We start from the raw sequence: 56,455 nt of genomic DNA, 5'->3' as shown, positions 1-56,455 counted from the left end.
AGCGGGGACACGGAGTCCATCCGGACGACGGGCGGGGTGAGCGCCTCGGCCGAGGGCGCTGTGCTGGCGGCGAAGACCCAGCAGGGGGCACAGGCCGAGCTGAAGGGCACGCTGCAGAACGGGCGGGCGATCAGCGGGCTGCGCTAGGGCCTGTCCGGCGGATCATGCCGGACAGGCCCTAGTCCACAAGAGCGTCAAGAAGTCGGTGCACGAGGGTTTCCCTCGGACTTACCCGTCAGTACATTGACGCCATGTCTAACAAGCAGGCCCGGGTGCCCCTGCCCGTCGAGGACGAGCGGACGCCGCTCAAGGCGCGCAAGGTGTCCTTCTCCTGGGAGGACACCCCGTTGCACTGGGTGCCGGGTGATCCGTTCACCACGCACACCATCAATGTGCTGCATCTGCTGCTGCCCGCCGGTGAGCGGTGGTTCGTGCATGTGTACAAGCAGGTTCTGCCGTACATCCGGGACGAGCGGCTGCGCGAGGACGTCATCGGGTTCATCGGCCAGGAGGCGATGCACTCCCAGGCCCATGACGAGGTGCTGCCGCACCTCAAGGAGCTGGGGCTCGATCCGACGCCGTACACCGCGCAGGTGGACTGGCTCTTCGAGAAGCTGCTCGGGGACCGGACGCTGCCACCGGGCCGCGCGCGGCGCTGGTGGCTGATGGAGCGGGTCGCGCTGATCGCGGCCATCGAGCACTACACCGCGTTCCTCGGCAACTGGGTGCTGAACGCCGAGGAGTTGGACCGTCGGGGCGCCGATCCCACCATGCTGGACCTGCTGCGCTGGCACGGCGCCGAGGAGGTCGAGCACCGGTCCGTGGCCTTCGAGCTGTTCCTGCATGTCGACGGGGGCTACCGGCGGCGCGTGCGGACCTGGGCGACGGCGTTCACGGCGCTGGTGTTCCTGTGGCAGCGCGGGGCCCGTTTCTTCATGGAGAACGACCCGACCCTGCTGGACGGCAAGGCGAGCTTCCGCGCCTTCTACGTCCGGGGCCGACGCGGGGTGCTGCCCTCGACCGGGGACATGCTCCGCTCCATCCCGCGCTACCTGAGCCGGGACTACCACCCCTCCCAGGAGGGCTCCACCGAGCAGGCGGTCGCCTATCTGGCCTCCTCCCCTGCCGCCGTCGCCGCGCTCGCCGCCGAGAAGGGGACCAAGTGATGCCGAGGCTCAGGACGGTCGTGGCCGTCGCGGGCGCCGCGCTCCTCGCGAGGCGGGCCATGCGCCGCCGTATCCAGGCCTCGCCGCTGTGGCCGATGCCGGCGCTGGACGAGCCGGTCTCCGGGCGGCCCCGGACGCGGGCGCTGCGCCTGCTGGTGACCGCGCACGAGAAGGTCGCCGACGGGGTCGTACGACTGCGTCTGGAGGGGCACGACCTGCCGCGCTGGGAGCCCGGCGCGCATCTGGACCTGGTGCTGCCCTCGGGTCTTGTCCGGCAGTACTCGCTGTGCGGGGATCCGGAGGACACCTCGTCGTACACCGTCGCCACACGGCTCGTCGAGGACGGGCGGGGCGGTTCGCGCGAGGTGCACGAGCAGGTGCGGGAGGGCATGGAGCTGGAGGTGCGCGGGCCGCGGAACCGCTTCCCGCTCGTGGCGGCTCCCGCGTATGTGTTCGTCGCCGGGGGCATCGGGATCACACCGGTCCTGCCGATGCTGCGCGCCCTGCCCGAGGGCACCGACTGGCGGCTGCTGTACGGCGGGCGGACGCGGGCATCGATGCCGTTCCTGGAGGAGATCGAGAAGCTGGACGCCGGGCAGGGCCGGGTCAGCGTGGTCGCCGAGGACGAGGACGGACTGCCGGATCTGGACACGCTGTTCGCTGAGGTGCCGGAGGGCGCGGCCGTCTACTGCTGCGGTCCCGAGGGGCTCATGGCGGCGGTGGAGGAGTGGGCGCCGCAGGTCCATCTGGAGCGGTTCGCGCCACGTTCCTCGACCGAGGGCAACGGCTCCTTCGAGGTGGAACTGCGGCGCAGCGGTCGGGTGTTGACGGTTCCGGCCGACTCGTCGGTGCTGGCGTCCGTACGGGCCGAGCTGCCGGACACCCTGTACTCCTGCGAGCAGGGTTTCTGCGGGACCTGCCAACAGCGGGTGCTGGAGGGCGAGGTGGACCACCGGGACGAGCTGCTGACGGACGCGGAGCGTGATGACTCGATGCTGATCTGTGTGTCACGGGCACGCGGTGGGCGTCTGGTGCTTGACATGTGAACACCCCTGGCCGGTGCGGCCCGTTCGAGGGCCGAATCCGATCGGTAAGGTGTTCGTATGACTACCGGGGTACGCCGCAGAATGGGCGTCGAGGAGCGACGGCAGCAGCTGATCGGCGTCGCCCTCGAACTCTTCAGCCGACGCTCGCCCGACGAGGTCTCCATCGACGAGATCGCATCGGCCGCGGGCATCTCCCGTCCGCTGGTCTACCACTACTTCCCCGGCAAACTCAGCCTGTACGAGGCCGCGTTGAAGCGCGCCTCGGACGATCTGGCGTCCCGGTTCGTGGAGCCGCACGAGGGTCCGCTGGGCGCGCGGCTGCTGCGGGTGATGAGCCGCTTCTTCGACTTCGTCGACGAGCACGGCCCCGGTTTCTCGGCGCTGATGCGCGGCGGCCCGGCGGTCGGCTCGTCCACCACGAACGCGCTCATCGACTCCGTACGGCAGGCCGCGTATGTCCAGATCCTGTCGCATCTGCGGGTGGAGGACCCGCCCGCGCGTCTTGAGCTGGTCGTCCGCTCCTGGATCTCGCTGGCGGAGTCGACGGCGCTGATCTGGCTGGACGGCCGGCGCATCCCGCGCGCCGAGCTGGAGGTCCAGCTCGTGCACGACTTCGCCGCGCTGGCCGCCGTGAGCGCCGCCTACGACGAGGAGCTGACGGCACTACTGCGCCGCCTGCTCAAGGACGAGCCGGCCGAGGGCCCGTTCAGCGACCTGGTCAGCCGACTGATCGCGCTGGCGTCCTAGAGCTCGACCTTGCGGTAGGACGGGTCGAGGTCGCGTACCTCGGCGGACAGGTGCAGTTTGAGCCCGTCCACCGGCTCGACGTACTTGCGCAGCAACTCCAGCACCGCCTCGGTGAGCCGCGCCTTCGTCTCGTCGCTGCGTCCGGCGAGCAGGGCGAGCGTGACCTGCACGATGGCGTGGCCCTCCGCCTCGGCGCCGACCGCCTCGTCCTCGGTGCGCAGAACCCGCGTCTTGCACGCCTCAAGACGGGCCGCCGCCGTCTCGACGACCACCGGGTGCAGCGCGGTCGCGAACGCCTCCCAGTCGACATGGTCGAGCGCCGGGGAACGTTCGACGGTGATCTGCGGCATGGGCACTCCTGTTTCTACGGCAACACCGCTCACCCTAGCCGCAGCGCCAGCATGGCGATGTCGTCCTCCTGTTCCTGGCCGAAGCGGTCCAGAAGGGTGTCGCACAGGGGGTCCAGGCCCGGTGGGGCGGCGCCGGCGGCCGTGCGGAGCTGGTCCATGGAGACCGCGAGGTCGACTCCGCGGGTCTCGATCAGGCCGTCGGTGACCATCAGGAGGCGGTCGGCGGGGGCCAGGGTCACCTCGGTGGGTTCCGGACGGTCCAGGCCGAGGCCGAGGAGGGGGCCGCGCACCCGCACATAGTCGGCGGCGCCGTCCTCGCGCACGATCAGCGGCGGGATGTGGCCCGCGTCGGCGATCCTGGCCCGCCCGGTGCCGGGGTCGGCGAGGACCAGGCAGACGGTCGCCGTGACGTCGGGGTGGTAGTGCTGGAGCATCCGGTCGAGCCGCTCGGCCAGCACCCGGGGGTCGCCGTCCTCCACGCAGTAGGCGCGCAGGCCGTGCCGGATCTCGACCATCACGGTGGCCGCCTCCAGTGAGTGCCCGACGACATCCCCGACCGCGGTGAGAAACCCGCTCGGGGTGCGCAGGGCCGCGTAGAAGTCGCCGCCGATCTCGGTCTCCCGGGACGCGGGCACGTACCGCACGACGAGGTCGACGCCGGGCAGCCGGGGGAGGCGCTCCGGCTCGGGCAGGAAGCTGCGCTGGAGGGTGAGCGCGATATGCCGCTCCGCCCGGTACATGAACAGCGGTTCGGCGGCGAAGGCGGTGGCCTGGGCGAGCCGGAACAGGGACGCGTCGTCCAGCGGGGTGCGCCGGGCCGGCGTGGCGACGCACACCGGTGTCCGTCCCTCCTGGGTGAACGCCAGCACCAGCCGGGCGTCGTCCTGCCGGCCGGCCCCGAAGAACCCGGCGGGCCACAGCGGAGCGGGTACGACGGTGCTGTGTACTCCGGTCCGTCCCTTGGCGATCCGGGTGATGAGCCCGGCCACCGCCTCGTGCGCGCCCGCGTCCGGCATCGCGAGCCGGCTCCTGGAGGTGCCCGAGTCCATCTCGCCGTCCGGCCCGAGTACGAAGACCACGGCGTCGGTGCCGGTGAGCCGGGCCGCGCCCTCGGCGGCCGCGTCGGCCAGCTCCCGCGGACAGCGGGCCGCCTGCACGGTGACGATCGCCTCGGACAGCAGGGTCAGCCGGTGCGCGAGCACCTCGAAGTCACCGCGTCTGCGCGCCCCGCGCACCGCCGCCCGGACGACGGCCTGGATCTCCTGGGGCTCGGCCGGCACGGTCAGATAGGCGTCGCCGCCCGCGTCCAGGCCCATGCACCGCTCGCGGGTACCGATCGCGGTGGCGGAGAAGTGGACGACGGGCAGGTCCGCCGTGCAGGGCCGGGCCCGCACCCGGCGGCACAGCTCGAAGCCGCTCATGTCCGGCAGCCCGACGTCCACGAGAGCCACATCGGGCAGGGCGCCGTCGTGCAGTCGCGCGTCGAGTTCGACGAGCGCCTCGCCGCCGCTCGCCACCGGCACGACCCGGTGCCCCGCGCGGCGCAGCACGGCGCCCATGGCGTAGCGGTTCGCCGCCACGTCGTCCACGACCATCACCGTGGTCGGGCTCGGCCGCTCGTCGTTACCGTCCATCTCCGGCAGCCCTCAGGGCGGGGAAAAGAGGGTGGAGCGAACCCCGCACGGGATCCGCTCCACCCAAATTAGTGCGATGTCAGGCAGTTCGGGAGAAGACCGCGACAGTGCGCCCCGGAACCGTGAACGTGCCGGAGTCCTTCTCGTACGACGAGGTCCTGACGATAGGATCCGCGCCCGAGGCCTGCACCTCGTGCAACGTGTACCCCTCCCCCGCCAGTTCGGCGATCCGCTGCTCCTGCCGCTCGGGCGTCGCGTTGAACACCACCACGAGGTCGCCGAGCGTCATGGTGATCACGCCGGGCGTCTCCTCCGTGCCGGACAGCGGGAAGGCGAGCTTCGACTGCACCCGCTCGGCCGAGTCGAGCGAGAACACACCCTCCGTCGACCGGATCCTCAGCAGATCCCGGTACGCCGCCGAGGCGCCGTCGATCTGCTCGCAACCGACCTTCACCGTGCTGAGCAGCGGTGTGGCGTACGGCCACTTGGACTGGTTGTCGGCGGCCATCGGCAGCCCACGCCCGAAGCCGTTGCCGTCCGTGCAGTTCCAGTGGATCGCGTTGAACCAGTCGCCGCTGTCGTAGGAGTTGCGGTCAAGGGACTTGGAGCGCAGCAGGTCGGTGCCGGCCTGGGAGAGCGCCGGGCCCTGCGAGAGGGTGGCGGTCGCCATGGCGAGGACCTGCATCCGGGCCCGGTCGTCGGCGCTCACCGTGGCGGGCAGCTTGTAGGCGAGGGCGTCGAACAGGGACTCGTTGTCGTGCGCGTCGGCGTAGGCGAGGGCGTCGCCGGGCGCGTCCGCGTAACCGGCGGGCTGTCCGTTGTAGTCGACCTCGGCGCCGGTGACCTCCTTGCCGTCGGTGTCGGTGAACCGGTACTGCGCGAGGTTGCCGGACAGGCCCACCTTGATCAGGTCCTGGTAGTGCAGCAGACGGGCCTTCTGCTCGGCCGTACTGCCGTTGTTCTTCGAGGAGTTGGGCTCGTTGTACAGGCCGGACGCGAAGCCCTGGATGCCGGGGTCCTCGTCGAAGGGGCCGCCGCCGCGCACCGCGTCACGGGCACGGTCGGAGAAGGTGGCGACGCCGGTGCCGGCCATGTTCTTCTGCGTGGCCTGGGTGAAGCGGGCGTCGTCGGCGACCTCGCCGAAGTTCCAGCCCTCGCCGTACAGGATGATCTTCTTGCCGTCGACGCCGTCCTTCTCCAGGGTCAGCGCGTCGAGGGCCTCGCGGACCGCGAGGATGTTGGCCTTCGGGTGGTGGCCCATGAGGTCGAAGCGGAAGCCGTCGACCTTGTACTCCTTGGCCCAGGTGACGATCGAGTCCACGACGAGCTTGCCCATCATGGCGTTCTCGGTCGCGGTGTTGGCGCAGCAGGTGCTGTTCGCGACCGAGCCGTCGGCGAGGAGCCGCTGGTAGTAGCCGGGCACGATCCGGTCGAGGACGCTGGTCGCCGCCTGGCCGCTCGCGGCCGTGTGGTTGTAGACGACGTCCATGACGACCCGCAGACCGTCCTCGTTCAGCGCCTTGACCATCTCGCGGAACTCGACGTTACGGGCGGTGCCGTCCGGGTCGGTCGAGTAGGAGCCCTCGGGGACCGTGTAGTGGTACGGGTCGTAGCCCCAGTTGTAGGCGTCCTTCGCGGCGGCCTTGGCGACGCACGCCTGCTGCTTGTCGGAGTCGGCCGGGTAGGACGCGAGGTCGCAGTCGACGGTCGCCTGGTCCTCCCGGAGTTCGGGGATGGTGGCGATGTCGAACGCGGGCAGCAGATGGACGTACGACGTGCCCGCCTCGGCCAGCTTCCGCAGGTGCTTGGAGCCGTCGCTGAGCTTGTCCGTGAACGCCAGGTACGTGCCGGGGTTCGAGGCGGTCCTGTCCTCGACCGAGAAGTCCCGCACGTGCAGCTCCTGGATCTGCGCGTCCTTCAGCGGCACGGCCTTGGGCTTGGTGTACGTCGACCAGCCCGTCGGCGCCAGGGACTTGTCTGCGAGGTCGACGAGCAGGCTGCGCGCGGAGTCGGCGGTCAGGGCGAGGGAGTAGGGGTCGGTGACCTTGTTGGTGACGACCTCTCGGACGCTGGGCGCCCACACCTTCACGACGTACCGATAGGGCTTGTTCTTCCAGGACGCCGGGCCGGTGACGGACCAGACGCCGGTGGTGGAGTCGCGCTTCATGGCGACGGTGGAGTCACCGATCTCCAGCTTGACGGACTGCGCGGTCGGCGCCCAGACGGACAGGGTCGGCCGTCCCTTGCTGAACGTCGGCCCGAGGTCCGCCTTCGTCGCGTCGTACAGGTCGTCGAGGACACCCGCGATCTGCACGCCGGTCGCCGTGAGGACCGCGCCGTTCGCCGCGCGCTGGGAGGCGACGACCTGCCCGCGCAGGGCCTCACGGACCCGGTCGCGGTCACGGGGGTCGACGGACCAGGCGGTGGAGGACTTCAGGTGCGGGAATTGCGCCTTCTGGGTGTCGGTGAGGGTGGTCTTGGACAGTCGCAGCCACCGCTGGTCGCCGCCGGTCAGCGCGCCGTCCTTGACGGCGATCGAGCCGGTGCGCGAGTACAGCAGCTGGGTGGAGGCCGCCGCCTCCGAGCCGTTCCAGGCGACCGTGTTCCGGTCGATCCAGACCGCCTTGGAGGTGGTCAGGTCGAGGGCGGCCGCGCTGCCCGCGGGCTGCGGCAGCAGGTACTTCTCCTGGCCGTTCAACAGCCACACCTCGTGGCCGTTCGCCGTGAGGTCCAGCGACTGGTCGGCGGGGAGATCCTTCTCGTCGCCCTTGTGGATGATGTAGCTGAGGCTGCTCGCACCCTCGGTGAGCGGCACCTCGAAGACAGCGCCATAGGCATCAGTCTTCACCGGCTTGAGCGGGTTCGACCACTCGGTGGGGTTCGCGGCGCCCGTCCAGACGTGCAGACCCCAGCCGTCGTAGTTCCCGTCCGCGCGGTGGTAGTGCAGGACGGCCTTGGACTTGTCCTGCGCCGGGTAGTCCGGGCGCTCGGTCTGTACGGCCTCCTTGCCCTGCTCGATCCAGATCTCGCCGGTCTTGGTGACATCGATCGTGCGGTCGGCGGAGACGTCCTTGTTGCCGTCCTTGTCGATGACCAGGAAGCCGACGTTCGAGGCGCCGGGCTTCAGCTTGACGTAGGCGAAGGCGCCGTAGGCGTCCCGGCCGACGAAGGGGTGGCTGTCCGGCCAGTTCGTGGACTCGCCGTCGGCGAGGTCGCCCCAGGCGTACAGGCCCCAGTTGGCGTAGTCGCCGTCCGTGCGCTTGTAGTGGACGACCGCGTAGTCCCGGGAGGAGGCGGTGGGGATCTCCTCGGCGGGCGGGGTGCCGGTGGTGGACGCGGCGGTCGCGCTCGCCGTGCGGCCCGCGGAGTCGATCACGACCGCCTTGTAGCGCAGGGCGGTTCCGGCCGGTACGTCCTCGCCGATGACCTGGGTGACCTTGTACGGGGCGTGGTCGGCGGAGCCGAGCGTGCGCCACTTGCCGTTGCCGGTCTGGGCGGTGAAGACGACCCGGTTGAGCTGACCGCCGTCGACATCGGCGCCGATCTCGACCGTGCCGGTGGCGCCGCCGGCCGGGGCCTTGAGGGCGATCGTCGGCTTGGCGGCGGGGGCGGGGAGCTTGCCGTCGGCCTTGAGGACGATCGCGGAACCGGCCGGGACGGTGACGGTGATCTTCTTGTCGGCGTCGGAGGTCACGGCGGTGTCGGTGCCGTAGATACCCGTGAAGCCCCTGCCCGCGGAACCGGTCGCGAAGGTCGCCGTCTTCGCCTCGCCGGCGTTGTTGAAGGCGACGACGTACTCGGTCTTGTCGGTGGCGAAGCGGGAGAAGGCGTAGACACCGGCGCCGTCGGCCGCGTAGCGCTCGGTCTGGATGCCGTCGGTCAGGGCCGGGTTGGCCTTGCGCAGCTCGGCGAGAGCACTGATCTGCTTGTAGAGCGGTGCACTCGTGTCGTAGGCGTCGTCGGCGTGGGTGCGGTCGGTGCCGATCTGGTCGTCGTCCAGATAGTCGGCGGTCTTCGACGCGAACAGGGTCTGGCGGGCGTCCTTGTCACCGCCGGAGCCGGTGAAGCCCTGCTCGTCGCCGTAGTAGACGACGGGGTTGCCGCGGCTGAGGAACATCAGCTCGTTGGCGAGCTTCGCCTTCTGCAGCAGCTCGGCGTCGGTCGCGTCCTTGTCGTCCTGGTTCAGGAAGTACCCGATACGGCCCATGTCGTGGTTGCCGAGGAAGGTGACCTGCTCGTACGCGTTGGCCTTGCCGGTCGTGTACTTGTAGTCGTCGGCGAAGACCGAGGCGAGCCTCTGCGCGCTGCCGCCCTGGGAGGCGTACTGCCGTGCCGCCTCCTGGAAGGGGAAGTCCAGCGTGGCGTCGAGGCGGCCCTCGGTGACGTACGAGGACGTGATGTTCGTGTCGGCGGAGTAGACCTCGCCGAACATGAAGAAGTCGTCCCGGCCCTGCTTGGCCGCGTAGGCGTCGAGGGCGGTCGCCCACTGGGTCCAGAACTCCATGTTGACGTGCTTCACGGTGTCGATGCGGAAGCCGTCGATGTCGAAGTCCCTGACCCACCGCTGATAGATCTTCTCCATGCCGCCGACCACCTCGGGACGCTCGGTCCACAGGTCGTCGAGGCCGGAGAAGTCACCGTTGGTGGAGCTCTCACCGGCGAAGGTGGAGTCGCCCCGGTTGTGGTACATCGTCGGGTCGTTGAGCCACGACGGCACCTTGTTGTTCTTGGTGGCCTTCGGCGTGCGCGGGAAGGAGTCGGTGTCGACCTCCGGGAAGTCCGCGGAGCCGTCGGCGTAGTCGGCGTCGTCGAAGGGCTCGCCGTCCTTCGTCAGATACGGGAAGGCGCCCTTGGAGAGGTAGCCGTACGACTTCTCCTCGTAGTCCACGACGTCGGCGGTGTGGTTGGTGATGACGTCGAAGTAGACCTTCATGCCCTTGTCGTGTGCCTTGGCGATGAGGGTCTGAAGGTCCTTGTTCGTCCCGAAGTGCGGGTCGACCTGGGTGAAGTCGGTGATCCAGTAACCGTGGTAGCCGGCCGAGGCGTTGGCCCCGGTGCCCTGCACGGGCTGGTTCTTGAAGATCGGCGCCATCCAGATGGAGGTGGTGCCGAGGCCCTTGATGTAGTCGAGCTTCTTGGTCAGACCCTTGAGGTCGCCGCCCTGGTAGAAGCCCTTGTCGGTGGGGTCGTAGCCGGTGGCGAGGCGCGAACCGGTGAGGCCGCCCTCGTCGTTGGACGTGTCCCCGTTGGCGAAACGGTCCGGCAGGACGAAGTAGAACTGCTCGCGCGTGGAGTCGTGCCGGGCGGGCTCGGCGGCGAGCTTGGCGTCGGACGGGGGCGGAGGCGGGGTGTCCGCCCGCGCCGCGAGGGGTTGGACGAGCGCTGCGGCCAACGCGGTCACGGTGACCGCGGCAACCCGTCCGGCATGCGCGGTACGGCGCCTGGGCGGCGCCGGCCATCTAGGTATCACTGACGTGAACTCCTTGCGATACGGCTCTGTTGGGTCCGACCCCGCGCGACCGTATCGCCGCCGTAAGCGTTACAGCAAGAGTCCTGAAATGATCGGTAAGAGCTTTCAGCTCCGGGGGCCGGTCCGCCTCAGCAGCTGGACTTGCCCGCGTAGATGGCCAGCGCGGTGTTGGAGCCGAGCGTGGCCGAGAACTGACCGCTGGAGTTCACGGTCACCGCCGTGTTGTTCTGCACGTTGCAGTACGTCCCCGCGGGCAGGGAGGTCTGGTAGGTGCGGGTCAGACTGCCCGACTCGTGGTTGATGGCCACGTAGCCCTTGCTGCCGCGGCCGAAGGCGATGGCGTCGGCGCCGTTGTCCCACCAGTTGGTCACCGACTCACCACGCGTGGCGTTGCGGAAGGCGACCATGCGCTGGATCTCCGGCCAGGCGTGCTGGCACTTCCAGCCGTCCTGCCAACAGGCGTTGACAGTACCGCCGTTGGGCGGACCCGCGTCCGTGTCGGACCACTCGTAGGCGGAGTTGATGTCCGGGGCGCCGTAGGGGTAGGCGAGCATGAAGACGTTGGCCAGCGTGTAGTTGGCGCCGTCCTTGTAGTTGAGCGTGGAGCCGTTGCGCTCGGTGTCGTGGTTGTCGACGAAGACACCGGAGACCGAGCTGTTCATGTAGCCCCAGCCCTCGCCGTAGTTCTTCAGGTAGGCGAGGTTCTCGTTGTTGAAGACGCGCTTGAGGTCGTAGGCGTAGCGGAACTCCTGCACGTCCCCGTTGCCGGTGTACTCGGTCGGCTGGACGGCCTCTCCGCTGCCGTAGATGGCCTCCTGCTTCCAGTACACCGACGGATTGCTCAGCCGGGACTTGATGTTGGCGAGGTCGGCGGCGTCCATGTGTTTGGCCGCGTCGATACGGAAGCCGTCGACGCCGAGGGAGAGCAGGTCGTTCATGTACCCGGCGATGGCGCCGCGGACGTAGGACTCACCGGTGTCGAGGTCGGCGAGGCCCACCAGTTCGCAGTGCTGGACGTTCCAGCGGTCCTGGTAGTTGGTGATCTGGCTCGTGCAGTCGTCGAAGTCGAACGACGAGTACAGGCCCGGGTAGTTGTACTTCGTGTACGACGAGCCGCCGGTGCCGGTGCCGCTGCCCGCCGACATGTGGTTGATGACGGTGTCGACGACGACCTTCACCCCGGCCGCGTGGCAGGTGTTGACCATGTTCTGGAAGGCCGTACGGTCGCCGAGCCGCCCGGCGATCTTGTAGCTGACCGGCTGGTACGAGGTCCACCACGGCGAGCCCTGGATGTGCTCGGCGGGCGGGGAGACCTGGACGTAGCCGTAGCCCGCGGGGCCGAGGCGGTTGGCGCACTCGGCGGCGACCGAGGAGTACTTCCACTCGAAGAGGACGGCGGTGACGTCCTTGGTGCCGGGCGGGGAGGCCTGGGCGGTGCCGGGTATGAGCACGGCCGCCGCGGCGGCGAGCGCGAGCGCGCCCGAGAGAGTTCTGGCCATGTGGGGAGTCCTTCACCTTTGAAGGGTGTGCGGAAGTGCGGGGGGTACGCTGAAGGTTCTTGCTGAAAAATTACTGAAACCTTGCGGTTGCGCAGATGTTAAGGGTTGGACGTCCGCAGCGACCAGAGGTGCGGGCGAAGTTGCTGCAAGAAATTGTGGGGTGGGGAACGGCCCTAACCGGTCGCCTCAAGGCGTGCCAGGAGTGTGCGGATCTCCGACAGGCGGGGGTGGGACGGGTGGAGACCCGCCTCACAGTCGGCCAGCGCGCGCCGGGCCGCGGCGGCCGCCTCACTGTGGCGCCCCAGGCCGTACAGGGCGGTGGCCGTCACCAGGTCCAGGTGGCCGGCCTGGGACCGCTCCTGCGGCGGAGTGACCTGTCGGGCCTCGCCGAGTGCCTCGTCAGAGCGGCCCTGCCCGTTGAGGATACGCACCAGACAGCAGTGCAGCGGGGCGGCCGAAGCGCCGTCGGCGCGGGGCAGGTTCCCCCGGGCGATCGCCTCCGCCTCATCGTGACGGCCCAGTTCGCACAGCGCCCACGCCAGCATGCCCAGCACGGACAGCTCCAGCTCCCACACGGTCACCAGATGCTTGATGCGGGTCAGTTCGCGCAGCAGGTTCTGCCCTTCCGCCTCGGCCTCGCTGTGCCGCCCCTGTCCGATGAGGACCCACATCCGGGCGCTCCGGACCCACAGGGGAAGGAACCGGCCGGAACCCGTGATCCCGTCCCGGTCGGCGATGAGGGCCTCCATCTCGGGCAGCATCTCCACGCCGCGTCCATGGGCCGTGGCCATCACCGTGGCAATCGCCTGGGCATGCCAGGTGATGGAGAGACGGCTCCCCCGTCGCAGCCGCCGGGCCGCGGCCTGGCATGCTCTGGCCTGGGCCTCGGCCTCCTCGTACCTGCCGTCCTTGGCGAGGTCGAACGCGTGGACCAGGGCGGCGGTCCGCCGTGCGCGGGTGGGAATCGTCCAGGGGCGGTTCACGGACGGCGAGCTTACGTGGCCGTGCCCGGTCGGCGACGGGCAGGGCCCGTCACCGGAGTGCGGTGACGGGCCCTGTGGTGGGGACGCCGGGGACGGTCAGGCCGTGGTGAACCACACCGTGGTGTCCGCAGGAAGCTTGGTCTCGCCGTCGACCTCGGCCACCTCACCGCTCGCCAGGAGCAGGCGGCCGTGGACGGGGGTGGTGATCGACTCGTCCGTCGTGTTGGCGACGCAGACGAACTCGCCCCGGCGGAAGGCCAGGACGCCCTCGGGGGCCTTCAGCCACTCCACCGAGTCGCCGGCGCCCAGGTCGGGCTCCGAGCGGCGGACGGCCAGGGCCGCACGGTACAGCTCCAGGGTCGAGCCCGGGGCGCCCGTCTGGGCCTCCACGCTGAGTTCGGCCCAGGCGGGGGGCTGGGGCAGCCAGCTGCCGCCGCTGCCGAAGCCGTACGACGAGCCCTCGCGGGTCCACGGGATCGGGACCCGGCAGCCGTCGCGGAAGCCGTCCTGGCCCTCGCCCCGGAAGTACGCGGGGTCCTGGCGGACCTCGTCCGGGAGGTCGACGACGTCCGGCAGGCCCAGTTCCTCGCCCTGGTAGACGTACGCCGAGCCGGGGAGGGCCAGCATGAGGAGCGTGGCCGCACGAGCGCGGCGCAGGCCCAGTTCGCGGTCGCCTGCCGTGCGGATCTGGGTGCCGAGGCCGGGCGGGTTGGCGAAGCGGGTCGAGTGGCGGGTCACGTCGTGGTTGGACAGGACCCAGGTCGCCGGGGCGCCCACCGGACGCATCGCCTCCAGGGTGCGGTCGATGACCGTACGCAGCTCCTTCGCGTCCCAGTCGGTGCCCAGGTACTGGAAGTTGAAGGCCTGGTGCAGCTCGTCGGGGCGGACGTAGTTCGCGGTGCGCTCGACGGTCGGGGTCCAGGCCTCGGCGACGAAGATGCGCTCGCCCGCGTACTCGTCGAGGATCGTGCGCCACTGCCGGTAGATGGCGTGCACGCCGTCCTGGTCGAAGAACGGCATGACATCGTTGCCCAGCAGCTTGAGCTGATCGTGGGCCCCGAGGTCGGGCAGTCCGTCGGCCTTGACCAGGCCATGGGCGACGTCGATGCGGAAGCCGTCGACGCCCATGTCCAGCCAGAAGCGCAGGATCGAGCGGAACTCGTCGCCGACGGCCGGGTGTTCCCAGTTGAAGTCGGGCTGCTCGGGGGCGAACAGGTGGAGGTACCACTCTCCGTCCTCGACCCGCGTCCACGCCGGGCCGCCGAAGATCGACTCCCAGTCGTTGGGCGGCAGTTCGCCGTTCTCGCCCTTGCCGGGGCGGAAGTAGTAGCGGTCCCGGAGCGAGGAGCCGGGGCCCTCGCGCAGCGCGCGCTTGAACCACTCGTGCTGGTCGGAGGAGTGGTTGGGCACGAGGTCGACGATGATGCGCAGGCCCAGCTCGTGCGCGTCGCGGATCAGGGCGTCGGCGTCGAGCAGGTTGCCGAACATGGGGTCGACGGCCCGGTAGTCGGCGACGTCATAGCCGGCGTCGGCCTGCGGGGAGGCGTAGAAGGGGCTCAGCCACACGGCGTCCACGCCGAGGTCGCGCAGATAGGGGAGTCGGGAGCGTACGCCTTCCAGGTCGCCCATGCCGTCGCCGTTGCTGTCGGCGAAGCTGCGCGGATAGACCTGGTAGATCACCGCGTCCCGCCACCAGTCGCGGCGGTGGGCGACGGTGGCTACGGCGGAGGTCGGTGCCGGGTCGGCGGAGTGCTGCTGGCTCATGGCGTCCTTGGGAGATCTAACGGAGTCATCGGGTCGGGGGTGCGTACGGCGGCGGGTTGTCGTGCCGAGACGGCCGCGGTGGCAGCGGGGTCGGATGGCCACCGCGGCCGTCTCGTGTCCGGGGAGGGCAACGCCGTATAGGGGCGGGGATCTGTGTCGAGTTCCACCCCAGCGGCTCTTACCCCTTTGTGCCGCCCGCGGTGAGGCCGGTCACCAGGTTCTTCTGGACGAGGTAGAAGAACGCGGAGACGGGTATCGCGATCAGCACCGCGGTGGCGGCCATGAGCTGGCGCTGGGCGTCGTGCTCGCTGACGAAGGTCTGCAGGGCGACGGCGAAGGTGTACTTCGTGTCCGACAGCATGAACGTCGAGGCGAAGGCGACCTCGCCGAAGGCCGTGATGAAGCTGTAGAAGCCGGCGACCGCCAGACCCGGCTTGGCGAGCGGCAGGATCAGCCGGAGGAACGTGCCGAAGGGGCTCAGTCCGTCGACGCGTCCGGCCTCGTCGATCTCGAACGGGATGGTGTCGAAGTAGCCCTTGAGCAGCCAGGCGCAGTACGGCACCGCGGTCGAGCAGTAGACCAGGATCAGACCGAGGTAGCTGTCGATGAGCTGGAGCTCGGACATGATCTGGTACATCGGCACGATGAGGACGGCGATGGGGAACATCTGGGTGACCAGAAGCACCCACATGAACTTCTTGTAGCCCGGGAAGCGCATCCGCGAGACCGCGTAGCCGGTGGTGGCGGCGATCATTACGCCGATGACGGTGGTGCCGAGCGAGACGATCAGGGTGCTCGTCAGCCAGTCGAAGAAGTTGGTCTCCTGCAGGACGAACGAGTAGTTGTCCAGTGTCATCTTCCCCCAGATGTCCCCGGGGTGCAGATAGTCGTCCTTGTCCGGGCCGAGGGAGAGGAAGACCAGCCAGGCGATCGGGAAGAGGGCGATGAGGCTCGCGGCGATCAGGATGCCGTGCGAGGCGGCCGAGGCCGCGAGGCTGCGCTCTCCTCGGCGGCGCACCATGCCCGGAGTGGGGGCCACGCGGATCTCCTTCTTGGCCTCGGCGGAGGTCTCAACGGTAGTGCTCATGGGAACTCCTGCCTCAGATCGCGAGCTGCTGGTCATTGCGGTTCAGCCAGCGGCGGTAGAAGGAGGTGAAGACGATCAGGATGGCGAGCAGCAGCATGCCGTAGGCGGCCGACTGCGCGAAGTCGCGCGGTTGCTGTCCGAAGCCGAGGTAGTAGGCCCACGTGACGAGGATCTGGGCGTCCGGGGCGGTGTCGCCGAACAGCAGGAAGATGATGGCGAACTGGTTGAAGGTCCAGATGATGCCGAGGAGTACGACGGTGGAGCTGACCGAGCGCAGGCCCGGCAGGGTGACGTAGCGGAACTGCTGCCACTTGCTCGCGCCGTCCATCTCGGCGGCCTCGTAGAGGGTGGAGTCGATGGACTGCAGTCCGCCGAGCAGCGAGAGCATCATGAACGGCACACCGCACCAGGTGTTGACCATGATCGCGGCGAACCGCTGCCAGAAGGTGTCCTCAAGCCACAGCGGGGTGGGCAGGTGGAGCGTCTCCAGGAAGGAGTTGATGACGCCGCCGTCGGCGAGCATGAAGCGCCAGCCGAAGACGGTGACGAAGGTCGGCACGGCCCAGGGCAGGATCAGGATCAGCCGGTACAGGGTGCGGCCGCGCAGCTGCTGGTTGAGCAGCAGGGCGAGGCCGAGGCCGAGGGTGTAGTGCAGGCCGACGCAGGCGCCCGTCCACACGATGGTCCAGATGAAGTGGGACCAGAAGCGTTCGTAGGAGGTCTCGCCCCACAGGATGTCGGCGTAGTTGTCGAAGCCGATGAACTTGTAGGTGGCCTCGATCTCGTTGACGCCGATGGTGCGGGCCGTGTTGAGGCTGTTGGCGTCCGTGAGCGTCAGATAGAAGCCGTAGGCCAGGGGGTAGAGCACGAGGACGCCGAGCACGACGACCACAGGCGTGATCATCGCGTAGGCGTACCAGTGCTTCTGGTAGGAGTGCTTCAGGCGCTGGCCCAGCCCGGGCCGCGGCGCGCGGTCACCGCGGCGCTTGCCGGTGGCGCGGTCGATGGCGACTGTCATGGTTCTCTCGACACCTTCTGGAAGATCAGGGGGCGGGCCTTACGCACAGGCCTGTGGCCGCCGGGTCCCGTCCCCCCTATCAGGCGGGACCCGGCGGCCACGGGCGATCACTTGCTGAAGTCCGGCACCAGCTTGGCGATGGCGGTCTCAGCGCTGCTCAGGCCCTCGTCCAGGGACTTCTTGCCGCCGGCGATGGCGAGCAGCTCGGTGTCCAGCGGGCCCCACAGGGAGCTGTACTCGGGCAGGGCCGGGCGCGGCTGGGCGGCGGCGAGCACGGTCTGGTAGCCGGCGATGCCCGGGTCGGCCTTGACCTCGTCGGTGTAGGCGTCGTCGCGCGTGGGGAGCGTGGAGTTCTTCAGCGCGATGGTCTCCTGGGCGTGCGCGGAGGTCATGAAGTTGACGAACTTCAGCGAGGCCTCCTGGTGCGCGGCGTCGGAGCCGGCGTACACGGAGAGGTTGTGGCCGCCGGTCGGGGCGCCCGCCTCGCCGGTGGAGCCGGCCGGGACGGTGGCGATGCCGAGGTTCGCCTTGTCCTTGAACGCCGAGCCCTTGTAGAAGTTCGTGATCTCCCAGGGGCCCTGGACGATCGAGGCGACCTTGCCGCTGACGAACGCCTCCTGGATGTGGGCGTAGGCGTCGGCGGTGGTGTCGGCCTTGTGCAGGCCCTTGCCGTCGAAGAGGTCCTGCCAGGTGCCGTAGGCCTTCTTGGCCTCGGCGGAGGTCACGGTGATCTTCTTGGCGTCGGCGTCGACGGTGTCGGTGCCCTCGCCGTAGAGGAAGGACTGGGCGTAGTAGGCCTGGGTGGAGCCCCAGTAACCGTCGACGCCGGTCTTGTCCTTGATCGTGGCGGCGGCCTTCTTCAGGTCGTCCCAGGTCTTGGGGGCCTCGACGCCGGCCTTCTCGAAGAGCTCCTTGTTGTAGACAAGGGCGAGGGTGTCCGTGGTGAACGGCACGCCGTAGGTCTTGCCCTCGTACTTGGCCTGCTCGATCAGGTTGGACTTGAACTTGCTCTCGTCGGCCAGGGCCTCGGTGCCGTCCAGCGGCAGGAAGAAGCCCTTCTTGGCGAAGGCGGGGGTCCAGCCGACCTCGGACCGGAGCACGTCCGGGGCGCCCTTGGAGCCGGCGGCGGTGTCGAACTTGTTCTGCGCCTGGTCGAAGGGGACGTTGACGTACTTGACCTTGATGTTCTTGTTGGCGGCCTCGAACTCCTTGACCAAGGCCTTGTACGTCGGCGCCTCATTGGTGGCGTTGGAGGTGTCCCACCAGGTGATGGTGACCGGACCGTCGGCCTTGTCGCCGCTGTCGCTGTCTCCGCCGCAGGCCGTCGCCGCGAGGGCGAGGGACGCCACCAGCGCGGTGGCCGCTATGCCACGCCGCATGAGTTCTCCTTGAGGTGAAAGCCCGTGTGGTGCAGGGGCGGCCCCGTCTGCCGGTCCCTGCTGTCTTGCCGACTGCGCCGTTGCGGCCGCCGGGCGTCGTGAACGTAACAGCGATGCAAGCGCCGCGAAAGACCTTGCAGAAAAAAAGTGCAAGGCATCACCGAAGTTACCCGGGCGTGACCTGTCGGCTACTGCTGTGAGACCGTTGTTCTGCGGGGTTGAGCGGGCACGGACGGTGTTGTGCAAGACTCTGCAAGCTCTTGCCATCCGTTTCACGAGGGGACGCCATGTCGCAGCAACCCGCAGCGCGCAGGTCAAACGCCCGCACCCGGCGTCCGATTGGTGTGCAAGGCGACATACGGCCGGTACAGTCCAGTGCCGTGACCACACGGCTTGCGGACATCGCTGCGCAGGCGGGGGTGAGCGAAGCGACCGTCAGCCGCGTCCTCAACGGGAAGCCGGGCGTCGCCGCCACCACCCGCCAGTCGGTGCTGGCTGCGCTCGACGTCCTGGGCTACGAGCGCCCGGTGCGTCTGCGGCAGCGCAGCGAGGGCCTCGTCGGCCTGATCACCCCGGAGCTGGAGAACCCGATATTCCCGGCCCTCGCCCAGGTCATCGGCCAGGCGCTGACCAGGCAGGGCTACACACCGGTGCTCGCCACCCAGACGCCCGGCGGCTCCACCGAGGACGAGCTGACCGAGATGCTGGTCGACCGCGGGGTCGCGGGCATCATCTACGTCTCCGGACTGCACGCGGACACCACGGCGGACATGCAGCGCTACGAACGACTGCGCGCCCAGGGTGTTCCTTTCGTCCTCGTCGACGGCTTCTCCCCCAAGGTGCAGGCGCCGTTCATCTCCCCCGACGACCGGGCGGCGATGGCGCTGGCGGTCACGCATCTGGTCTCGCTCGGTCACACCCGGATCGGTCTGGCGCTCGGCCCGAAACGGTTCGTCCCGGTCCAGCGAAAGATCGAGGGCTTCGTCCGCACGATGCAGGACCAGCTGGGGCTTGCCACGGAGGTCATAGAGACCGAGCTGGTGCAGCACTCGCTGTACACCCTGGAGGGCGGCCAGGCGGCCACCACGGCGCTGATCGACCGCGGCTGCACGGCGGTGGTGTGCGCCAGCGACATGATGGCGCTGGGCGCGATACGGGCGGCGAGGCAGCGGGGCCTTGACGTCCCGAAGGACATCTCGGTCGTGGGCTTCGACGACTCCCCGTTGATCGCCTTCACCGACCCGCCGCTGACGACGGTCCGCAAGCCGGTGCCGGCGATGGGGCAGGCCGCGGTGCGGACGTTGCTGGAGGAGATCGGCGGGACTCCGGCGCCGCACAGTGAGTTCGTGTTCATGCCGGAACTGGTGGTGCGTGGTTCGACCGCTTCTGCCCCTGGGGACCGGAATCGTCCCTAGGGCGGAGACTGAACGGCCCTGTACCGTGCACTCGTAGGACAGCGCGGGCATCCGCCTGTCGTAGAACCTGCGACCGGAACCAGACCGGGGGATGATCGGTGGGGGAAGGCATTTCTGGCAGACTCTGTGCCCATGGGTGACACGACCGTGACCGAGCTGGAAGACCGCACACAGGCGGCCGTTCCGAACCCCGTCACGGCAGCGGAGAGGCCGGGCCTGCTGCACCGGATGCGCGCTCCGCGCCGGCCCCGGCTGTGGTTCGAGATCCTGCTGATCGCGGTGAGTTACTGGACGTACTCACTGATCCGCAACGCCGTTCCGGAGCAGCGGTCCGAGGCACTGCGCAACGCCGACTGGATCTGGAAGGCGGAGCAGACGCTCGGTTTCGCCGTCGAGCAGTCGGTCAACCACACCGTGAACTCGGTGACTTGGCTGATCGTGGGCATGAACTACTACTACGCGACGCTGCACTTCGTGGTGACGCTCGGTGTTCTGGTGTGGCTCTACCGTAGTCACCCCGGCCGCTACGCGGCGACCCGCATGGTCCTGTTCGCGACCACGGGTGTGGCCCTGCTCGGTTACTACCTGTATCCGCTCGCCCCGCCCCGGTTGATGACCGGCGGCAACTTCATCGACACGGTCCTGGTCCATCAGACCTGGGGTTCGATGGCCTCGGGCGACCTGAAGAACATGTCGAACCAGTACGCCGCGATGCCGTCGATGCACATCGGCTGGTCCCTGTGGTGCGGCCTGACCATCTTCGCCCTGGCCTCGGTGCCGTGGGTGAAGGTCCTGGGCCTCCTCTACCCGGCGGCCACCCTGGTGGTCATCGTCGCCACCGCCAACCACTTCTGGCTGGACGCGGTCGGCGGCCTGCTGTGCCTGGCGTTCGGTTACGCGGTGGCACGGGCCTGGTACGGGGCGTTGCCGTACTCGCTGCCGAAGCTGGTGCCGGCCAGGAACACCCAGCGCGGCCTGCTGCCCACCAGGCGCTGAGCAAGGGGCGCGGGGCTGTGTCGATATGCGCCTCCGCCGCGATGGGGGTCCCCCCGCTCGAGCGAAGCCGAGAGTGGGGGAGCGACCAGCCACGACGTCGCCGCAGACGACCGACGGCATGTCGCGGCACTTCCGGCGGAGCGCTCAGCCCCCGTAGAACAGCTCCTCCACCACGCCCCGCGCCCGTCTTGCCGTGCGGCGGTAGTCGTCGAGCATGTCGCCGACGCGGCCGGGGCCGTAGCCGAGGTAGCGGCCGACCGCGGCGAGTTCGCGGGGGTCCGAGGGGAAGGTGTCGCCGGCGCGGCCGCGGACCAGCATCACGGCGTTGCGGACTCGGGTGGCGAGGACCCAGGCCTCGTCGAGTGTGGCCGCGTCCTGCGCCGGGATCAGGCCGGCTGCGGCCGCCGCGGACAGGGCGGCCCGGGTCTGTGTGGTGCGCAGGCCCGGCTGGGTGGCGCCGTGGCGCAGCTGGAGGAGCTGGACCGTCCATTCGACGTCGGAAAGGCCGCCGGGGCCGAGCTTGGTGTGGAGTTTGGGGTCGGCGCCGCGCGGGAGGCGTTCGGATTCCATACGGGCCTTCAGGCGGCGGATCTCACGGACCGCGTCGTCGGCGAGGCCCGCCGACGGGTAGCGCAGGGGGTCGCTCAGCTCGATGAAGCGGCGGCCCAGGTCCTCGTCCCCGGCGACCGGTTCGGCCCGCAGCAGCGCCTGCGACTCCCAGACCAGGGACCAGCGGCGGTAGTAGGCCCCGTAGGAGTTCAGCGTGCGCACCAGGGGGCCCGTCTTGCCCTCGGGGCGCAGGTCGGCGTCGATCAGCAGGGGCGGGTCGGCGCTCGGGATCTGGAGCAGTCGGCGCATCTCGGAGACGACGCGGTTCGCGGCCTGGGCGGCCTCGTGCTCGTCGACGCCGTCGCGGGGTTCGTGGACGAACAGGACGTCCGCGTCGGAGCCGTAGCCGAGTTCGTGGCCGCCGAAGCGGCCCATGCCGATGATCGCGAACCGGGTGGGCAGGGTGTCGCCCCAGCCCTCGCGGACCACCGCGCGCAGGGTGCCGGCCAGCGTCGCCGCGGTCAGGTCGGAGACGGCGCCGCCGACCCGGTCCACGAGGGCGCCCTGGTCGGCCTCGGCGGGCTGGGCCTCGGTGCCGTAGGAGCCGACGATGTCGGCGGCGGCCGTACGGAACAGCTCGCGGCGGCGCACGCCACGGGCGGCGGTGACGGCCTGGGCGGCGCCGTCGGCGCGGCCGACCGCGGCGAGGATCTCCTGTTCCAGGTGGGCGCGGGAGCGGGGTTCGAGGCCGCCGCCGTCACCGTCGCCGAGCAGGGCCACCGCCTCGGGGGCGCGCATCAGCAGATCGGGGGCGAGGCGTCCGGCGGACAGCACGCGTGCGAGGTTCTCCGCGGCCGCGCCCTCGTCCCTGAGCAGCCGTAGATACCAAGGGGTCTTGCCGAGGGCGTCGGAGACCTTGCGGAAGTTGAGCAGGCCCGCGTCGGGGTCGGCGGAGTCGGCGAACCAGCCGAGCAGGACGGGCAGCAGGGTGCGTTGGATGGCGGCCTTGCGGGTGACGCCGGACGCCAGCGCCTCCAGGTGGCGCAGGGCGGCGGCCGGGTCGCCGTAGCCGAGGGCGACGAGCCGTTCGCGGGCCGCCTCGCTGCTCAACCGGGCCTCGCCGGGGGCGAGTTGGGCGACCGCGTCGAGCAGTGGCCGGTAGAAGAGCTTCTCGTGCAGCCGTCGTACGACGGAGGCGTGCCGCCGCCATTCGCGGTTGAGGTCGGCCACCGGGTCGCTGCGCAGGCCCAGCGAGCGGCCGATGCGGCGCAGATCGGCCTCGTCCTCGGGGACGAGGTGGGTGCGGCGCAGCCGGTACAGCTGGATGCGGTGCTCCATGGAGCGCAGGAAGCGGTAGGCGGCGTCCAGTTGGGCGGCGTCCGCGCGGCCGACGTAGCCGCCGGCGGCGAGGGCCTTCAGGGCGTCCAGGGTGGTGCCGCTGCGCAGGGAGACATCGGCCCGCCCGTGCACCAACTGAAGGAGCTGGACGGCGAATTCGACGTCCCTGAGTCCGCCGGGGCCGAGCTTGAGCTGACGGTCGAGTTCGGTGGGGGGGATGTTCTCCACTACCCGGCGCCGCATCTTCTGCACGTCGGTGACGAAGTTCTCGCGCTCGGCGGCCTTCCAGACGAGGGGTTCGAGGGCGGCGACGTACTCCTCGCCGAGCTCGATGTCACCGGCGACCGGGCGGGCCTTGAGAAGTGCCTGGAACTCCCAGGTCTTCGCCCAGCGCTGGTAGTAGGCGAGGTGGCTGGAGAGCGTACGCACCAGCGGACCGTTTCTGCCCTCGGGCCGCAGATTGGCGTCGACGGGCCAGATCGAGCCCTCGACGGTGGTCTCGGAGCAGATCCGCATCATGTGCGAGGCGAGCTTGGTGGCCGCTCTGAGGGCCTTGCCTTCGTCGGCGCCCTCGGCGGCCTCGCCGACGAAGATGACGTCGACGTCGGAGACGTAATTGAGTTCATGGCCACCGCACTTGCCCATCGCGATCACCGCGAGCCGGCACGCGGCGGCGTCCTCGGGCGCGGCGGCGCGGGCGATGGCGAGCGCGGCGCGCAGGGTCGCGGTGGCGAGGTCGGCGAGCTCGGCGGCGGACTCGGCGACATCGGTGGTGCCGCACACGTCACGGGCGGCGATGGACAGCAGACAGCGCCGGTAGGCGACGCGCAGCCGGACGGGGTCGGTGGCCTTGGCGAGGCCCCGCTCGAACTCGGCGACGCCGGGGTGCAGGTCCCGGGGTTCGTAGGTGACGAGGGCCCGCCAGTCGTCGGAGTGCCGGGCGAGGTGCTCGGCGAGCGCGGTGGAGGCGCCGAGGACGCCGAGGAGGCGGTCGCGCAGCGGCTTGGCGGCTATCACCGTGTCCAGCAGCTCCCGTCCGGACTGCGCCTCCAGCAGCCGTACGAGACCGTGCAGCGCGAGATCCGGGTCGGCGGTGGCGCCGAGGGCCTCCAGCAGCACCGGGTCGTTGCGTACGGGGGCCAGTTCCGGGGCCTCCAGCAGCCGCTCGGCGGCGCTCGGATCAGTGAAGCCGTGCCGCAGCAGCCGTGTGAAGGTACTGCTTCTGCGCCCCGGCGCCGTCATCCCCGGCCCTCCCGTCCGATCAAGGTCGTACGCGGTCGAGCCTAACCGCAGAGCTGGTGAGAAGCGCCGATGAGTTCCGGGGCGGCACGGGGTCTGCCCTGTATGACCGACAACGAACCGCAGACCCGGCTCGACGCCCGTTACAGCGACGAGAAGGCCACGGCGAAGCCCTGGTCCGAGGCCCTGGCGCTGCTGACGCGGGCCGAGCTGTTCTGGATCTCGACGGTCCGCCCGGACGGGCGGCCGCATGTGACCCCGCTGCCGGCGGTCTGGTCGGAGGGCGCCCTGTACTTCTGCACGGGCCCGGAGGAGCGCAAGGCCCGCAACCTGGCCGCGAATACGCGCGTCGTGCTCACCACGGGCACGAACACCTGGGACAAGGGATACGACCTCGTCGTCGAGGGCGAGGCGGTGCGGGTGACGGACGACGGCAGGCTGCGCGAGCTGGCGGCGGCCTGGGAGGCGAAGTACGGCAGCTTCTGGCACTTCGACGTCCAGGACGGCTGCTTCCATCACGGAGCCGGGCACGCTTTCGTGTTCTCGGTGGCGCCGCGCACGGTTTTCGGCTTCGGTAAGGGTGAGCCGTTCAGCCAGACCCGCTGGCGATTCTCCAGGGAGGACTAGCGATGGACTTCACCCTTGAAGTGATCCCGCTGCCCGTGAGCGACATCGACCGAGCCAGGGACTTCTACCGGGACAAGGTCGGCTTCCACGTCGACATCGACCAGGAGGTCATGCCCGGCATGCGAATCGTCCAGCTGACGCCGCCCGGCTCCGGCTGTTCGATCGCGCTGGGCGACAGCATCTGGGACCTCACCAAGGGCGAGACGAAGCCGGAACCCGGCTCCTACCAGGGCCTCCAGCTGTGCGTTGCCGACATCAAGGCGGCGCACGCGGAGCTGGTGGAGCGAGGCCTGGAGGTGTCGGAGCCGGTCCAGTACGCGCCGGACGACGGCGCCACGTTCATGTACTTCACGGACCCCGACGGCAACGGCTGGGCAATCCAGGAGTACCGAGTCAGGGCCGGCAAGCCCCTGCACAAGCACCTGTCGGAGCAGGCCGGCTGACCCTCAGGTACGCCCGCTCTGGGTGAACGGGCACCCCTGGAGCCGCCGGTGCCACCACCGCAGCCCGGGCTCGGCGAGCGGATCGGGAAGGGTACGGGCTCGATACTCCGCATCCAGCCCCTTGATGACCCGCGCAAGCTCGGCACGGTCCCGCGGAGGCAGATTCCGCAGGACGGTGCCGAGCACGCCGCGAGCATGCCGTACGTCCCTGAGGGAGCAGCCTCGGCAACCGCAGTCGTCGCCGTACGGATAGCGGGTTCTACGCCCTGCCGGACTCAGGAAGTCCTGGTACCGCCGCAGGGCGCGGTCGGTGACGCCGGGGAAGACGAAGTAGTCGGTGGCGAGCGCCTCGCACCGGTGAACGGCGAGGCTGGTACGGGCGGAGAGCCCGTGAATGCGGTCCGGGGGGCTCGTTCCACCCGCGCTGTTGACGCCACTGCGCAGCACGCAGCGAGCCAGGCCGCTTACGCGGCATCGGCCTTTCGTGACGGCGAGTTCATGGAGGAAGAGTAACCCCGCCTCCTGGCGAAGCGGTGCGAGGCCCCTGTGCTCTGTAAGTCAGTTGCACCTCCAGCCCCTCTGTGGTGAACTGGAGATTAAACACAGCCACCATCTCGTAAGTGGCTTTTCGTGGCGAATCCCTCGGTTGCACTCTTCTGCTTTCACCTTTCCTGTCGACTTTCCCCGGAACAACAGGATTGTGATTCGAATGAGTGACGACGTAGCTGGGCACAAGAAGACCGGCTCCTGGCGCCAGCGCGCAGGTGCTCACATTGCAGCCGTGCAAGCCGAGCTCAACCGCATTGAAAAAATGGCGGTCCTGTCGGCGCACGACAAGAAGCTCGCGGAAAAGGCACACCAGCTTTTACACGGGGCGCGGCAAGCGACGGACAGTTGGCCATTCTGGGCCGGCGCATCCGCGCGAGATCGGACCTTGGCCACCATTCACGAAGCCGAGTTGATCGTCCTCAAACTAACACCTGCCCAAGAGCTCGGGTGGGAAGGATCCTCTGTTCTGGCCAAGGGTATCCAACACTTGGGGCAGGAGGATCCGCGCCTCAAGCTGCTTGAAGAACATCTGCGCGAAAATGACAATATGCTGGACGTCCAGGGTAGGCATCTGGCCGCCGGAGTCCTTCATGCCGCCAATCACACAGAGGAAATCGAGATAGCCAGGGTGCGGAATTTCCGCAACATCTTGATTCTCACCTTCCTTGCGCTTTCCGCATTCACAGTACTCCTAATTCTGTCGGGCTATCAGAATCCTGCCGCGCTCGCGGACAAGCTTTGCTTCGAACCACCGGCCCCTACTCGCGAGAACCTCAATCGCAAGGATTATGTCTGCCCCGTCGATGGCCCGCGGCCGGCCGACGGTGACAACGTATTGCTGGTGGCGTCCCTGGGTGCCGCAGCCGCAGCACTCGCAGGTGCCACGTCCATTCGACATATCCACGGATCCGCTGTCCCGTACATGGTCCCCATGAGCCTGCTCATTCTGCGCATCCCCATCGGCGCCTTGTCCGCCATTCTGGGATTGGTCCTCATCCATGGCGAATTCATCCCCGGACTTTCGGCGCTGGACAGCGGGGCCCAGATCGCGGCATGGGCCGTGGCATTTGGGATCGGCCAGGAAGGCTTGACACGGCTGCTCGACAAAAAGGGCAACCTTCTCCTGGAGAACGTGCGCGGTTCAGCGCGGGCCGTCGATTCGCCGCCGCCCAGAACCGACAGGTTGATCAAGCCCGTGATACAGCCCAGCGGACCCAATGGAGCCAAGCCCGGTGGTGACGGAGCGGCAGCTGAGGAGGAGCAGCCCGAGAGGGCGCCCGATGGGGGCGAAGAGGCAGCTGAGCGGACGAGGCCCGAGGAGGCCCCCAAGCGAGGGGGCGACGGGGCGGCGAGCGCCGACGTGTAGCTCCTGCACCGGCGCGGAGGGGCCCGGACGCACACTGCGTCCGGGCCCCTCCGAGAATGCGTCTGACCTGTACTTACAGCACCGGCAGGTTCTTGCGGAGCTCGAACGCCGTGACCTCGCTGCGGTACTCCTCCCACTCCGAGCGCTTGTTGCGCAGGAAGAAGTCGAAGACGTGTTCGCCCAGGGTCTCGGCGACCAGGTCGCTGCTCTCCATGAGGGTCAGGGCCTCGCCGAGGTTCTGTGGGAGGGGCTCGATGCCCATCGCGCGGCGCTCGGCGTTGGAGAGGGCCCAGACGTCGTCCTCGGCGCCCGGGGGCAGCTCGTAGCCCTCCTCGATGCCCTTGAGGCCGGCAGCCAGCAGCACGGCGTAGGCCAGGTACGGGTTGGCGCCGGAGTCCAGGGAGCGGACCTCCACGCGCGCGGAGCCGGTCTTGCCGGGCTTGTACATCGGCACGCGGACCAGGGCCGAGCGGTTGTTGTGGCCCCAGCAGATGTACGACGGCGCCTCGCCGCCCGCGCCTGCCGTGCGCTCGGAGCCGCCCCAGATGCGCTTGTAGGAGTTCACCCACTGGTTGGTGACCGCCGAAATCTCCGCGGCGTGCTTCAGCAGGCCCGCGATGAAGGAGCGGCCGACCTTGGAGAGCTGGTACTCGGAGCCCGACTCGTAGAACGCGTTCCGGTCGCCCTCGAAGAGCGAGAGGTGGGTGTGCATACCGCTTCCCGGGTGCTCCGAGAACGGCTTCGGCATGAACGTCGCCTGTACGCCCTGCTCCAGCGCCACCTGCTTCATGACCAGGCGGAACGTCATGATGTTGTCGGCCGTGGACAGCGCGTCGGCGTAGCGCAGGTCGATCTCCTGCTGGCCCGGCGCGCCCTCGTGGTGGGAGAACTCCACCGAGATGCCCATCGACTCCAGCATGGTGATCGCCTGGCGGCGGAAGTCCATGCCGACGTTGGTCGGGGTGTGGTCGAAGTAGCCGGAGTTGTCGGCCGGGGTGGGGCGGGAGCCGTCGAGGGGGCGGTCCTTCAGCAGGAAGAACTCGATCTCGGGGTGGGTGTAGAAGGTGAAGCCCAGGTCGGAGGTGCGGGCCAGGGCGCGCTTGAGGACGTAGCGCGGGTCCGCGAAGGACGGGGAGCCGTCCGGCATCAGGATGTCGCAGAACATCCGGGCCGTGCCGGGGGTCTCCGCGCGCCAGGGCAGGACCTGGAAGGTGGAGGGGTCCGGCTTGGCGATCATGTCGGACTCGTAGACCCGGGCGAAGCCCTCGATGGCCGAGCCGTCGAAGCCGATGCCCTCGTCGAAGGCCTGTTCAAGCTCGGCCGGGGCCACGGCGACGGACTTGAGGAAGCCCAGCACGTCCGTGAACCACAGGCGTACGAACCGGATGTCGCGCTCCTCCAACGTACGGAGCACGAACTCCTGCTGCTTGTCCATCTTCCGCTTCCCCATCCTTGCTGGTCAGGCCGTCTGTCCCGCGCAGGGCGGAAAAGTCGGTCGGGCACCTGAGCATCACACCACACGACCGTTTCGCGCGCGTTGCCGACCTTGATCGGCAAGCCGACCTCGGTCTGAACGCCCGGCGTGCCGCGGGTGTACAGCTCTGCCGCCCATCTTGCCTGCTCGGACCGACATCCGTAATGCCCGGCCGCCACCGACTGTGACGGGCCGGGTCCGGTCCCGTCGACGATCATTCGCGGAGCACCTGTCGAGTGCCTGTCGATTCCGTTGCGATCCGGCCCTTTCCTGTGCCCTCCCTTCGAGAGGCCACTCCTCCCCCATTACGATCAGCGGACCCGACCGTCCCTTTCCGTAGAAGGACATCACGCCATGGGATCCGCCAAGAAGAGCAACGCGGGCCGCAAGGCCCGCATAGAAGAGATGCGGCGCGCCGAGCAGGCTCGCGAGCGCCGCAACCGGATCCTCACGATCAGCGCCAGCGTGACCGTGGTCGCCGCCCTGGTCGTCGGCGGTGTCGTCCTGGTGCAGTCGCAGTCCGACGACAGCGACTCGGCCGACTCCAAGACCACGGGCTCCCTGGTGGCCGGCGCCGACGGTGTGAGCACGTGGAAGGGCGGCAAGCTGTCCCAGACCCACGTCAGCAAGAAGGTGACGTACCCGGTCGAGCCCCCGGTCGGCGGTGACCACAACCCGGTCTGGCAGAACTGCAACGGCGACGTCTACACCGAGGCCGTGGCGAACGAGAACGCCGTGCACTCGCTGGAGCACGGCGCGGTCTGGGTGACGTACACCAGCAAGGCCTCGAAGGCGGACGTCGAGGCGCTCGCGGCGAAGGTGAAGAAGACGCCGTACACGCTGATGAGCCCGTACGAGAACCAGAAGTCGCCGATCATGCTCTCGGCGTGGGGGGCGCAGCGCACGGTGACGAGCGCGAGCGACCCGAACCTCGACAAGTTCTTCGAGAAGTACGTCCAGGGCGAGCAGACGCCCGAGCCGGGCGCCGCGTGCACGGGCGGTAAGGCGCAGTGAGGAAGCACGTCGGCTGGATCGCGGGGACCGCGGCGGCGGTGCTCGTCGCGGCCGGCGCGATCACGTACGCCGTGGCGGAGGACGGGGGGTCCGACGCGGCCCCCACCGCCGACTCGGCGGACGCCGGGTTCGCCCGGGACATGGCGGTGCACCACCAGCAGGCCGTGGAGATGTCGTACATCGTGCGGGATCGCACGGACGACACCGAGGTGCGGCGCCTTGCGTACGACATCGCGCAGACGCAGGCCAACCAGCGCGGGATGCTGCTGGGCTGGCTCGATCTGTGGAAGCTGCCGAAGGTGTCGTCGGATGCGCCGATGACCTGGATGGACATGGGCTCCATGGCCTCCGGCGAGGACGGCGCGCTGATGCCCGGCATGGCGACGAACACCGAGATGAAGAAGCTGGAGAGCCTGAGCGGCAAGCAGGCCGAGGTCTTCTTCCTCCAGCTCATGACCGACCACCACAAGGGCGGCATCCACATGGCCGAGGCCTGTGTGAAGCGGTGCAAGGTCGGGGTGGAGAAGCGGCTCGCGCAGACCATGGTCAACGGTCAGGAGTCGGAGATCCAGTTGATGGCGGGGATGCTGAAGGACCGGGGCGCCAAGGCCCGGCCGTAGCGCGCGGGTGGGCTGGGCCACACCCCGCGCCACCCCATCGCGTCGCTCTGACGATTACACTGGGCGCGTGCCTCAACTTCGCCTCGCCCTGAACCAGATCGACTCGCGCGTCGGTGACCTCGCCGGCAACACCGAGACGATCGTCCGCTGGACCCGGCACTCCGCCGAGCAGGGAGCGCATCTCGTGGCGTTCCCGGAGATGGTGCTGACCGGGTATCCCGTCGAGGACCTGGCCCTCAGGTCCTCCTTCGTGGAGGCGTCCCGCGCGGCCCTGCGCGCGCTCGCCGCCCGGCTCGCGAAGGAGGGCTTCGGGGAGCTGCCGGTGATCGTCGGCTACCTCGACCGCTCCGAGCAGGCCCAGCCGAAGTACGGCCAGCCGGCCGGCGCCCCGCGGAATGCCGCGGCGGTGCTGCACCGCGGCGAGGTGGTGCTCACCTTCGCCAAGCATCACCTGCCGAACTACGGCGTCTTCGACGAGTTCCGCTACTTCGTGCCCGGCGACACCATGCCGGTGGTGCGGGTGCACGGCGTGGACGTGGCCCTCGCGATCTGCGAGGACCTGTGGCAGGACGGCGGCCGGGTGCCGGCGGCGCGGTCGGCCGGGGCCGGGCTGCTGGTCTCGATCAATGCCTCGCCGTACGAGCGCAACAAGGACGACACCCGTCTCGAACTGGTCCGCAAGCGCGCTCAGGAGGCGGGCTGCACCACCGCCTACCTCGCCATGATCGGCGGCCAGGACGAGCTGGTCTTCGACGGCGACTCGATCGTGGTCGACGCGAGCGGCGAGGTGATCGCGCGGGCGCCGCAGTTCTCGGAGGGCTGCGTGGTCCTGGACCTCGACCTCCCGGCGGTCGCCGCGGACGCCCCGACGGGCCTGGTGGACGACGGTCTCAGGATCGACCGCGTAGTGCTGTCGGAGGACCCCCTCCCGCCCTACGCCCCGGAGCTGACCGGCGGCTACGCCGACCGCCTCGACGACGACGAGGAGGTGTACTCGGCGCTGGTCGTGGGCCTGCGGGCGTACGTCGCCAAGAACGGCTTCAAGTCGGTCCTGATCGGTCTGTCCGGCGGCATCGACTCGGCGCTGGTGGCGGCCATCGCGTGCGACGCGGTGGGCGCGCAGAACGTGTACGGCGTCTCGATGCCGTCCAAGTACTCCTCCGAGCACTCCAAGGGCGACGCGGCGGAACTGGCGCGGCGGACGGGCCTGAACTTCCGTACGGTCCCGATCGAGCCGATGTTCGACGCCTACATGGCGTCGACGGAGCTCACGGGCCTGGCGGAGGAGAACCTCCAGTCCCGGCTGCGCGGCACGCTGCTGATGGCGATCTCCAACCAGGAGGGCCACATCGTCCTGGCGCCGGGCAACAAATCGGAGCTGGCGGTGGGCTATTCGACGCTGTACGGCGACTCGGTGGGCGCGTACGGCCCGATCAAGGACGTCTACAAGACGTCCATCTTCCGCCTCGCGGAGTGGCGGAACCGATCGGCGGCCGAGCGCGGCCAGACCCCGCCGATCCCGGAGAACTCCATCACCAAGCCGCCGAGCGCGGAACTGCGCCCCGGCCAGGTCGACACCGACTCCCTGCCCGACTACCCCGTCCTGGACGCGATCCTGGAACGCTACGTCGACCGCGACGAGGGCGCCGACCTCATTGTCGCCGCGGGCTTCGACCCGGCCCTGGTCGCCAAGACGCTCCGCATGGTCGACACGGCCGAGTACAAGCGCCGCCAGTACCCGCCGGGCACGAAGATCTCCCCGAAGGGCTTCGGCAAGGACCGCCGTCTGCCGATCACCAACGGGTGGCGCGAGACGGTGTAGGGACGAGACGGCGGCAGCCCGCCGACGGGGGAAATCGGCGGGCTGCCTCTGTGCCGCTGTGGCTTCTAGTGGACGGAGTGCTCCTCCAGCGGGAACGTTCCGCCGATGACGTCCTCCGCGAACGCCTTCGCCGCGTTGCCCATGACCTCGCGGAGGTCGGCGTACTGCTTGACGAACTTGGGGACGCGGCCGCCGGTCAGGCCGAGCATGTCCGTCCAGACCAGGACCTGGGCGTCCGTCTCGGCGCCCGCGCCGATGCCGACCGTCGGGATGTGCAGGACCCGGGTGACCTCGGCCGCCAGTTCCGCGGGGACCAGTTCCAGGACGACCGCGAACGCGCCCGCGTCCTGGACCGCCTTCGCGTCGCGCAGGAGCTGCGCGGCCGCCTCCTCGCCGCGGCCCTGGACGCGGTAGCCCATGGCGTTGACGGACTGCGGGGTCAGGCCGATGTGGGCCATCACCGGGATGCCGGACTCGACCAGCAGCTCGATCTGTCGGTGCGAGCGCTCGCCGCCCTCCAGCTTCACCGCGCCGACGCCGGCCTCCTTCACCAGCCGGGTCGCCGAGCGCAGCGCCTGCACCGGACCCTCCTGGTACGAGCCGAAGGGCAGGTCGCCGACGATCAGGGCGCGTGAGGTGCCGCGTACGACGGCGGCCGACAGCATGGTGATCTCGTCGAGCGTGACGGGCACGGTGGTCTCATAGCCGAGGTGGCAGTTGCCCGCCGAGTCCCCGACCAGCATGACCGGGATCCCGGCCTCGTCGAAGACGGACGCGGTCATCGCGTCGTAGGCGGTCAGCATGGGCCACTTCTCGCCGCGCTCCTTGGCGGCGGCGATGTCGCGAACGGTGATGCGGCGGGTGCCCTTCCCCCCGTACAGCGCCTTGCTGCCGCCGGAAGGTGTGTTCTGGGCAGCCGAAAGCTGCGTCATGGCAACGGCTCCTTACGTCATCTCGAGGCGCCCTTACGGCGTCCCCGGATCCCCTCCATGGTGGCACCTCGTGCCAGACGCGGCTAGGGGGACCCCGGTCAGGCTCAAGCGATGTAAGAGCCGGGTAAAGATTTACGATACGGCACGGTCTCGTATCGTAAATCTCTTAGGCTTGATGGCATGACTGCCTCCGCGCCTGCCGTACCCCGGACACCGGAAGCGGTGCACCGCCGCCGCTGGGCCATCCTCGGCGCGCTCATGCTGAGCCTGCTGATCATCGTGCTGGACAACTCGATCCTGAACGTCGCCGTCAAGACGATCTCGACCCCGGCCCCGACCGGCCTCGGCGCCACCCAGAGCGAGCTGGAGTGGGCCATCAACGCCTACACCCTCGTCTTCGCGGGCCTGCTGTTCAGCGCCGGACTGCTCGGCGACCGGCTCGGCCGCAAGAGGGTCCTGCTCGGCGGGCTCGCCGTATTCGGCATCGGCTCAGCGCTCGCCGCCTTCGCCGGATCGCCGGGCGAGCTGATCGCCTTCCGCGCGGTGATGGGCCTCGGCGCCGCCTTCGTGATGCCGGCCACGCTCGCCGTCCTCATGAACGTCTTCGAGCGCGAGGAGCAGCCCAAGGCCATCGGCATCTGGGCGGGCGGGGTCGGCCTCGCCATCGCCATCGGCCCGATCACCGGCGGCGTCCTCCTCGACCACTTCTGGTGGGGCTCGGTGTTCCTCGTCAACGTCCCCATCGTGATCGTCGCCGTAGCGCTGATGACCTGGCTGGTCCCCGACTCCCGCGACCCGAACCCTGGCCGGATCGACCCGGTCGGCGTCGCGCTGTCCGTCGTCGGCCTGGTCCTGCTGGTCTACGGCATCATCCGGGGTGGCGAGCTGGCCGACTTCACCGATGTCACCGTGCTGTCGACGATCGGCGCGGGGCTCGCCGTACTCGTCGCCTTCGTGGTGTTCGAGAAGCGCAGCGACCATCCGTCCATCGACGTCGGCCACTTCCGCAACAAGGTCTTCTCGGCCGCCATCGCCGCCATCGCGCTGGTCTTCTTCGCGCTGATGGGCGTGACCTTCTTCTCCGTCTTCTACACCCAGAGCGTGCGCGGCTACTCGCCGCTGGAGACCGGTCTGCTGTTGCTGCCGCTCGCTGTCGCGCAGCTCGTCTTCGCGCCGCGCGCCCGCCTCCTCGTCGACCGCATCGGCAACCGGGCCACCACCGCCGCCGGCATGGCGCTCATCGCGGCGACGCTGGCCGCGTTCGCCACGCTGGACGCGGACACACCGATCTGGATCCTTGAGGTGATCTTCTTCCTCATGGGCACCGGCATGGCGCACATCATGACGCCGGTCAGCGTCGTGATCATGCAGGCCCTGCCCCGCGAGAAGGCCGGTTCCGCCTCCGCGCTCAGCAACACCTTCCGCCAGGTCGGCGGCGCCCTCGGCATCGCGGTCCTCGGCTCGGTGCTGTCCACGTCGTACCGCTCCTCGATCGAGGGCGACCTCACCGCGGTGCCGCCGGAGCTGCGGCACACGGCGGGCGAGTCCATCGAGTCGACCCTGGCCGTGGCGGCGAAGCTCGGCCCCGAGGCGAAGCCGCTGGTCGCCCAGGCCAATGACTCCTTCCTGCACGCCATGCATGTCACGGCCCTGGGCGGTGCCGCGGTGGCGGTGGTCGGAGTGGTGATCGTGGCCCTGTTCCTGCCGGGCAGAACCCAGGACTCCCGGGACACAGAAGGGACGCGGACACGTGAACCCCGCTGACGGTCAGCCCAGCCCCGCGAGGGGCCGCCCCCGGAGCGAGGCCGTGGAGCGCGCCATCATCGAGGGCGTGATGAAGCTGCTGGAGGAGGGCGTACCGCTCGCGGAGCTCTCCATCGAGCGGATCGCCCGTACCGCGGGCGTCGGCAAGGCCGCCATCTACCGCCGCTGGAGCGGCAAGGAGGAGCTCTTCGTCGACGTCGTACGCGCCGCCGAACCCCCCGACGCCGAACTGCCCGGCACCTCCATGCGCGACGACCTCGTCGTCCTGCTGGAGTCGCTGCGCCGGCGCGGTCTGGTCAGCCGTTCCTCGGTGATCCTGCACAACGTCCACGTCCAGATGAAGAGCAGCCCGAAGATCTGGGCGGCGTACCACAGTCTCGTGGTCGCCCCCCGGCGCCGGCTCGGCATCGAAGTGCTGCGCCGGGGCCAGCGCAACGGCGAACTCCGCGAGGACGTCGACGTGGAACTGCTCAACGACCTGTTCGTGGGCCCCATGCTGGTGCGTTCCGTCATGCTCCCTGACGCGGACCTCCCCGACGGCCTGTCCGAGCAGATCGTGGACACGCTGCTCGAAGGGCTACGGCCCGTCAGCTCACCGGCCGTCAGTTCGCCCCGCGCGTAGCGGTCGTGTGCGCGTTTCGTCACAGAGCGCGCTTTCCGTATGCGTAACCGGAACTCGGAAAGCCGACTTGTACGTCCTCGTGCAGGTACGGCCGTCATGGGACGGCAGGAACAGAACCGATCATCCCCTAGGGTCGTAACCGCGGGGGACGATGGTGTGCACGGCAGGCAGTGAGGCGACGGTATGGCGCAGCAGGCGTACATGACGGAGACGGACAGCGGCGGCTCGGGACCCGAGCGCCGGGGAAACCGGTTCCGGCGTCTGCTGGAGCGGCTCGTGGCCGGTTGGCGCGGTGACCGGCGGATCTGGCGCCGGGGCATCGTCACCGCCGCTTTCGCGGTGCTGGTCGCCCTGGTCATGCTGCTGCACGCGCAGATCCCGAACGCCATCGGCAACCTCGGCAGCCTCACCGAGACCTTCCTGCCCTGGCTCGGCCTGTTCATCCCGCTGCTGGTGCTGGTCGCCCTGGTGCGCAAGTCCGCCACCGCGCTCATCGCGGTGGTGCTGCCCGCGGTCGTGTGGCTGAACCTCTTCGGCGGCCTGCTCACCGACAAGACCTCTTCCGGCGGCGACCTCACGATCGCCACGCACAACGTCAACGCCGACAACACCGACCCGTCGGGCACCGCCCGCGACGTGGCCGCCTCCGGGGCGGACGTGGTGGCCCTGGAGGAGCTGACCGCAACGGCGGTGCCGGTGTACGAGAAGGCGCTGGCGTCGACGTACAAGTACCACTCGGTGCAGGGCACGGTCGGGCTGTGGAGCAAGTACCCGCTGAGCGGGGTGAAGGCCGTCGACATCAAGCTGGGCTGGACCCGGGCCATGCGCGCGGCCGTGAGCACGCCGTCCGGCGAGATCGCGGTGTACGTCGCCCACCTGCCCTCGGTGCGGGTGAAGATGGAGGCCGGGTTCACCGCCCGGCAGCGCGACAAGAGCGCCGACGCCCTGGGCGAGGCCATCGCCGACGAGAAGCTGCCCCGCAGCGTGCTGCTCGGCGACCTCAACGGCACGATGAACGACCGCGCGCTGAACGCCGTCACCTCCCAGATGCGCTCCACGCAGGGCGCGGCGGGCAGCGGGTTCGGGTTCAGCTGGCCGGCGTCGTTCCCGATGGCGCGGATCGACCAGATCCTGGTGAAGGGCATCGAGCCGGTCACCTCGTGGACGCTGCCGGAGACCGGCAGCGACCATCTGCCGGTGGCGGCACGTGTGAAGGTCGACACATCGACGTCGTGAAAGCCCCCCGGCAACCCGGTCTTAACCTCCAGGAATACTGGGCCTGAGAGCCTTTGTTCCGTACGTGAACATAAGATGTACGGAACTCCGCTCCTCGAAAGGCACAGGCCCCTTCATGCCCCTGGCCCTGCTCGCGCTGGCCGTCGGCGCCTTCGGCATCGGCACCACCGAGTTCGTGATGATGGGCCTGCTGCCCGACGTCGCGGACGACCTCGGCATCTCCATCCCGACCGCCGGGCACCTGGTCTCGGCGTACGCCCTCGGCGTCGTCATCGGCGCCCCGCTCCTCGCGGCCGTCACCGCCCGTATGTCCCGCCGCAAGGTCCTGATCGGGCTGATGGTCCTCTTCGTGGCCGGCAACGCCCTGTCGGCCCTCGCCCCCGACAACGGCTCGCTGCTCGCCGCCCGCTTCCTGAGCGGCCTGCCGCACGGTGCCTTCTTCGGTGTCGGGGCGGTCGTCGCCACGACCCTGGTGGCGCCGGAGCGCAAGGCCCGCTCGGTGTCCCTGATGTTCCTGGGCCTGACGGTCGCCAACGTCGTGGGCGTGCCGGTCGCCACGCTCATGGGCCAGCACCTGGGCTGGCGGGCCACGTTCCTGGCCGTGAGCGCGATCGGCGTGGCCGCGATCGCGTCGCTGGCGCTCCTGATCCCGCGTGACGGCGGGGGCGCCCCCGCCCAGGGCCTGCGCGGCGAACTGGCGGCACTGAAGTCGCTGCCCGTGTGGCTTGCCCTCGGTACGACGGTGGCGGGCTTCGGGGCGCTGTTCGCGGCGTACAGCTACATCACGCCGATGCTGACGGACGCCGCCGGCTACGCCGACGCCAGCGTGACGGTGCTGCTCGGGCTGTTCGGCGTGGGCGCGACGGCCGGGAACCTGCTCGGCGGACGCCTGGCGGACCACGCGATGCGCGCCACGCTCTTCGGCGGACTGGCGTCCTTGGCGCTGGTCCTGGGCCTGTTCCCGCTGCTGATGTCGTCGGCGTGGAGCGCGGCGCTGGCGGTGGTCCTGCTCGGCATGGCGGCGTTCGTGACGGGTTCCCCGCTCCAACTGATGGTCATGGAGAAGGCGTCGACGGCCCCGTCCCTGGCATCCTCCGCCAACCAGGCCGCCTTCAACCTGGCGAACGCCGGGGGCGCGTGGATCGGCGGCCTCGCCCTGGCCGCGGGCTTCGGGGTGACGTCCCCGGCGGTCGCGGGCGGGGCGCTGGCGGTGCTGGGGCTTGGCGTGGCCGCGACGGCCTACGCGGTGGACCGACGCCGGGTTCCGCAGACGGGGCGCGAGCGGGTGGTCGCGGGGCATCTGCCTCGGGAGGCGGAGGCGGTGCGGTCCTGAGGGATGGGGCCGGTCCTCTTCTGGAACGCGCCGAAGTTGACTCGGAAGTGCTCCAGCGGAATGCGGGGCCCCGCCCGTCCGCCACGGGGGAAGCAGACGGGCAGGGCCGACCATGGGCGTTCAGTTGGCGTGATGGGGATACAAGGTCGGCTTCAGCGCGATCTGTTCTGGGGTGAGTACCGGAACGGAGAGGTTGCCGGTCACCAGCAAGTTCTGACCCCACCAGGTCCCCATCTGCACCTGCCAGCCGCCTGCCGCAATCTCCCAGTCCGCGTCGGAGAGCTTCACAACGACGTCGCTGCCGCAGATCAGTGACCGGTTGGCCTGGGTGACGATCCAGCCGGCCTTTTCGCCCTCGGTGGCCGTTTCCCGGTTGCACCTGTCGGCCATCAGCCACAGCTTGCGCCAGTGCACCCCCGGCGTCACCGGGCCTACGTACGCGATCTGCTGGTCGTCGACCAGCCTGCTCGCGTAGCCGAAGACGGGCCCGAACATCGTGAAGACGGTGATCCGGCCTCGGCCTTTGGCCGCTTCGGCAGTTGCCATGGAATCTTCGCCGGTCTCAGCAGCAGGGGCCGTCGCCGCAGCACGTCGGCTCGTTGCAGTTGGCCCTCGTGCCCCACAGGGATTCGTCGACCTCGTATCCGTGAGCGCGGATCCTGGCCACGACGTCCACCATCGTGGCCTTGTCCCGGTACCGGGACCTGGGGGCGTGGTGGACGAACCGGCCGTACCGCGTCCGGCAGAACGCCTCGTACTCCTCGGTGTGGAGCATGAACGTGTGCCAGCCCGGGTCCACGGCCTGGGAGGGCGACATGCCCTCGCCGGTCCGGCCCATGACGTCCAGGAACGCCAGGGCTTCGCTCATGATCCGCTCGGCCGTGCAGCGCTCGTGCCCGTACTCGTCGGCGCAGAAGTCGACGAGGCGGTCGAACAGCTCGGGCGAGACGAGGTCTCGGCCCTGCCGCAGGGCGACGGGGTGTTCAGGTGCCACAGTCATTCGGAAGTCCCTTCTCCCATGAGCTGATGTGGACTTGCGGCCCGCCCCGGCTGCTCGACCTGTCCAGGGTTGGGGAACCGAGGCGGGCGTTTGTGGGTGCGACCCTGTCCCTGCGGTCGCCATAGGCCCCTTTCACGCCGGGGCAGGGCGGCGCCGGGTCAGCGCATGCGGACGGTGTTGGCGCAGCGTTCGTGGATCCGGCCGAAGTCGACGGCCCCGCCCGAGGGGCTGACCTTTCCGTACGGGCGCGTCGCCTCGCCCTGCCTGATGGGCTGATCGCAGGCCAGGCACATACGGACGCCGGTCAGCTTCTCGTAGTGGTCGCACAGTGCCAGCAGCGAGCGGGCGAGTCTGCGCACGTGCGCGACGGCGTCGGACGGCATCAGCCCGGGGCGGGCGTCCAGCTTGCCGCAGGCCTCGCGAACACCGGCGAGCGCAACGTACCGGGGCACGTCGTCGGCGGGCAGCCGCGCGGCGACATGCTCGATCTCGGGGATGATCAGCTGCAGGTGGCCGCGCATCATGCCGGTCAGCGTCTGCAGCGTGGTGGGGTCGGTGGGGGTCACGTCGGGCGGGAGCACCTGGGCGACGTTCGCGCGCATCGTGGCGATGTCCACCGGCGGGGCGCTCGTGCCCTCACGGTGCTCGATGGAGTTCATGACACTGCCTCGCCGTCCTCGTCGGCGAGGAGGCCGCCGGCCATGGCCACGGTCAGCACGTCGGACACCTGGCAGAGCTTGCCCGGCCGGGTCACGGGCACCGCCCAGTACGAGCAGAGCGTGCCCTGGTCCAGCTCCGTGAGTTCGGGGCGGGGGACGCCAAGGTAGGTGCCTTCCCCGAGGCATTGGACGGCGGGCGCCCGCCACTCCTGGGAGGTGCCGGGCGGGACGAGGGCGTAGTAGCGGCGGCCTGCGGGGTCGTGGATGACGGGTCCGCCGTGCAGGTGCCGCGCCAGCCGCCGGGCCACAACTGACTGGTCATGGCTGGCGAACGCCTGGTGGGCGACGGCTGCGGGGACGCGGACCGCGTCGAAGAGCCGCCCCAGCGGGACGAGGGCAAGCCTGGCGGTGGTGTCCCAGCCCCGGCGCACCGCGGCGGGGGAGGCATGCGCGGAAGCCAGCCACGCTTCAATCGCGTGAGCGGGCGGCGGGCTGCCTGGTGTGAAGGTTCCGTTCGGAGCCGTACTGTTCGTCATGTCGACGCTCCTCAGCAGCGTTGGCCACGCCCCGGGAGGCCTCCACCTCGCCGGGGTCTTCGCGTAACTGCCGACGCTAGAGGCGCTATGCGCAGCACAGCCAGCAATGTGCATGGATGTGCGCGTGGCTTTCCAGGAAGGGCCTGGCCGGATCGTGTCCTTGACGTCACCTCATCCCTAGCGGGAGGTTGGCGCACATCGGCGCACAACACCAACTGTGGAGACAGCCATGGACCTACAGTTCATCGGGATCGACCCCGAGACCGGCAAGAACGGGTCACCCACAGCCTGGGTGGACCAGGAGACCGCGGACATCGTGATCCAGAGCTACACGGCCGACGAGGCGACCCGAGCCCAGTGCGCGGACCGCACCGCACCCGGGCACGCCAAGGGCATCCCCGACCATGAGACGGTGATCCGCATCCCCGCCCACATGGTCCCGATCCTGAGGGAGGCCTGCGATGCCGCACAACGTGCCCAGCTTTGACGAACTCATGGAGGCCGCACAGCGCTCCGCAGTGCACCTCGAAATGCGCGACCAATACGCCGTCGGCGACGAGGCCGACGACTTCAACACCTGGCTGAGCACCAGGCACCGGGACACCGACCCCGCCTCCGAGTACTGGGCGCCCTGGACCGACATGATCTCCCGGGCGGTCGCGCGCGGTGTGGTCGTGCGCCGGGCCCGGATCGTGTCCGAGCCGGTCACCGACTACATCCGGTACGAACACGCCGGGACGGTCGTCAACGTTGCCGCTGGCGAACAAGTCCGCTGGCTGCCTCGGCAGCGGGCCGTCGACCTCATGCTGCCGGGCGCCGATCTGTGGATCTTCGACGGCGTGCAGGTGCTGTTCAATCACTTCACCGGTGACGGCAATTGGGCGGACCCGGACATGGAGTTGCGGACCGAGCCGGGCATCGTCAAGCAGTGCTCGGACGCGTTCGAGGCGGTGTGGGAGCGTGCTATTCCTCACGACCAGTACGAAATCCGCTGACAGGGAAAGCAGTTCGGCCAGCTCATGTCCATCTCACCGTCTTCCTCGGCCCAAGCCGCCCGCGAGAGCGTGGCACGGCAGCTCCGCGACCTGAGGAGGAACGCAGGCCTGACGGTGACTGAGCTGGCCTCCCAATGCAACTGGCACCACGCGAAGACCAGCCGCATTGAGAACGCCCGCACCCCGCCATCGCCCACGGATATCCGTCTGTGGTGCCGCGCCACTGACGCCGTCGACCAGGCGCCGGACCTGATCGCAGCTTCCCAGCACGCCGAGTCTCTGTACCGAGAGTGGCGACGACGCGTGCGCACCGGCCTGGCCAAGCTCCAGGACAGCTACGTGGAGCTGTATCGGTCGACGGAACTCCTCCGGGTCTACTCGCCAGTCCTGGTCCCCGGACTGTTGCAGACGGGGGGCTACGCGCAGGCCCTGCTGTCCATGAACGCCCGCTTCCTCGACGTTCCCGACGACGGGGCAGAGGCCGCCGCAGCGCGGCTGGAGCGGTCGCAGGTCATCCACGAGCCGGGGCACCGCTACGTGTTCGTCGTCGAGGAGGCGGTGCTCTACTACCAGCTCGGGGACGCGGACGCGATGGCCGCCCAGCTCGGCTACCTGCTCACCGCTGGGGCGCTGCCGCAGGTGTCGTTCGGCATCATCCCGGCCAGCGCCCGTGAGCGAGCCCTGTGGCCGCAGGAGACCTTCGACGTGCACGACGACACGCTGGTGTCCGTCGAGTTGCTCTCCGCCGAGGTGAACGTCACGCAGCCGTCGGAGATCGCCCTGTATGTGAAGGCGTTCGAGCAGCTACGGAGCATGGCCGTGTACGGCGCCGACGCGCGTGCCCTGATCCTCAAGGCCATCGAGGCACTGGCCTGATCCCGGGCATGAGGAAGCGCCCCCTGTACGGCCCGTGGTGGGCCGACACTGTTGGCGAATCCGCCCCGTCATCCAGCGGGGCGGAGGCCATCAGAGGGAGGGTCGGGTGCGGGCGAGCGGGCGGCCGGAGAGCCAGGCGTCGAAGAAGGTCAGTCGAGGCCTCCAGCTCCCGGATGAAGCCGGGCAGAGGGTTGGGAGATCGGTGTCGGCAGTCTGTAGGCCCCCGTCGGCCCCCTGTCGGTGGTTTGTCGGTGGAGGCTGGCACCTTCGGGTGCATGACACGAATCGACAAGAACCCCACCGGCGCGGGAAGCGCCGTCACCGTGCGGGGGCTGGTCAAGCACTACGGCGAGACCAAGGCGTTGGACGGTGTGGATCTGGATGTGCGCGAGGGGACCGTGATGGGGGTGCTCGGGCCCAACGGGGCCGGGAAGACCACCCTTGTGCGGATCTTGTCCACGCTGCTCGCGCCCGACTCCGGGCAGGCCACCGTCGTCGGGTACGACGTCGTACGGCAGCCCCGGCAGTTGCGGCGGGTCATCGGGCTGACCGGGCAGTACGCCTCCGTGGACGAGAAGCTTCCGGGGTGGGAGAACCTGTATCTCATCGGGCGGCTGCTGGACCTGTCCCGGCGGGACGCCCGGGCCCGCGCCGAGGAGCTGTTGGAGCGGTTCGCGCTCACCGACGCCGGTAAGCGGCCCGCCGCCACCTACTCCGGCGGTATGCGGCGCCGGCTCGATCTCGCCGCCTCGATGATCGGGCACCCTGCCGTGCTCTATCTCGACGAGCCCACCACCGGGCTCGACCCCCGTACCCGCAACGAGGTGTGGGCCGAGGTCAAGACCATGGTCGGCGACGGCGTCACCGTGCTGCTGACCACCCAGTACATGGAGGAGGCGGAGCAGCTCGCCGACGAGCTGACCGTCGTCGACCGGGGCAAGGTCATCGCCAGGGGCGGTATCGACGAGCTGAAGGCGAAGGTCGGCGGGCGGACGCTGCGTGTCCGGCCGGCCGATCCGCTTCAGCTGCGGCCGCTCGCCTCCCACCTCGACAGCCTGGGGATCACCGGGCTCGCCAGCACCACCGTCGACGCCGACCGGGGCGCCCTGCTCGTGCCGATCCTCAGTGACGAGCAGCTCACCGCCGTCGTCAGCGCGGTGACCGCACGGGGCGTCACCCTCTCCTCCGTCACCACCGAACTGCCCAGCCTGGACGAGGTGTTCCTGTCCCTCACCGGCCACCGCGCCAGCGCACCGCAGGACGCCGTACCCACCGACGACCGCCAGGAGGTCGCCGTATGAGCGCCACCACCACGATCACCGCCACGGCCGACGCTCGTATCCCGCTGCGTGGGCATCTGCGCCACACCGGCGCCCTCATGCGCCGCAATCTGCTCTGGATCCGGCAGGACCCGGAGTCGATGGCCGACGCCGTGCTGTTCCCGATCGTGTTCACGCTGCTGTTCGTGTACGTCTTCGGCGGGTCCATCGGGCAGTCGCTGGGCGGCGGGCAGGACGCGTATGTGCAGTACGTCGTGCCCGGCATGCTCGCCATGATGGGCATGACCATGGCGCAGGGCGTGGGCACCGGCTTCAACCAGGACTTCAACACCGGTGTCATGGACCGTTTCCGGTCGCTGCCGATCGGCCGTGGCTCGGTGCTGTTCGCCAAGATCGCGGTCGAGTTGCTGCGGATGCTGTTCGCCACCGCCGTACTGATGGTCGTGGCCCTGCTCGTGGGGTTCGACATCACCAACTGGGGTGGTCTGCTGGCCTCCGTCGCCCTGTCCGTGGTCTTCGGCTCGGCGCTGATGTGGGTCTTCCTCACGCTCGGCGTGGTGATGAAGAACGCGCAGTCCGTGCAGGCGATGGGCTTCCTGGTGCTGATGCCGCTCCAGTTCGGTTCGTCGATCTTCGCGCCGACCCAGTCGATGCCGGGCTGGCTGCAGAACTTCACCGACTACAACCCGCTGTCCGCGCTCGCGGACGCGGCCCGCGGACTGATGATCGGCGGTCCGGTCGCCCACGACCTGTGGCTGACGCTGGGCTGGTCGGTGGTGCTCACGGCGGTCATGGCACCGATCGCCATCCACAAGTTCCGTACCAAGACGTGATCCCTGGTCGGGTCACACCAGGGCGGCGGCCTCCTTCGCGGTGAGTTCGCCGCCCTCGGCGTATACGGCCTCGTACGTCTCCTCGTCGAGGACCGCCCGCACCGCGGCGACGGCTCGGGCCCGGCACTCCCGCTCCAGGGAGGAGTTCAGGTGTCCGGGCGGCAACAGCGCGTCGGCGGCCCCGAGACAGCGGGCGGCGTCGAAGGGCTCGCTCCCGGCCAGCGCCACAGCGGCGATGACCAGGCAAGCCGAGACCAACTGCGGGGCCATGGCCCGCGCCAGCGGATCGTCCGCCTGCTCCAGAGCGCGCCGGAGCTTCTCCCGGGCCGGTTCGTGGTGGCCCTCGGAGGCGTCCATCCAGGCCTCCCCGCTGAGGATGAAGGCGTCGAAGACGTGGAACTGGGCGAGGCCGAAGTTCTCGCGCAGCACCCGGATCTGCTCGCGGGCCTCGGTGGTACGGCCGGTGATGCTGAGCCAGCCCGCGAGGATGACCCGGCTGAACGGCATCGCCTCGCTGTGCCCGCCGTCCAGTCCGTCGATGACCTCCCGCAGCAGGCGTTCGCCCCGCTCGCCCTGCCCGTCCTCCAGCAGCGCGCCGGCCAGCCGGGCTGACAGGACGGCCTCCTGGGCGCGGGCGCCGAGCCGTCGGGCCTGCTCGATGGCCGCCTCGTAGTCGGCGGCGGCCTCGGCGTAGGCGCCGGTACGCTCGCGGGCCTCCGCGCGCGCCGACAGCGCCTCGGCCGTGCCCCAGGCGTCACCCAACCGCTCGTAGATGGCGAGCGACTCGTCGGCGTCCCGGGCCGCTTCCCCGGCGCGCTCGGGGCGGTTGGCGAGGCCGTTGGCCCGCATCTGGAGGGTGGCAGCTAGTTCCCACTCGTAGCCCGGGGTGGTCCGGCAGGTCTCCACGCAGGCGTCGAGCAGCCGGGCGACCGCGTCCATGTCGCCGGTGAGCATCACGGCGAACACGGCGAGGAGGCCGGGGCTGCGGCAGGACTGCGGAAGCCCGGGCGGGTAGGTCGCGGCGATGGTGCGCAGCTTCTGCTGGGCGGCCGGGTTCTGCCAGGCGTCCAACTCGGTGTCCATGCAGGCGAAATGGGCCAGATGGAGCCCGCGCCGGGCCTCGGCCAGCACCTCTCCGGTGTACGGGGGCGGCTCGGCGGTGCAGCGTTGCCAGACCGGCTCGGCCGGCCGGACGGGCTCGGCGAAGGCGAACGGGTCGGGGCCGAGCGTCATCACCTCCGCGCACCAGTTGCGGGCCTCGATCCTCAGGTCGCGCATCTGCCAGTACCAGCCCAGGGAGAGCGTCAGCGTCAGCGCCTCCTGCTCGTCGCGCTCTGCGATGGCGTGCCGCAGCGCGGTGCGCAGGTTCTCGTACTCCCGCTGGAGCCGTTCCACGGCGTCCAGTTGGCCGGGACCGCGCAGCAACGGATCGGTGGTGCGGGCGAGTTCGCGGTAGTACGTCAGGTGCGCGCGTTCGGCGCGGGGGCGCTGACCGGCCTCGTCCAGGCGCTCGCCCGCGTATTCGGCGACGGTCTCCAGCAGCCGGTAGCGCATCGCTCCATCGCCCGAAGGGGCGGCCACCACCAGGGACTTGTCGACGAGGGAGCCGAGCGCGTCCAGGGCGGCGGGCCCGCACACCGCCTCCGCGGCGGGCAGGTCGCAGCCGCCCGCGAAGACCGACAGCCGCCTGAGGACATCGCGTTCGTCCTCGTCGAGCAGGTCCCAGGACCAGTCGACGACGGCCCTGAGGGTCTGCTGGCGGGGCAGGACGGTACGACTGCCGGAGGTGAGCAGCCGGAAGCGGTGGTCGAGCCGGTCGGCGATCTGGCGGGGCGTGAGCATCCGCAGCCGGGCGGCGGCGAGTTCGATGGCGAGGGGCAGTCCGTCGAGGCGGCGGCAGATCTCGGCGCAGGCCTCGGGGTCGTCGTCGACGCCGAACCCGGGCCGGGCGGCGGCACCGCGGTCGGCGAACAGCCGCAGGGCGTACGGCTGCGGCAGCGGCTCCACGGGGCGCAGTACCTCGCCCGGTACGCCGAGGGGTTCGCGGCTGGTGGCCAGTACCGTCAGGCCGGGGCAGCGGGCCAGCAGATGCTCGGCGAGGCGGGCGGCGGCGTCGACGACGTGCTCGCAGTTGTCGAGGACGATCAGCATCCGGCGCCGGGCGCAGTGCTCCACGAGGCGTTCGACCGGGTCGTCGTGCCGGTCGGCGACGGCGCTGCGGAACTCCTCGGCGCCCGCGCCGTACAGCACGGTCTCGCGGGCTCCGACGGCGGTGAGCACGGCCTCCGGCACGGCCTCGGGGTCGTCGACGGGGGCGAGTTCGGCCAGCCAGATCCCGTCCCGTGCGGCGTCCCGGAGCGTCTCGGCGGCCTCCTGCGACAGCCGGGTCTTCCCCGCGCCGCCGGGTCCGAGGAGCGTGACCAGCCGGGCCTTGCCGAGGTCCCCACGGATGGCCTCGATGTCGGCTTCCCGGCCGACGAAGGAGGTCAGGCGGGCCCGGAGGTTGCCGAGTTGAGCGGGCGCCGGTTGTGGGGACAGCAACTCGCGGTGCAGGGCGGACAGTTCGGCGCCGGGATCGGACCCGAGCTGCTCGGCGAGCAGTTGTCGCACGTCGTCGTAGGCGGCCAGCGCCTCGGCGGCGCGGCCGGTGTCGCGCAGCGCGCGCAGGCGCAGTGCCTGCAACGGCTCGTCGAGGGGATGGCTGTCGCACAGGGCGGTCAGCTCCGGCAGCGCGGCTTCCGCCTGGCCGAGGGCGAGGGCGGCGGTGTGGCGGGCGCGCAGGGCGTCGAGGCGGCGGGTGTCCCAGCGGGCGACCTCGGCGGTGCGGTCGGGGAGGTCGGCGAGGGCGGGGCCGCGCCACAGGGCGAGGGCGTCGTCGAGGACTCCGGCGGCCTTGGCGGGGTCGCCGTCGGCGAGGGCGCGGATGCCGTCGGCGGTGAGCCGCTCGAAACGGTGCAGGTCGATGTCGTCGGACCCGGCGGCCAGCCGGTACCCGCCGTCGACGGACTCCACGGCGTCGGCCCCGAGCACCCGCCGCAACCGCCCGACGAGCGCCTGCAAAGCCCCGCCGGCGTCGGCGGGCGGATCCGCGCCCCACACCTCGTCCACGAGGAACTGCGCGGGCACGGCCCGCCCGCCGCGCAGCGCGAGCACGCTGAGCAGCGCACGCAACCGCGCCCCGCCGACCGGTACGGGGGTGCCGTCGGGACGGTGGGCCTGAGTGGTGCCGAGGATGCGATAGCGCACGGGGTCCATTGTCTCTGGTGTGTGGGAGTGGGGGGCGAGGGTCGGTTCAGCGGTCCGGGATCTCCAGGGTGACCAGCACTCCCGCGTCCATACGCCGCCGGCCCCGGGTGTGCGGGCCCGTGTCGGTGAACCACTTCGGGCAGGTCTCGACCGGCCGCAGCGACCGCTGCCCCGGCACCGGATGCCAGGTGCGCGAACCCGGCACGGTCTCGGCGTACTCCTGGCTCACCACCTGGACGGACCGCACCCGGCCGGTGACCTCCGGCCACTGGTCCCCGTGCCGTTCGACCGTGAGCAGTCCGACGAGGCGGATCCGGTCCCCGGGCCGCTCCTCTCCGAGGGCCTCCGGCGCGATGACGTCGACGGGGTCCTCGTGCAGGGCCACCGTCAGTCCCGTCTCCTCCCGGAGGACCCTGACGCCTCCCACGTCGGCCACCTCCCCGACGACCTTGGCCAGTTCGTCGTCCCAGTCGCCGCCCAGGACGTCCCCGGAGTCGTTGAGCAGCAGCGGCCAGCTCACCTCGTCGCCGAGGGAGAACGGCGTGCCGCAGCACTCCATCTGCCAGTCCGCGTAGAACACGTGCCAGATCCCCATCCCCCCACCTTCTCCGGAACCGATGCCGGACCGCGAGACGTTTTCCCGTTGCGCCCGGTACCGTCGGGCGGCAGCACACCGCGTGCCGACCAGTCAGGGAGCCGCATGACCGCCACCACCACCCGCCACAGCGAACGGCGAATGAGCCCTGTCTTCGTCGGGATCCTGGCCGTCACGGCGGTGACCGGCTGGGCCACCTGGACCGGGTTCGCCGAACAGCCGGGCCTCGCCGTGTTCCTGTTCGTGACGGCGGCCTGGATCGTCTCCCTGTGTCTGCACGAGTACGCGCACGCCCGCACGGCGCTGCACAGCGGCGACATCACGGTCGGCGCGAAGGGCTACCTGACGCTGAACCCGCTGAAGTACACGCACGCCCTGCTGAGCATCGTGCTCCCGGTCCTCTTCGTGATCATGGGCGGGATCGGTCTGCCCGGCGGTGCCGTCTTCATCGAGCGGGGGCGGATTCCGGGGCGGTGGCGGCACAGTCTGATCTCGGCGGCGGGCCCGCTGACGAACCTGCTCTTCGCGGCCGTGTGCACCGCGCCGTTCTGGCTCGACGCCCTCGACGGCGTCCCCGCGGACTTCCGCTTCGCGCTCGCCTTCCTCGCCCTGCTCCAGGTCACGGCGGCGATCCTCAACTTCCTGCCGGTTCCGGGGCTGGACGGCTACGGCGTGATCGAGCCCTGGCTGTCGTACGACGTCCGGCGCCAGGTGGAGCCGTTCGCGCCGTTCGGGCTGCTGTTCGTGTTCGCGCTGCTGTGGCTGCCCGCGGTGAACGGCGCGTTCTTCGACATGGTCGACGCGATCCTGCGCGGTCTCGGGGTCAGCGAGCTCGAAACGGCGTACGGCTGGGACCTCTACCGCTTCTGGTAGGCGGCCTTGTCCCGCCGCAGGTAGTACCAGCACATGTTGGAGGACAGCCCCGCCAGCAGCACCCAGATGATCCCCAGGAAGCTGCCCTGTGCGAAGGAGACGACGGCGGCGGCCACGGCGAGGACGCAGACGACCAGGGCGTAGAGGGCGAGGCGGGGCATTCGAGGGGCTCCTGTCGGGGGGACACTGCGGTACGTCGCCCTCCAGTGTCCCCCATCCCGTCATACGTCCGTGATGCGGAGTCCCGCGTGCGCCTTGTAGCGCCGGTTGACGGAGATCAGGTTCGCGACCAGGGACTCGACCTGGTGGGCATTGCGCAGCCGCCCGGCGAAGATGCCGCGCATGCCGGGGATACGGCCGGCCAGCGCCTGGACGATCTCCACATCGGCGCGGACCTCGCCGAGGACCATCACATCGGTGTCGATCTCGTCGATCTCGGGGTCCTGGAGCAGCACCGCCGACAGATGATGGAAGGCGGCCGTGACCCGGGAGTCCGGCAGCAGCGCCGCCGCCTGCTCGGCGGCGCTGCCCTCCTCGGGCTTGAGCGCGTAGGCGCCCTGCTTGTCGAAGCCGAGCGGGTTGACGCAGTCGACGACCAGCTTCCCGGCGAGGTCCTCGCGCAGCGACTCCAGGGTCTTGCCGTGGCCCTCCCACGGCACGGCGACGATCACGATGTCGCTGCGGCGGGCGCACTCGGCGTTGTCGGCACCCTCGACACCGTGGCCGAGTTCCTCGGCGGCCGTCTGCGCACGGTCCGCCGCACGGGAGCCGATGATCACCTTCTGGCCGGCCTTGGCGAGCCGGTAGGCCAGGCCCTTGCCCTGCGGCCCGGTCCCGCCGAGCACGCCGACGACAAGCCCGGAGACATCGGGAAGGTCCCAGGGATCCTTGGCGGGGGCCTTCTGTGCAGCACTGTCGGTAGAGGTCATGGCCCGACTTTACGTCCGCCCCGGCGGCCCCTTTCGTTCAGGTGAGCCGAGTCACGGGCACGCGCCGGAAGACGATCCGCTCGTAGGCGCCGAAGTCGCCCGTCTCGTAGAGGAGTCCGACGGTGTCGGCGTCGACGCGCACGAGGTCGGAGTAGGCGGCGGGCAGGCCGTCGACGGTGACGCGGGGCTGCCAGGTGGTGCCGGAGTCGGTGGAGACGCGGATGGTCATCAGGGCGCGGCCGCCGGGGAAGGCGGGCCCGGAGAAGAGCAGCAGGTCGGGGTCGCGGAGCTGGAGGAGGCTGGCCTCGCAGACGGGTCCGTCGAGTCCGGCCTGTGGACGGAAGGGGTGGTGGAGGGTCTTCCCGCCGTCCTTAGAGTGGGCGTCGGCGCGGTTGCCGGGCGACGGGGAGTCGTTGCGGGTGTTGAAGTAGACGCGGCCGTCGGGGAGTTCGGCGGCGGTGGTCTCGTTGACGTTGACGTAGCCGTCGGTGTTCTCGTCGAGGTACCCGAGCGTCCAGGTGGCGCCCCGGTCGTCGCTGAGCAGACAGTGGCCGCCGTTGTACTTGGCCTCGGTGCCGGTGTCCGTGCCGGTGGGCGGCAGGGTGTGGTTGGCGGGGACGACGACCCGGCCGGTGCTCAGCTGGACGGCGTGCCCGGGGGTGGTGGCGTACCAGCGCCAGCCGGGCCTCTTCACCGACTCGGTGATCTCCCTGGGGCCGGTCCAGGTGACGCCGTCGTCGTCGCTGTGCTGCACCCAGACCCGGCGGCCGTCGGCGTCGGAGACCTGGCCGCGCAGGATGGCGTCCTCGGAGGCGGAGGCGGCGGAGCGGATGTGGACGAGCAGGATCCGGCCGGTGTCGAGGACGACCGGGGCGGGGTTGCCGGAGAGGTGAACTCCGTTGCTGGCACACACGTTCAGCGGCCCCCAGGTGCGGCCGCCGTCGGTGGAGCGCTTCAGCACGATGTCGATGTGGCCCCAGTCGCGGGCGGAGTCCACCCGGCCCTCGCAGAAGGCGAGCAGCGTACCGGCCCGGGTCACGACCACGGCCGGGATCCGGAAACTGGCGTATCCCTCACGTCCGGCGCGGAAGGGGACGGAGGCGGGCAGGGAGGCGGCGGATGCTGGCATGTCGTACCGCTTGCCCTGGTTGGGCGAATTCGGGGTGAACTGCCGGTCACGAGTGGCCTGGTGCGGCAGGATGCGGACCCATGGATGCCGTACGGGTCGCGCTGCTGCGCGAAGTGCTCGCCGGGACCGAGTGGTTGGGGGCCACCCGGAGGTTCGCGGGTGTGCTGCGGGGCTCGGTGGTCTCGCACGGCGGCGGGCTGCTGCTCGTCGGCACACCGGACTACGAACCGTGGCATCTCGCGGCACATCTGGTGGACGAGGCCGCGTGGTCGGGCACGCCCGAGCTGACGCCGACGCTTGTACGGCATGAGGCGCGCGCCTCGGATCCGGCACATCTGACGGTCGGGCTCGGCCGTCTCGCGGCGGCGCGGCGGGGCGAGACGTTGCTGGTGGTGTCGCCGCGGGCGGCTGGCGCCGGACCGGCGGTGTCGCCGCGGGCGGCGGGCTCCGGACCGGCGGTGCAGGCGGTGAGCGCCGGACCGGCGGTGCAGGGGCCGGACGCCGGGCTGCTGGAGCGGGTGCACGACGCGCGGCGGGCCGGGGCGACGGTGCTGGCGCTGGGGCCCGGCGAGGGTGACCTGATGGCGATGGCGCACGAGTCGCTCGCGGTACCCGAGGGCACGGATCTGGACCTGGACACGGTGCAGCACCTGGTGAGCGCGGCGGCCGGCGAAAACTCCGTCCCGTCCCCCCGGGCACGCCGACGCTTCCGTGACCGCCTCTCGGCATTGGCGGACCAATTGACGGCGCCGCCACCGGCGCGCTGGTGACCCGGCCGAAGAACAGCCGCCCCTCTCCCCGGGCACGCCGACGCTTCCGTGACCGCCTCTCGGCACTGGCGGACCAATTGACGGCGCCGCCACCGGCGCGCTGGTGACGCCCACCTCGACAAAGCGGTTGCCCCGAAAAGCAGTTGCCCCGGTCTCCCGCCCCTGCCGACCATGACCTCTCGTGACCGCCTCCTTCCTGCCCGACCTTGCCCCCTGGCGCGCCTCCGCCGACTTCCGACGGCTGTGGCTGTCGGGTCTGATCTCCGGCTTCGGCAGCTTCCTGACGTTCGTGGCGCTACCGGTGCAGATCAAGGAGCTGACCGGCTCAGCGGCGGCCGTCGGGGCGATCGGCGCGGTGGAGCTGATCCCGCTGATCGTCTTCGGGCTGTACGGCGGAGCCCTCGCCGACTCGCTCGACAAGCGCGGGCTGATCATCTGGACCGAGGCGGGCCAGGGGCTGCTGAGCGCGCTGCTGCTGGTGAACGCCCTGCTGCCGGAGCCCGCCGTATGGCCGCTGTATGTGGTGGCGGCCCTGTCCTCGGCGCTGGTCTCCGTGCAGCGCCCGGCGCTGGACTCGCTCTGGCCGCGGATCGTGGCCCATGACCACCTGCCGGCCGCGGCCTCCCTCAACGCCCTGCGCTGGACGGTCGGCGGGGTCGCGGGCCCAGCGGTGGCGGGTGTGGTGGTGGCGTACGCGGGGCTCGGCTGGGCCTACGCCGCCGACCTGCTGACCTTCGTCGTCTCGGTCGTCCTGATCATCCCGATCGCCTCCTCCCCCGCCGCGCACGAGGCGGCGAAACCCTCCCTGAAGGCCATCGCCGAGGGCGCCCGGTACGCCTGGAGCCGCAAGGAACTCCTCGGCACCTACGCCGTCGACCTCGCCGCGATGTTCCTGGCGATGCCGCTGGCGCTGCTGCCGTTCCTCGCGGACGAACTGGACGCCGAGTGGTCGCTGGGCCTGATGTACGCGACGGTGCCGCTCGGCTCGCTGCTGGTGAGCGTGACGAGCGGCTGGACCGCGAGGATCCACCGGCACGGCCGGATGGTGGTGCTGGCGGCGGCGCTGTGGGGCGTGGCCATCGCGGCCGCCGGGGTCGTGGGCAACGTATGGCTGGTGCTGCTGTTCCTGACCGTGGCGGGCGGCTGCGACATGGTCAGCGGGATCTTCCGCGGGGTCATGTGGAACCAGACGATCCCGGACGAGCTGCGCGGCCGGCTCGCCGGGATCGAGCTGCTGTCGTACTCGGTCGGACCGACCCTCGGCCAGGTCAGGTCGGGCGGCTTCGCCGCGTGGTGGGGCGTGCGGGCGTCGGTGTGGTCGGGCGGACTGCTGTGCGCCGGCGCCGTGGGGCTGCTGGCACTGTGCCTGCCGAGGCTGATGACGTACGACGCCCGGACGAGCGAGCACGCGAAGAGCGTGCGCGAGCAACGCGAGGCGGCCCGGGCATCGTCACCGGGCTAGTCGTCGTCGGCGCTCGTGGGGGCGTCGTGCCACTTGGGGTCGTTCTCCCACTGGAGGTTGCGCTCGCGGGCGGTCTCCATCGCGTGCTCGGCCTCCCCGCGGGAGGCGTAGGGGCCGAAGCGGTCCTTGCCGGGGCAGTCCGGGCCCTCCTCGACCTTCTTGTGCTCCAGGCAGTAGTACCACTCGCCCGGCTTGCCGACCGTCCGCTTCTTGAACAACGCCATGACCTGCTCCTCTCGCCACCGACATGTTCCCCCACGGCGGCTCGTTAGACTCGCTGGCATGTCTGGCCAGTCGCTGCTCGTCCCAGGGGAGCTCTCTCCCACCCGTTCCGTACCCGGAAACATCCGTCGCCCCGAGTACGTCGGCAAGCCCGCGCCGACGCCGTACTCCGGCCCGGAGGTACAGACTCCGGAGACCGTCGAGGCGATGCGTGTCGCCGGCCGGATCGCCGCGCGAGCGATGGCCGAGGCGGCGAAGCTGATCGCGCCCGGGGTCACCACCGACGAACTGGACAAGGTGGCGCACGAGTACATGTGCGACCACGGCGCCTACCCGTCGACGCTCGGTTACCGGGGCTTCCCGAAGTCCCTGTGCTCCAGCCTCAACGAGGTGATCTGCCACGGCATTCCGGACTCCACGGTGCTGCGCGACGGCGACATCATCAACCTCGACGTGACGGCGTACATCGGCGGGGTGCACGGCGACAACAACGCGACGTACCTGGTCGGGGAGGTGGACGAGGAGAGCCGCCTGCTGGTGGAGCGCACCCGTGAGTCCCTGAACCGCGCCATCAAGGCGGTCAAGCCGGGCCGCCAGATCAATGTCATCGGCCGCGTCATCGAGTCGTACGCCAAGCGCTTCGGCTACGGCGTGGTCCGCGACTTCACCGGCCACGGCATCAACTCGTCGTTCCACTCCGGCCTGATCATCCCGCACTACGACAGTCCGCACGCGACGACGGTGATCCAGCCGGGGATGACCTTCACGATCGAGCCGATGCTGACGCTGGGCACGCACGAGTACGACATGTGGGACGACGGCTGGACGGTCGTGACGAAGGACCGCAGGCGGACGGCGCAGTTCGAGCACACGCTGGTGGTGACGGAGACGGGGGCGGAGATCCTGACGCTGCCCTGACCGGCTCCGCTGTGAAGGCCCGCTCTCTTCGGAGGGCGGGCTTTTGGGTTGGTTTCCTGGATAATTCGGGTACACATTTACCGACAGCGAGTCGGCAAAAGCATTGACTTAGGTAAGCCTAACCACAGAGAATCTGGGCTCATGGACTCCTTCTCGACGCTCCTGCGCACCACCACCCACGAGCTGCACGAAGAGGCGAACTCGTCGACGTTCATGAGCGATCTGCTGGGCGGCCGGCTGGGGGTGGACGCCTATGCGCGCTACACCGAGCAGCTGTGGTTCGTGTACGACGCCCTGGAGTCCGGCGCCGAGCGGCTGGCGTCCGACCCGGTGGCCGGCCCCTTCGTCCGCCCGGAGCTGATGCGGCTGGCGTCGCTCGAACGGGACCTGGCGCATCTGCGGGGCCCCGGCTGGCGGTCCACCCTCTCCACGCTGCCCGCCACACGGGCGTACGCCGACCGGATCGAGGAGTGCGCCCGCACCTGGCCGGCCGGGTATGTCGCGCACCACTACACCCGCTACCTCGGCGACCTCGCCGGCGGCCAGGTCGTCCGCGACCGGGCGGAGAAGACGTGGGGCTTCGACAAGAAGGGCGACGGGGTCCGCTTCTACGTCTTCGACCAGATCTCCAACCCGGCGGCCTTCAAGCGCGGCTACCGCCACCTGCTGGACGACGTACGGGCGGACGACCTGGAGAAGCAGCGGATCATCGCCGAGTGCCAGCGGGCGTTTCGACTGAACATGGCGGTCTTCCAGGCACTGAGCGAGGAGTTCCCGCTGTCGGCCTGAGCCCCGTCAGCGCTCCAGACAGACCCGCCCTCCGAGTTCCACCCAGCCCCCGGGCTGCGGTGCCGTCAGGAGCTGGGAGCCCGTGCCCTGGGTGATGTTGAGGGCGCGGCCCAAACTTTCCGTCAGGAGGATCGCCGCCGCTCCCGTCGCCTCGTCCTCGTCGATGCCGTCGCCCCGGCCGGGGAAGCCCCGCGCGCGGATCCGGCCCGCCGCCTCGTCCTCCCACGCCCACGCGTAGATCCACTCCCCCGCCGGAGGCACCGGCAGCGCGTCGACCTCGGCCGCGGACCCGTACTGCCGCAGCGTCCGCGGCGGTGCCCACTCCGCTCGCGCCTCGATCCAGCAGAACTCCCCGTCCTGGCGGGCCCCGACCACCCCGGCGGGCGTGACCAGCTCCGGCACGTCCAGCAGCCAGGCCGCCCCGACGCAGGGGTAACCGGCGAACGGCAGCCGCACGCTGGGCGTGTAGATGTCGATGACTCCGCGCTCGGGGTCGTCGACGAACACCGTCTCGGGGAACCCGAGCTTCGCCGCGAACGCCTGCCGCTCATCCCGCTCCGGCAGCACCGAGCCGTCACGGACAACGCCCAGCTCGTTGCCGTATCCGCCGCGAGGCCCGCAGAAGACCCGGAGCACGTCGTAGTCAGTCACGGGGGAATTGAAACATCACCCGGGCGGCGAGGTCGTCCCAGGCATCGGTTCCGCCGGGCAGGTCCCAAAGGCGGCCCGTACGGCAGTGAGGCGATCGTGTACGTCCACTCCAGGGCGGCCCTGGGTGTCGGGACGCACGGCGAGCCCTCGCATGCGGTGCTCGTGCGCCTCGGTCACCTCCTCGGCAGCCCGCCGCCACTGCCCCTCGTCGGGCACCTGGCTCAACTGCACGCACTCCGGCACCCGCTCCTCCGCCAGCGCGGCCACCGCCCTGTCGTGGCCGTCGAGGATCACCCAGCCGTCGAGAAAGGTCACCCACCACAGCAGGACAGGCGCAAGGGTGCCCTCGCGGGCGTGCTTGCGGTACGCCTTCACACGCGCCGCGGCCGGCGCCGAGAGCCGGCGCAGCGGGAGAACCCCGTGCCAGCCGCCCCCGCAGTACAGCCCCAGCCGTCCGGTCGGCCACTCCCGTACGAAGTCCTCGGTCCAGACGCCCGGTTCGAAGCGGTCCCGCCGGGCCAGCTCCCAACGCCCGTCCCGCAAGGGCGTCCCGTCGGACTCCTCCAGCCGACGCGCGTACTGATGCGGCCAGTTGATGTCGGACCGCATGGCCGTCGAGCGCACCGGCGGCAGGGGCGAGCGGTAGTCGTCGAGGCGGTGCAGATACAGCTCCGGGCAGCAGCCCTCGCCCACCGACCGGCCCAGCAGCAGCGTCCGGACGGCACCCGCAACATCGCGGGCACGGAGACGGACCGGTTGAAGAAGTTCGTGTGGGTGGACGAGAAGGAGGGGCCCGACTGGATGGTGGACGGCTCCTACCTGGTCGCCCGGCGCATCCGTATGCACATCGAGACCTGGGACCGCACCTCCCTGCAGGAGCAGGAGGACATCATCGGCCGCGACAAGGGCGAGGGCGCCCCGGTCGGCAAGGCCAAGGAGCGCGACGAGCCGTTCCTGAAGGCGATGCTCCCGACCGCGCACGTGCGGCTCGCGCACCCCCACTCCAACGACGGGGCGACGATCCTGCGCCGCGGCTACTCCTTCACCGACGGCACGGACGGCCTGGGCCGCCTGGACGCGGGCCTGTTCTTCCTGGCGTACCAGAAGGACGTGCGCACGGGCTTCGTGCCCATCCAGCGCAACCTCGCCACCGACACGCTCAACGAGTACATCCAGCACGTGGGTTCGGCGGTCTACGCGATCCCGCCCG

The 56,455-nt window shown here is 70.1% G+C and carries 51 protein-coding genes and 1 pseudogene (2 of these 52 cut by a window edge); 27 read left to right on the top strand and 25 right to left on the bottom strand.

The genetic code is table 11. The annotated features are described in order from the left end of the window. From H4N64_RS13120 to H4N64_RS13105, 4 genes are all read left to right on the top strand, one after another. A protein-coding gene (locus tag H4N64_RS13120) for a hypothetical protein (protein WP_186282445.1) crosses the window boundary here: on the top strand, positions 1-147 show its 3' portion. The gene continues 1,776 nt to the left of window position 1, outside the view; only the last 147 of its 1,923 coding nucleotides appear in the window; its start codon lies off the left edge, out of view; its stop codon occupies positions 145-147. A gap of 104 nt (positions 148-251) precedes the next feature. Further along, positions 252-1,166, top strand: coding sequence for a metal-dependent hydrolase (locus tag H4N64_RS13115; RefSeq protein ID WP_186282444.1), 915 nt, complete (start codon positions 252-254; stop codon positions 1,164-1,166). Then, the gene (locus tag H4N64_RS13110; protein ID WP_186282443.1) at positions 1,166-2,212 is read left to right on the top strand and encodes a PDR/VanB family oxidoreductase; all 1,047 of its coding nucleotides are present in this window, start codon (positions 1,166-1,168) and stop codon (positions 2,210-2,212) included. The genes H4N64_RS13115 and H4N64_RS13110 overlap by 1 nt, the downstream gene beginning before the upstream one ends. Positions 2,213-2,269: 57 nt before the next feature. Further along, positions 2,270-2,959 (top strand): TetR/AcrR family transcriptional regulator, encoded by a 690-nt coding sequence (locus tag H4N64_RS13105; protein ID WP_186282442.1) that lies wholly within the window; start codon positions 2,270-2,272, stop codon positions 2,957-2,959. Here H4N64_RS13105 and H4N64_RS13100 read toward each other — a convergent pair. The 9 genes from H4N64_RS13100 to H4N64_RS13060 form a co-directional block, all read right to left on the bottom strand. Then, positions 2,956-3,309, bottom strand: a complete 354-nt coding sequence (locus tag H4N64_RS13100; protein ID WP_186282441.1) for a 5-carboxymethyl-2-hydroxymuconate Delta-isomerase — start codon at positions 3,307-3,309, stop codon at positions 2,956-2,958. The genes H4N64_RS13105 and H4N64_RS13100 overlap by 4 nt on opposite strands. Positions 3,310-3,338: 29 nt before the next feature. Then, positions 3,339-4,943, bottom strand: a complete 1,605-nt coding sequence (locus H4N64_RS13095; protein ID WP_186282440.1) for a fused response regulator/phosphatase — start codon at positions 4,941-4,943, stop codon at positions 3,339-3,341. A gap of 79 nt (positions 4,944-5,022) precedes the next feature. Next, complete coding sequence (gene pulA / locus H4N64_RS13090) at positions 5,023-10,413, bottom strand: pullulanase-type alpha-1,6-glucosidase (protein ID WP_186282439.1); 5,391 nt, start codon at positions 10,411-10,413, stop codon at positions 5,023-5,025. Between the two features lie 128 nt (positions 10,414-10,541). After that, positions 10,542-11,912, bottom strand: coding sequence for an alpha-amylase (locus H4N64_RS13085; protein WP_186282438.1), 1,371 nt, complete (start codon positions 11,910-11,912; stop codon positions 10,542-10,544). Between the two features lie 173 nt (positions 11,913-12,085). Beyond that, positions 12,086-12,895, bottom strand: coding sequence for a tetratricopeptide repeat protein (locus H4N64_RS46355; RefSeq protein WP_186282437.1), 810 nt, complete (start codon positions 12,893-12,895; stop codon positions 12,086-12,088). Between the two features lie 96 nt (positions 12,896-12,991). Beyond that, complete coding sequence (locus H4N64_RS13075) at positions 12,992-14,659, bottom strand: glycoside hydrolase family 13 protein (protein WP_186282436.1); 1,668 nt, start codon at positions 14,657-14,659, stop codon at positions 12,992-12,994. A gap of 178 nt (positions 14,660-14,837) precedes the next feature. Then, the gene (locus tag H4N64_RS13070) at positions 14,838-15,746 is read right to left on the bottom strand and encodes a sugar ABC transporter permease (protein ID WP_186282435.1); all 909 of its coding nucleotides are present in this window, start codon (positions 15,744-15,746) and stop codon (positions 14,838-14,840) included. A 13-nt stretch (positions 15,747-15,759) separates the two neighbouring features. Beyond that, on the bottom strand, positions 15,760-16,764 hold the full coding sequence (locus H4N64_RS13065; RefSeq protein WP_186282434.1) for a carbohydrate ABC transporter permease: 1,005 nt from the start codon (positions 16,762-16,764) through the stop codon (positions 15,760-15,762). A 107-nt stretch (positions 16,765-16,871) separates the two neighbouring features. Beyond that, entirely contained in the window at positions 16,872-18,143 is a 1,272-nt protein-coding gene (locus H4N64_RS13060) for an extracellular solute-binding protein (RefSeq protein WP_186282433.1), read from the bottom strand. A 380-nt stretch (positions 18,144-18,523) separates the two neighbouring features. Between H4N64_RS13060 and H4N64_RS13055 the strand changes: the two genes are divergently transcribed. Both H4N64_RS13055 and H4N64_RS13050 read left to right on the top strand, forming a co-directional pair. Next, a complete protein-coding gene (locus tag H4N64_RS13055) occupies positions 18,524-19,558 on the top strand; it encodes a substrate-binding domain-containing protein (RefSeq protein WP_186282432.1) in 1,035 nt (344 codons plus the stop codon). A 132-nt stretch (positions 19,559-19,690) separates the two neighbouring features. Further along, on the top strand, positions 19,691-20,554 hold the full coding sequence (locus H4N64_RS13050) for a phosphatase PAP2 family protein (RefSeq protein ID WP_186282431.1): 864 nt from the start codon (positions 19,691-19,693) through the stop codon (positions 20,552-20,554). A gap of 144 nt (positions 20,555-20,698) precedes the next feature. Here H4N64_RS13050 and H4N64_RS13045 read toward each other — a convergent pair whose 3' ends face one another. Beyond that, the gene (locus H4N64_RS13045) at positions 20,699-23,683 is read right to left on the bottom strand and encodes a bifunctional [glutamine synthetase] adenylyltransferase/[glutamine synthetase]-adenylyl-L-tyrosine phosphorylase (RefSeq protein ID WP_186282430.1); all 2,985 of its coding nucleotides are present in this window, start codon (positions 23,681-23,683) and stop codon (positions 20,699-20,701) included. A 102-nt stretch (positions 23,684-23,785) separates the two neighbouring features. On the opposite strand from H4N64_RS13045, the gene H4N64_RS13040 reads away from it, so the two are divergent. Then, positions 23,786-24,307, top strand: a complete 522-nt coding sequence (locus H4N64_RS13040) for a pyridoxamine 5'-phosphate oxidase family protein (protein ID WP_186282429.1) — start codon at positions 23,786-23,788, stop codon at positions 24,305-24,307. Between the two features lie 2 nt (positions 24,308-24,309). Next, positions 24,310-24,750 (top strand): VOC family protein, encoded by a 441-nt coding sequence (locus H4N64_RS13035; RefSeq protein WP_186282428.1) that lies wholly within the window; start codon positions 24,310-24,312, stop codon positions 24,748-24,750. Between the two features lie 3 nt (positions 24,751-24,753). On the opposite strand, the gene H4N64_RS13030 is transcribed toward H4N64_RS13035, so the two are convergent. Continuing rightward, positions 24,754-25,197 carry a hypothetical protein gene (locus H4N64_RS13030; protein ID WP_336246700.1) on the bottom strand — a complete coding sequence of 148 codons (444 nt, stop codon included), beginning with the start codon at positions 25,195-25,197 and terminating at the stop codon, positions 24,754-24,756. A 262-nt stretch (positions 25,198-25,459) separates the two neighbouring features. Here H4N64_RS13030 and H4N64_RS13025 point away from each other — a divergent pair, with 262 nt between their 5' ends. Further along, positions 25,460-26,665: a hypothetical protein gene (locus tag H4N64_RS13025; protein ID WP_186282427.1), complete on the top strand. Its 1,206-nt coding sequence runs from the start codon at positions 25,460-25,462 to the stop codon at positions 26,663-26,665. A gap of 73 nt (positions 26,666-26,738) precedes the next feature. On the opposite strand, the gene glnA is transcribed toward H4N64_RS13025, so the two are convergent. Further along, positions 26,739-28,100 carry a type I glutamate--ammonia ligase gene (gene glnA / locus H4N64_RS13020; RefSeq protein WP_186282426.1) on the bottom strand — a complete coding sequence of 454 codons (1,362 nt, stop codon included), beginning with the start codon at positions 28,098-28,100 and terminating at the stop codon, positions 26,739-26,741. 393 nt (positions 28,101-28,493) lie between these two features. Between glnA and H4N64_RS13015 the strand changes: the two genes are divergently transcribed. From H4N64_RS13015 to H4N64_RS13005, 3 genes are all read left to right on the top strand, one after another. Next, positions 28,494-29,153, top strand: a complete 660-nt coding sequence (locus H4N64_RS13015; RefSeq protein WP_186282425.1) for a DUF3105 domain-containing protein — start codon at positions 28,494-28,496, stop codon at positions 29,151-29,153. Then, positions 29,150-29,773, top strand: coding sequence for a DUF305 domain-containing protein (locus tag H4N64_RS13010; RefSeq protein WP_186282424.1), 624 nt, complete (start codon positions 29,150-29,152; stop codon positions 29,771-29,773). The genes H4N64_RS13015 and H4N64_RS13010 overlap by 4 nt, the downstream gene beginning before the upstream one ends. Before the next feature lie 67 nt (positions 29,774-29,840). Continuing rightward, positions 29,841-31,595, top strand: coding sequence for an NAD+ synthase (locus H4N64_RS13005; RefSeq protein WP_186282423.1), 1,755 nt, complete (start codon positions 29,841-29,843; stop codon positions 31,593-31,595). A gap of 65 nt (positions 31,596-31,660) precedes the next feature. Here H4N64_RS13005 and panB read toward each other — a convergent pair whose 3' ends face one another. Continuing rightward, on the bottom strand, positions 31,661-32,527 hold the full coding sequence (gene panB, locus H4N64_RS13000; protein WP_186282422.1) for a 3-methyl-2-oxobutanoate hydroxymethyltransferase: 867 nt from the start codon (positions 32,525-32,527) through the stop codon (positions 31,661-31,663). A 180-nt stretch (positions 32,528-32,707) separates the two neighbouring features. Here panB and H4N64_RS12995 point away from each other — a divergent pair, with 180 nt between their 5' ends. From H4N64_RS12995 to H4N64_RS12980, 4 genes are all read left to right on the top strand, one after another. Continuing rightward, positions 32,708-34,291, top strand: a complete 1,584-nt coding sequence (locus H4N64_RS12995) for an MFS transporter (protein WP_186282421.1) — start codon at positions 32,708-32,710, stop codon at positions 34,289-34,291. A 43-nt stretch (positions 34,292-34,334) separates the two neighbouring features. Further along, a complete protein-coding gene (locus tag H4N64_RS12990; RefSeq protein ID WP_418896261.1) occupies positions 34,335-34,913 on the top strand; it encodes a TetR/AcrR family transcriptional regulator in 579 nt (192 codons plus the stop codon). A 183-nt stretch (positions 34,914-35,096) separates the two neighbouring features. After that, on the top strand, positions 35,097-36,149 hold the full coding sequence (locus tag H4N64_RS12985; protein WP_186282419.1) for an endonuclease/exonuclease/phosphatase family protein: 1,053 nt from the start codon (positions 35,097-35,099) through the stop codon (positions 36,147-36,149). 115 nt (positions 36,150-36,264) lie between these two features. Further along, positions 36,265-37,482: an MFS transporter gene (locus H4N64_RS12980; protein WP_186282418.1), complete on the top strand. Its 1,218-nt coding sequence runs from the start codon at positions 36,265-36,267 to the stop codon at positions 37,480-37,482. A gap of 120 nt (positions 37,483-37,602) precedes the next feature. Here H4N64_RS12980 and H4N64_RS12975 read toward each other — a convergent pair whose 3' ends face one another. The 4 genes from H4N64_RS12975 to H4N64_RS12960 all read right to left on the bottom strand — a co-directional run bounded on the left by H4N64_RS12975 (position 37,603) and on the right by H4N64_RS12960 (position 39,677). Beyond that, on the bottom strand, positions 37,603-38,028 hold the full coding sequence (locus H4N64_RS12975) for a hypothetical protein (RefSeq protein ID WP_186282417.1): 426 nt from the start codon (positions 38,026-38,028) through the stop codon (positions 37,603-37,605). Between the two features lie 16 nt (positions 38,029-38,044). After that, positions 38,045-38,482: a glycine-rich domain-containing protein gene (locus H4N64_RS12970; RefSeq protein WP_186282416.1), complete on the bottom strand. Its 438-nt coding sequence runs from the start codon at positions 38,480-38,482 to the stop codon at positions 38,045-38,047. Positions 38,483-38,640: 158 nt separating this feature from the next. Continuing rightward, positions 38,641-39,141: a DUF6415 family natural product biosynthesis protein gene (locus H4N64_RS12965; protein WP_186282415.1), complete on the bottom strand. Its 501-nt coding sequence runs from the start codon at positions 39,139-39,141 to the stop codon at positions 38,641-38,643. Further along, positions 39,138-39,677: a hypothetical protein gene (locus H4N64_RS12960; RefSeq protein ID WP_186282414.1), complete on the bottom strand. Its 540-nt coding sequence runs from the start codon at positions 39,675-39,677 to the stop codon at positions 39,138-39,140. The genes H4N64_RS12965 and H4N64_RS12960 overlap by 4 nt, the downstream gene beginning before the upstream one ends. Positions 39,678-39,906: 229 nt before the next feature. Here H4N64_RS12960 and H4N64_RS12955 point away from each other — a divergent pair, with 229 nt between their 5' ends. The 5 genes from H4N64_RS12955 to H4N64_RS12935 all read left to right on the top strand — a co-directional run bounded on the left by H4N64_RS12955 (position 39,907) and on the right by H4N64_RS12935 (position 43,661). Beyond that, a complete protein-coding gene (locus H4N64_RS12955) occupies positions 39,907-40,164 on the top strand; it encodes a hypothetical protein (protein WP_186282413.1) in 258 nt (85 codons plus the stop codon). Continuing rightward, positions 40,139-40,672, top strand: a complete 534-nt coding sequence (locus H4N64_RS12950) for a DUF6879 family protein (RefSeq protein WP_186282412.1) — start codon at positions 40,139-40,141, stop codon at positions 40,670-40,672. Before H4N64_RS12955 ends, H4N64_RS12950 begins: the two co-directional genes overlap by 26 nt. 24 nt (positions 40,673-40,696) lie before the next feature. Next, positions 40,697-41,548 carry a helix-turn-helix domain-containing protein gene (locus H4N64_RS12945; RefSeq protein WP_186282411.1) on the top strand — a complete coding sequence of 284 codons (852 nt, stop codon included), beginning with the start codon at positions 40,697-40,699 and terminating at the stop codon, positions 41,546-41,548. A gap of 275 nt (positions 41,549-41,823) precedes the next feature. Continuing rightward, positions 41,824-42,849, top strand: coding sequence for an ATP-binding cassette domain-containing protein (locus tag H4N64_RS12940; protein ID WP_186282410.1), 1,026 nt, complete (start codon positions 41,824-41,826; stop codon positions 42,847-42,849). After that, positions 42,846-43,661, top strand: coding sequence for an ABC transporter permease (locus H4N64_RS12935; RefSeq protein WP_186282409.1), 816 nt, complete (start codon positions 42,846-42,848; stop codon positions 43,659-43,661). Before H4N64_RS12940 ends, H4N64_RS12935 begins: the two co-directional genes overlap by 4 nt. 12 nt (positions 43,662-43,673) lie before the next feature. Here the strand turns inward: H4N64_RS12935 and H4N64_RS12930 are convergent, their stop codons facing one another. Next, positions 43,674-46,916, bottom strand: coding sequence for an AfsR/SARP family transcriptional regulator (locus H4N64_RS12930; protein WP_186282408.1), 3,243 nt, complete (start codon positions 46,914-46,916; stop codon positions 43,674-43,676). Between the two features lie 37 nt (positions 46,917-46,953). After that, positions 46,954-47,502 (bottom strand): DUF6578 domain-containing protein, encoded by a 549-nt coding sequence (locus tag H4N64_RS12925; protein WP_186282407.1) that lies wholly within the window; start codon positions 47,500-47,502, stop codon positions 46,954-46,956. Positions 47,503-47,607: 105 nt separating this feature from the next. On the opposite strand from H4N64_RS12925, the gene H4N64_RS12920 reads away from it, so the two are divergent. After that, complete coding sequence (locus H4N64_RS12920; protein ID WP_186282406.1) at positions 47,608-48,375, top strand: site-2 protease family protein; 768 nt, start codon at positions 47,608-47,610, stop codon at positions 48,373-48,375. Here the strand turns inward: H4N64_RS12920 and H4N64_RS12915 are convergent. The 3 genes from H4N64_RS12915 to H4N64_RS12905 are packed head-to-tail and all read right to left on the bottom strand — an operon-like array spanning position 48,360 to position 50,433. Continuing rightward, a complete protein-coding gene (locus H4N64_RS12915; protein WP_186282405.1) occupies positions 48,360-48,536 on the bottom strand; it encodes a hypothetical protein in 177 nt (58 codons plus the stop codon). The two genes, H4N64_RS12920 and H4N64_RS12915, sit on opposite strands and share 16 nt — an antisense overlap. A gap of 60 nt (positions 48,537-48,596) precedes the next feature. Then, complete coding sequence (gene npdG, locus H4N64_RS12910) at positions 48,597-49,304, bottom strand: NADPH-dependent F420 reductase (RefSeq protein WP_186282404.1); 708 nt, start codon at positions 49,302-49,304, stop codon at positions 48,597-48,599. Between the two features lie 37 nt (positions 49,305-49,341). Further along, positions 49,342-50,433: a sialidase family protein gene (locus H4N64_RS12905; protein ID WP_186282503.1), complete on the bottom strand. Its 1,092-nt coding sequence runs from the start codon at positions 50,431-50,433 to the stop codon at positions 49,342-49,344. A gap of 80 nt (positions 50,434-50,513) precedes the next feature. Here H4N64_RS12905 and H4N64_RS12900 point away from each other — a divergent pair, with 80 nt between their 5' ends. Beyond that, positions 50,514-51,203, top strand: coding sequence for a hypothetical protein (locus tag H4N64_RS12900; RefSeq protein ID WP_186282507.1), 690 nt, complete (start codon positions 50,514-50,516; stop codon positions 51,201-51,203). Between the two features lie 181 nt (positions 51,204-51,384). Continuing rightward, a complete protein-coding gene (locus H4N64_RS12895; RefSeq protein WP_186282403.1) occupies positions 51,385-52,665 on the top strand; it encodes an MFS transporter in 1,281 nt (426 codons plus the stop codon). Here the strand turns inward: H4N64_RS12895 and H4N64_RS12890 are convergent. Next, positions 52,662-52,889, bottom strand: a complete 228-nt coding sequence (locus H4N64_RS12890) for a hypothetical protein (RefSeq protein ID WP_186282402.1) — start codon at positions 52,887-52,889, stop codon at positions 52,662-52,664. The genes H4N64_RS12895 and H4N64_RS12890 overlap by 4 nt on opposite strands. A 58-nt stretch (positions 52,890-52,947) precedes the next feature. On the opposite strand from H4N64_RS12890, the gene map reads away from it, so the two are divergent. Further along, positions 52,948-53,805 (top strand): type I methionyl aminopeptidase, encoded by an 858-nt coding sequence (gene map, locus H4N64_RS12885; protein WP_186282401.1) that lies wholly within the window; start codon positions 52,948-52,950, stop codon positions 53,803-53,805. 141 nt (positions 53,806-53,946) lie between these two features. Beyond that, the gene (locus tag H4N64_RS12880; protein ID WP_186282400.1) at positions 53,947-54,594 is read left to right on the top strand and encodes a biliverdin-producing heme oxygenase; all 648 of its coding nucleotides are present in this window, start codon (positions 53,947-53,949) and stop codon (positions 54,592-54,594) included. A 6-nt stretch (positions 54,595-54,600) separates the two neighbouring features. Here the strand turns inward: H4N64_RS12880 and H4N64_RS12875 are convergent, their stop codons facing one another. Together H4N64_RS12875 and H4N64_RS12870 are read right to left on the bottom strand one after the other, a co-directional pair. After that, complete coding sequence (locus H4N64_RS12875) at positions 54,601-55,245, bottom strand: PhzF family phenazine biosynthesis protein (protein WP_186282399.1); 645 nt, start codon at positions 55,243-55,245, stop codon at positions 54,601-54,603. Positions 55,246-55,260: 15 nt separating this feature from the next. After that, positions 55,261-55,938, bottom strand: coding sequence for a hypothetical protein (locus H4N64_RS12870; RefSeq protein WP_336246699.1), 678 nt, complete (start codon positions 55,936-55,938; stop codon positions 55,261-55,263). Positions 55,939-55,962: 24 nt separating this feature from the next. Here H4N64_RS12870 and H4N64_RS12865 point away from each other — a divergent pair. Further along, positions 55,963-56,455 (top strand): annotated as a pseudogene (locus tag H4N64_RS12865) (Dyp-type peroxidase); its annotated part runs 56 nt beyond the window's last position; the annotation flags it as partial.

Origin of the sequence: Streptomyces cupreus, from assembly GCF_014257025.1 — a bacterium.
GTDB lineage: Bacteria > Actinomycetota > Actinomycetes > Streptomycetales > Streptomycetaceae > Streptomyces > Streptomyces cupreus.
The sequence above is the reverse complement of the archived record's forward strand: the minus strand, read 5'-3'. Positions and strand labels throughout refer to the sequence as shown.

Coding starts and splice junctions, on each gene's coding strand:
- H4N64_RS12925 (WP_186282407.1), bottom strand. CDS start 47,502: ATGGGGATCTGGCACGTGTTCTACGCGGACTGGCAGATGGAGTGCTGC.
- H4N64_RS12920 (WP_186282406.1), top strand. CDS start 47,608: ATGACCGCCACCACCACCCGCCACAGCGAACGGCGAATGAGCCCTGTC.
- H4N64_RS13110 (WP_186282443.1), top strand. CDS start 1,166: ATGCCGAGGCTCAGGACGGTCGTGGCCGTCGCGGGCGCCGCGCTCCTC.
- map (WP_186282401.1), top strand. CDS start 52,948: ATGTCTGGCCAGTCGCTGCTCGTCCCAGGGGAGCTCTCTCCCACCCGT.
- panB (WP_186282422.1), bottom strand. CDS start 32,527: ATGACGCAGCTTTCGGCTGCCCAGAACACACCTTCCGGCGGCAGCAAG.
- H4N64_RS12945 (WP_186282411.1), top strand. CDS start 40,697: ATGTCCATCTCACCGTCTTCCTCGGCCCAAGCCGCCCGCGAGAGCGTG.
- H4N64_RS13060 (WP_186282433.1), bottom strand. CDS start 18,143: ATGCGGCGTGGCATAGCGGCCACCGCGCTGGTGGCGTCCCTCGCCCTC.
- H4N64_RS13050 (WP_186282431.1), top strand. CDS start 19,691: ATGGGTGACACGACCGTGACCGAGCTGGAAGACCGCACACAGGCGGCC.
- H4N64_RS12975 (WP_186282417.1), bottom strand. CDS start 38,028: ATGGCAACTGCCGAAGCGGCCAAAGGCCGAGGCCGGATCACCGTCTTC.
- H4N64_RS13040 (WP_186282429.1), top strand. CDS start 23,786: ATGACCGACAACGAACCGCAGACCCGGCTCGACGCCCGTTACAGCGAC.
- H4N64_RS12960 (WP_186282414.1), bottom strand. CDS start 39,677: ATGACGAACAGTACGGCTCCGAACGGAACCTTCACACCAGGCAGCCCG.
- H4N64_RS13070 (WP_186282435.1), bottom strand. CDS start 15,746: ATGAGCACTACCGTTGAGACCTCCGCCGAGGCCAAGAAGGAGATCCGC.
- H4N64_RS12995 (WP_186282421.1), top strand. CDS start 32,708: ATGACTGCCTCCGCGCCTGCCGTACCCCGGACACCGGAAGCGGTGCAC.
- H4N64_RS12965 (WP_186282415.1), bottom strand. CDS start 39,141: ATGAACTCCATCGAGCACCGTGAGGGCACGAGCGCCCCGCCGGTGGAC.
- H4N64_RS12905 (WP_186282503.1), bottom strand. CDS start 50,433: ATGCCAGCATCCGCCGCCTCCCTGCCCGCCTCCGTCCCCTTCCGCGCC.
- H4N64_RS13075 (WP_186282436.1), bottom strand. CDS start 14,659: ATGAGCCAGCAGCACTCCGCCGACCCGGCACCGACCTCCGCCGTAGCC.
- H4N64_RS12890 (WP_186282402.1), bottom strand. CDS start 52,889: ATGGCGTTGTTCAAGAAGCGGACGGTCGGCAAGCCGGGCGAGTGGTAC.
- H4N64_RS12980 (WP_186282418.1), top strand. CDS start 36,265: ATGCCCCTGGCCCTGCTCGCGCTGGCCGTCGGCGCCTTCGGCATCGGC.
- H4N64_RS13105 (WP_186282442.1), top strand. CDS start 2,270: ATGACTACCGGGGTACGCCGCAGAATGGGCGTCGAGGAGCGACGGCAG.
- H4N64_RS13025 (WP_186282427.1), top strand. CDS start 25,460: ATGAGTGACGACGTAGCTGGGCACAAGAAGACCGGCTCCTGGCGCCAG.
- H4N64_RS13045 (WP_186282430.1), bottom strand. CDS start 23,683: ATGACGGCGCCGGGGCGCAGAAGCAGTACCTTCACACGGCTGCTGCGG.
- glnA (WP_186282426.1), bottom strand. CDS start 28,100: ATGGACAAGCAGCAGGAGTTCGTGCTCCGTACGTTGGAGGAGCGCGAC.
- H4N64_RS12935 (WP_186282409.1), top strand. CDS start 42,846: ATGAGCGCCACCACCACGATCACCGCCACGGCCGACGCTCGTATCCCG.
- H4N64_RS13100 (WP_186282441.1), bottom strand. CDS start 3,309: ATGCCGCAGATCACCGTCGAACGTTCCCCGGCGCTCGACCATGTCGAC.
- H4N64_RS12970 (WP_186282416.1), bottom strand. CDS start 38,482: ATGACTGTGGCACCTGAACACCCCGTCGCCCTGCGGCAGGGCCGAGAC.
- H4N64_RS13115 (WP_186282444.1), top strand. CDS start 252: ATGTCTAACAAGCAGGCCCGGGTGCCCCTGCCCGTCGAGGACGAGCGG.
- H4N64_RS12985 (WP_186282419.1), top strand. CDS start 35,097: ATGGCGCAGCAGGCGTACATGACGGAGACGGACAGCGGCGGCTCGGGA.
- H4N64_RS12930 (WP_186282408.1), bottom strand. CDS start 46,916: ATGGACCCCGTGCGCTATCGCATCCTCGGCACCACTCAGGCCCACCGT.
- H4N64_RS12915 (WP_186282405.1), bottom strand. CDS start 48,536: ATGCCCCGCCTCGCCCTCTACGCCCTGGTCGTCTGCGTCCTCGCCGTG.
- H4N64_RS13035 (WP_186282428.1), top strand. CDS start 24,310: ATGGACTTCACCCTTGAAGTGATCCCGCTGCCCGTGAGCGACATCGAC.
- H4N64_RS12880 (WP_186282400.1), top strand. CDS start 53,947: ATGGACTCCTTCTCGACGCTCCTGCGCACCACCACCCACGAGCTGCAC.
- npdG (WP_186282404.1), bottom strand. CDS start 49,304: ATGACCTCTACCGACAGTGCTGCACAGAAGGCCCCCGCCAAGGATCCC.
- H4N64_RS13015 (WP_186282425.1), top strand. CDS start 28,494: ATGGGATCCGCCAAGAAGAGCAACGCGGGCCGCAAGGCCCGCATAGAA.
- H4N64_RS12955 (WP_186282413.1), top strand. CDS start 39,907: ATGGACCTACAGTTCATCGGGATCGACCCCGAGACCGGCAAGAACGGG.
- H4N64_RS13065 (WP_186282434.1), bottom strand. CDS start 16,764: ATGACAGTCGCCATCGACCGCGCCACCGGCAAGCGCCGCGGTGACCGC.
- H4N64_RS12940 (WP_186282410.1), top strand. CDS start 41,824: ATGACACGAATCGACAAGAACCCCACCGGCGCGGGAAGCGCCGTCACC.
- H4N64_RS12900 (WP_186282507.1), top strand. CDS start 50,514: ATGGATGCCGTACGGGTCGCGCTGCTGCGCGAAGTGCTCGCCGGGACC.
- H4N64_RS13085 (WP_186282438.1), bottom strand. CDS start 11,912: ATGGCCAGAACTCTCTCGGGCGCGCTCGCGCTCGCCGCCGCGGCGGCC.
- H4N64_RS12950 (WP_186282412.1), top strand. CDS start 40,139: ATGCCGCACAACGTGCCCAGCTTTGACGAACTCATGGAGGCCGCACAG.
- H4N64_RS13095 (WP_186282440.1), bottom strand. CDS start 4,943: ATGGACGGTAACGACGAGCGGCCGAGCCCGACCACGGTGATGGTCGTG.